General features: G+C 66.7%; 57 protein-coding genes (1 of these 57 cut by a window edge). 26 read left to right on the top strand and 31 right to left on the bottom strand.

All coding sequences use genetic code 11. The annotated features are described in order from the left end of the window. The 6 genes from A5694_RS04495 to A5694_RS04470 form a co-directional block, all read right to left on the bottom strand. On the bottom strand, window positions 1–1,528 hold the 5' portion of the coding sequence (locus tag A5694_RS04495; RefSeq protein ID WP_064920643.1) for an urease subunit alpha. Its footprint begins 182 nt before the window's first position; 1,528 of the gene's 1,710 nt are visible here — the first part of the coding sequence; its start codon is at window positions 1,526–1,528; its stop codon lies off the left edge, out of view. Beyond that, window positions 1,521–2,111, bottom strand: a complete 591-nt coding sequence (ureB, locus tag A5694_RS24475) for an urease subunit beta (RefSeq protein WP_234786338.1) — start codon at window positions 2,109–2,111, stop codon at window positions 1,521–1,523. The genes A5694_RS04495 and ureB overlap by 8 nt, the downstream gene beginning before the upstream one ends. A 61-nt stretch (window positions 2,112–2,172) precedes the next feature. Then, a complete protein-coding gene (locus A5694_RS04485) occupies window positions 2,173–2,475 on the bottom strand; it encodes an urease subunit gamma (protein ID WP_064920642.1) in 303 nt (100 codons plus the stop codon). A 136-nt stretch (window positions 2,476–2,611) separates the two neighbouring features. Beyond that, window positions 2,612–5,413, bottom strand: coding sequence for an aconitate hydratase (locus A5694_RS04480; RefSeq protein ID WP_064920641.1), 2,802 nt, complete (start codon window positions 5,411–5,413; stop codon window positions 2,612–2,614). A gap of 83 nt (window positions 5,414–5,496) precedes the next feature. Beyond that, window positions 5,497–6,156, bottom strand: coding sequence for a class I SAM-dependent methyltransferase (locus tag A5694_RS04475; protein WP_064920640.1), 660 nt, complete (start codon window positions 6,154–6,156; stop codon window positions 5,497–5,499). Then, entirely contained in the window at window positions 6,156–6,491 is a 336-nt protein-coding gene (locus A5694_RS04470) for a DUF732 domain-containing protein (RefSeq protein WP_064920639.1), read from the bottom strand. The genes A5694_RS04475 and A5694_RS04470 overlap by 1 nt, the downstream gene beginning before the upstream one ends. Before the next feature lie 198 nt (window positions 6,492–6,689). Between A5694_RS04470 and A5694_RS04465 the strand changes: the two genes are divergently transcribed. Continuing rightward, window positions 6,690–7,325: a glycoside hydrolase gene (locus tag A5694_RS04465; RefSeq protein WP_082952503.1), complete on the top strand. Its 636-nt coding sequence runs from the start codon at window positions 6,690–6,692 to the stop codon at window positions 7,323–7,325. Between the two features lie 12 nt (window positions 7,326–7,337). Here A5694_RS04465 and A5694_RS04460 read toward each other — a convergent pair whose 3' ends face one another. Continuing rightward, window positions 7,338–8,192, bottom strand: a complete 855-nt coding sequence (locus A5694_RS04460) for an SDR family oxidoreductase (RefSeq protein WP_064920637.1) — start codon at window positions 8,190–8,192, stop codon at window positions 7,338–7,340. A 169-nt stretch (window positions 8,193–8,361) separates the two neighbouring features. On the opposite strand from A5694_RS04460, the gene hrpA reads away from it, so the two are divergent. Beyond that, complete coding sequence (hrpA, locus tag A5694_RS04455) at window positions 8,362–12,288, top strand: ATP-dependent RNA helicase HrpA (protein WP_064920636.1); 3,927 nt, start codon at window positions 8,362–8,364, stop codon at window positions 12,286–12,288. Window positions 12,289–12,876: 588 nt separating this feature from the next. Beyond that, a complete protein-coding gene (locus tag A5694_RS04450; RefSeq protein WP_064920635.1) occupies window positions 12,877–13,443 on the top strand; it encodes a hemerythrin domain-containing protein in 567 nt (188 codons plus the stop codon). Window positions 13,444–13,889: 446 nt separating this feature from the next. Here the strand turns inward: A5694_RS04450 and A5694_RS04445 are convergent, their stop codons facing one another. The 3 genes from A5694_RS04445 to A5694_RS23930 all read right to left on the bottom strand — a co-directional run bounded on the left by A5694_RS04445 (window position 13,890) and on the right by A5694_RS23930 (window position 14,996). Continuing rightward, a complete protein-coding gene (locus A5694_RS04445) occupies window positions 13,890–14,240 on the bottom strand; it encodes a type II toxin-antitoxin system PemK/MazF family toxin (RefSeq protein WP_234787900.1) in 351 nt (116 codons plus the stop codon). After that, entirely contained in the window at window positions 14,222–14,455 is a 234-nt protein-coding gene (locus A5694_RS04440; protein WP_064920717.1) for a hypothetical protein, read from the bottom strand. Before A5694_RS04440 ends, A5694_RS04445 begins: the two co-directional genes overlap by 19 nt. 385 nt (window positions 14,456–14,840) lie before the next feature. After that, entirely contained in the window at window positions 14,841–14,996 is a 156-nt protein-coding gene (locus tag A5694_RS23930) for a hypothetical protein (RefSeq protein ID WP_165605188.1), read from the bottom strand. 264 nt (window positions 14,997–15,260) lie between these two features. Here A5694_RS23930 and A5694_RS04435 point away from each other — a divergent pair, with 264 nt between their 5' ends. Then, a complete protein-coding gene (locus A5694_RS04435; RefSeq protein ID WP_064920633.1) occupies window positions 15,261–15,470 on the top strand; it encodes a hypothetical protein in 210 nt (69 codons plus the stop codon). 352 nt (window positions 15,471–15,822) lie between these two features. Here A5694_RS04435 and A5694_RS04430 read toward each other — a convergent pair whose 3' ends face one another. Further along, a complete protein-coding gene (locus A5694_RS04430) occupies window positions 15,823–16,251 on the bottom strand; it encodes a cellulose-binding domain-containing protein (protein ID WP_064920632.1) in 429 nt (142 codons plus the stop codon). Window positions 16,252–16,413: 162 nt separating this feature from the next. Here A5694_RS04430 and A5694_RS04425 point away from each other — a divergent pair, with 162 nt between their 5' ends. The 3 genes from A5694_RS04425 to A5694_RS04415 all read left to right on the top strand — a co-directional run bounded on the left by A5694_RS04425 (window position 16,414) and on the right by A5694_RS04415 (window position 18,665). After that, a complete protein-coding gene (locus A5694_RS04425) occupies window positions 16,414–17,136 on the top strand; it encodes a FadR/GntR family transcriptional regulator (RefSeq protein ID WP_064920631.1) in 723 nt (240 codons plus the stop codon). Further along, window positions 17,133–17,789 (top strand): sterol desaturase family protein, encoded by a 657-nt coding sequence (locus A5694_RS04420; protein ID WP_064920630.1) that lies wholly within the window; start codon window positions 17,133–17,135, stop codon window positions 17,787–17,789. The genes A5694_RS04425 and A5694_RS04420 overlap by 4 nt, the downstream gene beginning before the upstream one ends. A gap of 72 nt (window positions 17,790–17,861) precedes the next feature. Next, entirely contained in the window at window positions 17,862–18,665 is an 804-nt protein-coding gene (locus A5694_RS04415; RefSeq protein ID WP_082952502.1) for a DUF6498-containing protein, read from the top strand. Window positions 18,666–18,667: 2 nt separating this feature from the next. Here the strand turns inward: A5694_RS04415 and A5694_RS04410 are convergent, their stop codons facing one another. Next, entirely contained in the window at window positions 18,668–19,684 is a 1,017-nt protein-coding gene (locus A5694_RS04410) for a TIGR03617 family F420-dependent LLM class oxidoreductase (protein WP_064920715.1), read from the bottom strand. Between the two features lie 134 nt (window positions 19,685–19,818). Between A5694_RS04410 and A5694_RS04405 the strand changes: the two genes are divergently transcribed. The 8 genes from A5694_RS04405 (at window position 19,819) to A5694_RS04370 (ending at window position 27,301) form a co-directional block, all read left to right on the top strand. After that, the gene (locus A5694_RS04405; RefSeq protein WP_064920629.1) at window positions 19,819–20,469 is read left to right on the top strand and encodes a maleylpyruvate isomerase family mycothiol-dependent enzyme; all 651 of its coding nucleotides are present in this window, start codon (window positions 19,819–19,821) and stop codon (window positions 20,467–20,469) included. A gap of 418 nt (window positions 20,470–20,887) precedes the next feature. After that, complete coding sequence (locus A5694_RS04400; RefSeq protein WP_064920628.1) at window positions 20,888–21,778, top strand: cyclopropane mycolic acid synthase family methyltransferase; 891 nt, start codon at window positions 20,888–20,890, stop codon at window positions 21,776–21,778. Between the two features lie 21 nt (window positions 21,779–21,799). After that, window positions 21,800–22,663, top strand: coding sequence for a cyclopropane mycolic acid synthase family methyltransferase (locus A5694_RS04395; protein ID WP_064920627.1), 864 nt, complete (start codon window positions 21,800–21,802; stop codon window positions 22,661–22,663). Between the two features lie 24 nt (window positions 22,664–22,687). Next, the gene (gene kasB, locus A5694_RS04390; protein ID WP_064920626.1) at window positions 22,688–23,941 is read left to right on the top strand and encodes a 3-oxoacyl-ACP synthase KasB; all 1,254 of its coding nucleotides are present in this window, start codon (window positions 22,688–22,690) and stop codon (window positions 23,939–23,941) included. Window positions 23,942–23,956: 15 nt separating this feature from the next. Then, entirely contained in the window at window positions 23,957–24,832 is an 876-nt protein-coding gene (locus A5694_RS04385; RefSeq protein ID WP_064920625.1) for a cyclopropane mycolic acid synthase family methyltransferase, read from the top strand. A 26-nt stretch (window positions 24,833–24,858) separates the two neighbouring features. Further along, window positions 24,859–25,737 (top strand): cyclopropane mycolic acid synthase family methyltransferase, encoded by an 879-nt coding sequence (locus tag A5694_RS04380; RefSeq protein ID WP_064920714.1) that lies wholly within the window; start codon window positions 24,859–24,861, stop codon window positions 25,735–25,737. Window positions 25,738–25,838: 101 nt separating this feature from the next. Next, entirely contained in the window at window positions 25,839–26,750 is a 912-nt protein-coding gene (locus tag A5694_RS04375; protein WP_064920624.1) for a quinone oxidoreductase family protein, read from the top strand. A gap of 56 nt (window positions 26,751–26,806) precedes the next feature. Further along, window positions 26,807–27,301: a nucleoside deaminase gene (locus A5694_RS04370; RefSeq protein WP_064920623.1), complete on the top strand. Its 495-nt coding sequence runs from the start codon at window positions 26,807–26,809 to the stop codon at window positions 27,299–27,301. A 16-nt stretch (window positions 27,302–27,317) separates the two neighbouring features. Here A5694_RS04370 and tpx read toward each other — a convergent pair whose 3' ends face one another. Then, entirely contained in the window at window positions 27,318–27,812 is a 495-nt protein-coding gene (gene tpx, locus A5694_RS04365; protein ID WP_064920622.1) for a thiol peroxidase, read from the bottom strand. A gap of 82 nt (window positions 27,813–27,894) precedes the next feature. Here tpx and A5694_RS04360 point away from each other — a divergent pair, with 82 nt between their 5' ends. Continuing rightward, window positions 27,895–28,905, top strand: a complete 1,011-nt coding sequence (locus A5694_RS04360) for an NADP-dependent oxidoreductase (protein WP_064920621.1) — start codon at window positions 27,895–27,897, stop codon at window positions 28,903–28,905. Here the strand turns inward: A5694_RS04360 and A5694_RS04355 are convergent. After that, window positions 28,902–29,543, bottom strand: coding sequence for an AAA family ATPase (locus A5694_RS04355; protein WP_064920620.1), 642 nt, complete (start codon window positions 29,541–29,543; stop codon window positions 28,902–28,904). The two genes, A5694_RS04360 and A5694_RS04355, sit on opposite strands and share 4 nt — an antisense overlap. Continuing rightward, on the bottom strand, window positions 29,540–29,929 hold the full coding sequence (locus tag A5694_RS04350; protein WP_064920619.1) for a TA system antitoxin ParD family protein: 390 nt from the start codon (window positions 29,927–29,929) through the stop codon (window positions 29,540–29,542). The genes A5694_RS04355 and A5694_RS04350 overlap by 4 nt, the downstream gene beginning before the upstream one ends. A 79-nt stretch (window positions 29,930–30,008) precedes the next feature. Here A5694_RS04350 and A5694_RS04345 point away from each other — a divergent pair, with 79 nt between their 5' ends. After that, on the top strand, window positions 30,009–30,566 hold the full coding sequence (locus A5694_RS04345; RefSeq protein ID WP_064920713.1) for an FKBP-type peptidyl-prolyl cis-trans isomerase: 558 nt from the start codon (window positions 30,009–30,011) through the stop codon (window positions 30,564–30,566). 11 nt (window positions 30,567–30,577) lie between these two features. Further along, window positions 30,578–30,943 carry an RNA-binding S4 domain-containing protein gene (locus A5694_RS04340; RefSeq protein WP_064920618.1) on the top strand — a complete coding sequence of 122 codons (366 nt, stop codon included), beginning with the start codon at window positions 30,578–30,580 and terminating at the stop codon, window positions 30,941–30,943. A gap of 7 nt (window positions 30,944–30,950) precedes the next feature. On the opposite strand, the gene A5694_RS04335 is transcribed toward A5694_RS04340, so the two are convergent. After that, window positions 30,951–31,787 carry a lytic transglycosylase domain-containing protein gene (locus A5694_RS04335; protein ID WP_064920712.1) on the bottom strand — a complete coding sequence of 279 codons (837 nt, stop codon included), beginning with the start codon at window positions 31,785–31,787 and terminating at the stop codon, window positions 30,951–30,953. A gap of 201 nt (window positions 31,788–31,988) precedes the next feature. On the opposite strand from A5694_RS04335, the gene A5694_RS04330 reads away from it, so the two are divergent. Beyond that, window positions 31,989–33,566 carry an FAD-binding protein gene (locus A5694_RS04330; protein WP_064920711.1) on the top strand — a complete coding sequence of 526 codons (1,578 nt, stop codon included), beginning with the start codon at window positions 31,989–31,991 and terminating at the stop codon, window positions 33,564–33,566. Here the strand turns inward: A5694_RS04330 and A5694_RS04325 are convergent. The 3 genes from A5694_RS04325 to A5694_RS04315 are packed head-to-tail and all read right to left on the bottom strand — an operon-like array spanning window position 33,488 to window position 35,602. Beyond that, window positions 33,488–34,357, bottom strand: a complete 870-nt coding sequence (locus A5694_RS04325; protein WP_064920617.1) for an SAM-dependent methyltransferase — start codon at window positions 34,355–34,357, stop codon at window positions 33,488–33,490. The two genes, A5694_RS04330 and A5694_RS04325, sit on opposite strands and share 79 nt — an antisense overlap. 7 nt (window positions 34,358–34,364) lie before the next feature. Further along, window positions 34,365–35,231 (bottom strand): helix-turn-helix domain-containing protein, encoded by an 867-nt coding sequence (locus tag A5694_RS04320; protein ID WP_064920616.1) that lies wholly within the window; start codon window positions 35,229–35,231, stop codon window positions 34,365–34,367. Continuing rightward, entirely contained in the window at window positions 35,228–35,602 is a 375-nt protein-coding gene (locus A5694_RS04315) for an NYN domain-containing protein (protein WP_064920710.1), read from the bottom strand. The genes A5694_RS04320 and A5694_RS04315 overlap by 4 nt, the downstream gene beginning before the upstream one ends. 75 nt (window positions 35,603–35,677) lie before the next feature. Here A5694_RS04315 and A5694_RS04310 point away from each other — a divergent pair, with 75 nt between their 5' ends. Beyond that, window positions 35,678–36,451: an enoyl-CoA hydratase/isomerase family protein gene (locus A5694_RS04310; RefSeq protein ID WP_064920615.1), complete on the top strand. Its 774-nt coding sequence runs from the start codon at window positions 35,678–35,680 to the stop codon at window positions 36,449–36,451. A gap of 17 nt (window positions 36,452–36,468) precedes the next feature. On the opposite strand, the gene A5694_RS24470 is transcribed toward A5694_RS04310, so the two are convergent. Beyond that, window positions 36,469–37,380: an NHL repeat-containing protein gene (locus tag A5694_RS24470; RefSeq protein WP_275084990.1), complete on the bottom strand. Its 912-nt coding sequence runs from the start codon at window positions 37,378–37,380 to the stop codon at window positions 36,469–36,471. A 172-nt stretch (window positions 37,381–37,552) separates the two neighbouring features. On the opposite strand from A5694_RS24470, the gene A5694_RS04300 reads away from it, so the two are divergent. Both A5694_RS04300 and A5694_RS04295 read left to right on the top strand, forming a co-directional pair. Continuing rightward, complete coding sequence (locus tag A5694_RS04300; RefSeq protein WP_064920613.1) at window positions 37,553–37,783, top strand: ribbon-helix-helix protein, CopG family; 231 nt, start codon at window positions 37,553–37,555, stop codon at window positions 37,781–37,783. Continuing rightward, window positions 37,770–38,126: a type II toxin-antitoxin system PemK/MazF family toxin gene (locus tag A5694_RS04295; protein WP_064920612.1), complete on the top strand. Its 357-nt coding sequence runs from the start codon at window positions 37,770–37,772 to the stop codon at window positions 38,124–38,126. Before A5694_RS04300 ends, A5694_RS04295 begins: the two co-directional genes overlap by 14 nt. A 7-nt stretch (window positions 38,127–38,133) precedes the next feature. Here the strand turns inward: A5694_RS04295 and A5694_RS04290 are convergent, their stop codons facing one another. Further along, window positions 38,134–39,270, bottom strand: a complete 1,137-nt coding sequence (locus A5694_RS04290; protein WP_064920611.1) for a hypothetical protein — start codon at window positions 39,268–39,270, stop codon at window positions 38,134–38,136. Continuing rightward, on the bottom strand, window positions 39,270–40,196 hold the full coding sequence (locus A5694_RS04285; RefSeq protein ID WP_064920610.1) for a metal-dependent hydrolase: 927 nt from the start codon (window positions 40,194–40,196) through the stop codon (window positions 39,270–39,272). The genes A5694_RS04290 and A5694_RS04285 overlap by 1 nt, the downstream gene beginning before the upstream one ends. 82 nt (window positions 40,197–40,278) lie before the next feature. Between A5694_RS04285 and A5694_RS04280 the strand changes: the two genes are divergently transcribed. The 3 genes from A5694_RS04280 (at window position 40,279) to A5694_RS04270 (ending at window position 44,258) form a co-directional block, all read left to right on the top strand. Beyond that, window positions 40,279–40,887 (top strand): TetR/AcrR family transcriptional regulator, encoded by a 609-nt coding sequence (locus A5694_RS04280; RefSeq protein ID WP_064920609.1) that lies wholly within the window; start codon window positions 40,279–40,281, stop codon window positions 40,885–40,887. Window positions 40,888–41,025: 138 nt separating this feature from the next. After that, complete coding sequence (locus tag A5694_RS04275; protein ID WP_064920709.1) at window positions 41,026–41,418, top strand: MmpS family transport accessory protein; 393 nt, start codon at window positions 41,026–41,028, stop codon at window positions 41,416–41,418. Next, entirely contained in the window at window positions 41,415–44,258 is a 2,844-nt protein-coding gene (locus A5694_RS04270; protein WP_064920608.1) for an RND family transporter, read from the top strand. The genes A5694_RS04275 and A5694_RS04270 overlap by 4 nt, the downstream gene beginning before the upstream one ends. Here the strand turns inward: A5694_RS04270 and A5694_RS04265 are convergent. From A5694_RS04265 to A5694_RS04240, 6 genes are all read right to left on the bottom strand, one after another. Next, the gene (locus tag A5694_RS04265; RefSeq protein WP_064920607.1) at window positions 44,224–45,378 is read right to left on the bottom strand and encodes a PPE family protein; all 1,155 of its coding nucleotides are present in this window, start codon (window positions 45,376–45,378) and stop codon (window positions 44,224–44,226) included. The genes A5694_RS04270 and A5694_RS04265 overlap by 35 nt on opposite strands. Window positions 45,379–45,440: 62 nt before the next feature. Then, entirely contained in the window at window positions 45,441–47,294 is a 1,854-nt protein-coding gene (locus tag A5694_RS04260; RefSeq protein WP_064920606.1) for a fatty acyl-AMP ligase, read from the bottom strand. Window positions 47,295–47,304: 10 nt separating this feature from the next. After that, a complete protein-coding gene (locus tag A5694_RS04255) occupies window positions 47,305–47,967 on the bottom strand; it encodes a TetR/AcrR family transcriptional regulator (RefSeq protein ID WP_109535587.1) in 663 nt (220 codons plus the stop codon). Then, window positions 47,964–50,849: an RND family transporter gene (locus tag A5694_RS04250; RefSeq protein WP_064920605.1), complete on the bottom strand. Its 2,886-nt coding sequence runs from the start codon at window positions 50,847–50,849 to the stop codon at window positions 47,964–47,966. Before A5694_RS04250 ends, A5694_RS04255 begins: the two co-directional genes overlap by 4 nt. Continuing rightward, complete coding sequence (locus A5694_RS04245; RefSeq protein ID WP_419179699.1) at window positions 50,846–51,268, bottom strand: MmpS family transport accessory protein; 423 nt, start codon at window positions 51,266–51,268, stop codon at window positions 50,846–50,848. The genes A5694_RS04250 and A5694_RS04245 overlap by 4 nt, the downstream gene beginning before the upstream one ends. Window positions 51,269–51,489: 221 nt before the next feature. After that, on the bottom strand, window positions 51,490–51,807 hold the full coding sequence (locus tag A5694_RS04240) for a hypothetical protein (RefSeq protein WP_234786573.1): 318 nt from the start codon (window positions 51,805–51,807) through the stop codon (window positions 51,490–51,492). A 247-nt stretch (window positions 51,808–52,054) separates the two neighbouring features. On the opposite strand from A5694_RS04240, the gene aceA reads away from it, so the two are divergent. Then, window positions 52,055–54,352, top strand: coding sequence for an isocitrate lyase ICL2 (aceA, locus tag A5694_RS04235; protein ID WP_064920603.1), 2,298 nt, complete (start codon window positions 52,055–52,057; stop codon window positions 54,350–54,352). Between the two features lie 21 nt (window positions 54,353–54,373). Here aceA and A5694_RS04230 read toward each other — a convergent pair whose 3' ends face one another. From A5694_RS04230 to A5694_RS23925, 3 genes are all read right to left on the bottom strand, one after another. Further along, window positions 54,374–55,009: an HD domain-containing protein gene (locus A5694_RS04230; protein ID WP_185746563.1), complete on the bottom strand. Its 636-nt coding sequence runs from the start codon at window positions 55,007–55,009 to the stop codon at window positions 54,374–54,376. 45 nt (window positions 55,010–55,054) lie between these two features. Then, window positions 55,055–55,777 carry an SDR family oxidoreductase gene (locus tag A5694_RS04225; RefSeq protein WP_064920601.1) on the bottom strand — a complete coding sequence of 241 codons (723 nt, stop codon included), beginning with the start codon at window positions 55,775–55,777 and terminating at the stop codon, window positions 55,055–55,057. Between the two features lie 181 nt (window positions 55,778–55,958). Next, on the bottom strand, window positions 55,959–56,449 hold a 491-nt coding region (locus A5694_RS23925), incomplete at its 5' end, for a hypothetical protein (protein ID WP_428844256.1).

The raw sequence follows: 56,449 nt of genomic DNA, 5'->3' as shown, positions 1-56,449 counted from the left end.
CGACGTTGAGCCGGTCGGCCAGCCCGTCGTCGAGGGCGGCGGGCGCGACGAACGCGACGCTGGTGGCCGCTGCGGCGCGGGTGAAGGTGTTGTAACCCAGCCGCGGCAACACCGGCTCGGGGGTGGGCACCGCCGCGCTGGGGTCACCGAGCAACGCCAGCGCGCCCATGCCCCCTTTGAACACCGCGGTCGGCTTGACCCCGAACATGGCCGGCGACCACAGCACGAAGTCGGCCAGTTTGCCGACGGCAATGGATCCGATTTCGTCGTCGAGGCCGTGGATGATCGCCGGGCAGATCGTGGTTTTGGCGACATAGCGCCGGGCGCGCTCGTTGTCGGCGCGCTCGTCCGAGGTCAGCGGACCGCGCAGTTGCTTCATCGCGTGGGCGGTCTGCCAGGTACGCAACACCGTCTCGCCGAGGCGCCCCATCGCTTGCGCGTCAGACGACATCGCCGAGATCGCGCCGATGTCTTGCAAGATGTCTTCGGCCGCGATGGTGCCGGCCCGCACCCGGCTCTCGGCGAACTGCAGCTCCGCGGGAACCTTGGGATTGAGTTGGTGGGCCACCAAACACATGTCGAGCTGCTCATCGACGGTGTTGACGGTGAACGGGCGGGTCGGTGTGGTCGACGACGGCAGCACATTGGGCTCACCGGCGATCCGGATGATGTCGGGAGCATGGCCGCCGCCGGCGCCCTCGGTGTGGTAGCTGTGAAAGCTGCGGCCTTTGACCGTGCGCATAAGATCTTCGACGAAGCCCGCCTCGTTGAGGGTGTCGCTGTGGATGGCAACCTGCACGCCGGCCTCGTCGGCGACCCGCAAGGCGGTGTCGATCACCGCCGGTGTCGCCCCCCAGTCCTCGTGGACCTTGAGCCCGGCGGCGCCGGCGCGCAACTGTTCCCACAATGCTTCCTCGCTGATCGTGGTGCCGCGTCCCAGAAACGCCACGTTGACCGGCCAGGGGTCGAAGCCCTCCAGCATCCTGGCCAGCCACCACGAGCCCGGAGTCGCCAGGGTGGCTTTGCCCCCGTCGGTGGGTCCACTGCCGCCGCCGACCAGTGTGGTGATGCCGGCTTGCAGTGCCACCTCGCACATCTGCGGGTTGACGAAGTGCACGTGGGTGTCGATGGCGCCGGCCGTCATGATCATTCCGGTGCCGTTCATGATCTCGGTCGAGGGACCGATGACCAGGCCGGGGTGAACGCCGTCCATCACGTCGGGGTTCCCCGACTTCCCGATCGCGGTGAATCGGCCGTCACGAATTCCGACGTCCGCCTTGATGATTCCCCAGTGATCGAGGATCACTACGTTGGCGATCACCAGGTCGGGGGTGCCCTGCGCGCGGGGAGTATGTGATTGGCCCTGGGATTCGCGCCCGGATTTGCCGCCGCCGAACACGATCTCGTTGCCGCCGACGCAGTGGTCCTCTTCGATCTCGATGAACAGGTCGGTGTCGGCCAGCCGCAGCTGATCGCCCTTGGTGGGGCCCAGCATCATCGCGTACAGCTGGCGGGGGATTTCAGGCATCGAGCGGGCCTTTGCATTCGCCGCGGAACCCGGCGGCGATTCGGCGGCCACCGAACGGAATGAGCTCGATCTCCTGGGTCACGCCGGGGTCGAAGCGGCTCATGCCGCTGGAGATGATGTTCTGCCGCTTACCCCAGGCCGCCTTGCGGTCGAACTCCAGCGCGGGGTTGGCCTCGGCGAAATGGAAATGCGAGCCGACCGAGATCGGCCGGTCCCCGGTGTTGACGACCTTCACGGTCGTGATCTCGCAGCCGAGATTGATGGGCACCGGGGCGTCCCCGAAGATGATGGCACCCGGCGCCGAGGGTTTCATGCTCGAGGTGGGGCCCGGCTGCACCATTCCGATCGGCGCCTTGCCGGTGCCCATCGGAATCGACTTGCCGGAGCCGGAGCGTCGGCGCCGCAGCGGGGGCACGTGGCGCTGCGTTGCCGAAACCAGTTTCTCCAGCCGGGGATTGCGCTGCAGGACGCGTTGGGTCCGGGCGACCGTCCGACTGGCCGCGCCCGGCAGCCACGAGCTTTTCTGGGCCCGCTGCATGCGGTTGGTGAGGGTGTCCCTGATCTTGTCGGTCAATCCGCTCATGGCAGCTGCTCTCGTCGCGTCCCGTCCCGAAACATGTTGGCAACTAAGGCGTTCGGCGACGTCAATGAATGGGCTGGGGAACGGTCACCAATTTGGTGCCGTCGGGGAACGTCGCTTCGACGTCGATCTTCTGCAGCATCTCGGCGATGCCGTCCATCACGTCTTCGCGTTTCAGGACGTTGCGCGCCGCATCTTGTAGGTCGGCTTTCGTTCGGCCGTCGCGGGCTCCTTCGAGCACGAACTGGGTGACCACCGCGGTGGCTTCGGGCAGGTTGAGCTTGAGGCCGCGCTTGCGGCGTTTGAGCGCCACCTCCGCCGCGGTGTGGATCAGTAGACGTTCCTGTTCCTTGAGCGTCAAGAACATCGCCGCTCCTTTCGCCGGGCGCCAACGCCTATACGCCACACCACGGTGCGGGGCTACCCGGCCGTTGAGCGCGTTAAACGCAGGGCATCGGCTTACCCGCCTGCCGACTTCTGCTGCACAGATAGTGGTTTCAGCTTCAGTCGAGCAGCTGCCGCAGCACGTATTGCATGATGCCGCCGTGCCGGTAGTAGTCGGCTTCGCCGGGGGTATCGATGCGCACCTTGGCATCGAACTCCACGTCGCCGGCTTTGACGTGCACGGTGTCGGGGATGCTGTCGGCCAGTGCGGTCACCCCGGTGATGTCGAAGGTCTCCTCACCGGTCAGGCCCAGTGAGTCGGCGTCGGCGCCGTCGGGGAACTGCAGTGGAAGCACACCCATCCCGATCAGGTTGGAGCGGTGGATCCGCTCAAAGGAGACCGCCAGCACCGCCCGCACCCCGAGCAGCGCGGTGCCCTTCGCGGCCCAGTCGCGCGACGACCCGGATCCGTATTCCTTGCCCGCCAGAATCACCAACGGGACGCCGGCCTCGAGGTAGTTGACCGACGCGTCGTAGATGGTCGACACCGGAGCGTCCGGCTGGGTGAAGTCGCGGGTGAAGCCGCCCTCGGTGTCGGGCGCCAACTGATTGCGCAGCCGGACATTGGCGAACGTGCCGCGGATCATCACCTCGTGGTTGCCGCGCCGCGAACCGTAGGAGTTGAAGTCCTTGCGCTCAATGCCGTGTTCGGACAGGTACTTTCCGGCCGGGGAGTCATACCGGATCGACCCGGCCGGGCTGATGTGATCGGTGGTGACCGAGTCGCCCAGTTTGGCCAGCACCCGGGCGCCGGTGATATCGGTGACCGGTTCCGGCTCGCGGGTCATGCCGTCGAAGTACGGCGGCTGGCGTACGTAGGTGGAGTCCGGGTCCCAGGAGAAGGTGTCACCCTCCGGCACCTTCATCCCGCGCCAGCGCTCGTCGCCGGTGAAGACGTCGGCGTAGCTGGCGGTGAACATCTCGGCCTGCAGGTTCTCGTCGACGACGGCGCTGATCTCCTCGGTGGTCGGCCAGATGTCACGCAGATACACCGGCTCGCCGTCGCTGCCGGTGCCGAGCGGGTCGCTCAGCAGGTTGACCCGCAGCGTGCCGGCCAGCGCGTAGGCGACCACCAGTGGTGGGGAGGCCAGAAAGTTCATCCGCACCTCGGGGTGGATGCGGCCCTCGAAGTTGCGGTTGCCCGACAGCACCGAGCACACCGTCAGGTCGTTGTCGACGACGGCCGTGCTCACCTCCGGGATCAGCGGGCCGGAGTTGCCGATGCAGGTGGTGCAGCCGTAGCCGACCAGGTTGAAGCCGAGCTTGTCCAGGTACGGGGTCAGGCCGGCCCGGTCGTAGTAGTCGGTGACCACCCGCGACCCGGGTGCCAGCGTGGTCTTCACCCAGGGCTTGCGGGACAGACCCTTGTCGACGGCGTTGCGGGCCAGCAGGGCCGCGCCGATCATCACCGAGGGGTTGGAGGTGTTGGTGCAGGAGGTGATGGCCGCGATCACCACGTCGCCGGTATTGATGTCGGTGCTGGTGCCGTCCGCCAGCTCGACGGCGACCGAGGCGGACGGCCAGTCGCCGTCGACGCATTCGCTGTGCGGCTTGCGGGGCCGGCCCTGGGGACTGCTGGTGTCACCGAAAGCGATCGGGTCGCTGGCCGGGAAGGAGTCCGCGGACGCCTCGTCGAGCTCCGACAGCGCCTGTTCGGTCGTTTCGGCACCGCCGAGCAGTGCGCAGACGGTCTGCGGGGCCAGCTTCAGCGGGATGCGGTCCTGCGGGCGTTTCGGCCCGGCGATCGACGGCACCACGCTGCCCAGATCCAGTTCGAGCACTTGGGAGTACGCCGGCTCGTTGTCCGGGTCGTGCCACATGCCCTGCTCTTTGGTGTAGGCCTCCACCAGCTTGATGCGGTGTTCGGATCGGCCGGTCAGCCGCAGGTAGTCCAAGGTGACGCCGTCGACGGGGAAGATCGCGCAGGTGGCCCCGTACTCGGGGCTCATGTTGCCGATCGTGGCCCGATTGGCCAGCGGGACGTTGGCCACGCCGGGGCCGAAGAACTCGACGAACTTACCGACCACCCCGGTGCGCCGCAGCAGCTCGGCGACGGTGAGCACCAGGTCGGTGGCGGTGGTGCCAGGCTGCAGTTCGCCGGTGAGTTTCAAGCCCACCACCTGGGGGATCAGCATGCTCATCGGCTGGCCCAGCATGGCGGCTTCGGCTTCGATCCCGCCGACGCCCCAGCCCAGCACCCCGAGGCCGTTGACCATCGGGGTGTGCGAGTCGGTGCCGACCAGGGTGTCCGGATAGGCCAGCGGGCCGTCCGCACCATCGCGGGTGAACACCACCCGGGCCAGATATTCCAGGTTGACCTGGTGACAGATGCCGGTGTCGGGCGGCACCACCGAGAAGTCGTCGAAGGCCTGCTGTCCCCAGCGCAGCAGTTGGTAGCGCTCGGCGTTGCGCTCGAATTCCAGCTCGGCGTTGAGCGCGAACGCGTCGGTGCGGCCGAAGACGTCGGCGATCACCGAGTGATCGATCACCAGCTCGGTGGGGCACAGCGGGTTGATCCGTTTGGTCTGCCCGCCCAGCTCTGCGATCGCGTCGCGCATCGCCACCAGGTCGACGACGCACGGCACCCCGGTGAAGTCCTGCATCAGCACCCGCGCCGGGGTGTAGGCGATTTCCCGGCCGTGCTCGGCCTTGGGATCCCATGCCGCCATCGCGCTGATCTGTTCGTCGGTCACCAGGTGGCCGTCTTCGTTGCGCAGCAGGTCTTCCAGCAGAACTTTGAGACTGTAGGGCAGTCGCGCTGACCCGTCGATGCGATCGAGCCGCCGGATCTGATAGGTGGTGTCGTCGACGGCTAGCTGGTCTTTGGTTCCGAAGCTATCGAGAATGTCGTGTGCGGCCATGAGCGGCCCCTCTCGCCGGTCGGATCGGGATACCAACGACGATAGTCCGTAGAACCGGCGGGGCTAGGGCCCAAATACGACGCTTATTTGTGAACGGCGAAATGCGTGATGGCACCGGAACATTCGAGTTCGCCGACGGTCAGGCCGGCTTCGGTGAACCACCGTCGGGCGTCGTCCAGTGTGCCGCCGGGACCGAAGGTGCCGCTGGCCCGCATCAACACCATGTAGGCGTCAGCGCGGCGGACCTGGCCCCGGGTGGCGAAATCGCCGACGAGCCGGCCGCCCGGTTTGAGGCATCGGGCGATCTCGCGGATGGCGGCGGCCGGATCAGGCAGGCAGTGCAACCCGTTGAAGCACACGCAGAGGTCGAACTCGTCATCGGCGAACGGGATCGCGTCGATGCTCGCCTCGATGAACTCGACGGTGTCGCTCTGCTCGGGGCGCAGCCGCTGGCGGGCGTAGTCGAGCATGCCCGCCGAGATGTCCATCGCGACGTAGCGGACGCGTTGGCCGGGTTTGAGGCGGGCGATGGTGATGCCGCCACCGCAGGGCACATCCAGTACCGCAGAGCCGTCGGGCAGGTCGGCGACGATGTTCATCGCCTGGTAAATGCGGTCGACGTCGGTGCCGAAGAGCAGCCGACCGGCGACGCGAGCCGCCCCGGGCTGTTCAATCGCGCGGGCGTAGGAGGCGCCGACGGTCCGGGCGAACAGCCGGCTCTGCCAGAGCTGGCTGACGTTCATCAGCCGTGCTGGGCTGCGGCCTGCTCGAGCACCGGCCGCTTGTCCGGGCAGTAGGTGTGGATCGAGGCGCCCAGGAACTGCCAGGCCTGCGGCTGGGTGGTGCCCTTCTGCAGGTTGGGGGTGATGAAGCGGACCGACTTGGCGGCGTCGCCGTCCACCCCCTTGTCCAGGCGCTCGCAGACGATCTTGCCCAGCCAGGCGTTGTAGTCCCGTGGGCCGTAGATGCCGTAGGTGTGCAGTTCGTTGGCGAAATCAATGTCGGGGTCGGCCTGCGCAGGTGCCGCCAGGGCCACCGCCAAGCCCATGACCGCCGCGGCAAGGGTCGTCGACTTCATGGGGTGCAGTCTAAACCCAGCTGCTTAGGTGGTCTACCTTTGCCGCTGTGCGCTGCGCCACCCAGGGTCCGCTGATCTGCACGAACGGTGCACGGGCGGCGGCGAAGGCGGCAGCTGCTGCGGCACGCGATTCTAAAATGTTTCCTGAGCTTTATAAATTTGTGACTATTAGCCAGATTTCTCGTATCCTATCTACCCGTGGGCCGACACGAGTTAGCCAGCGAGCGCCGAAAGTCATCGGCATTGATGGCCGTAGTCATCGCACCAGTGGCAGTGTTCTTTGCTGTGGGCGGCAGCGCCAATCCCACAGTCCCCACCGAACCCGCACCGGTGGTTGCTGAGGCCGAGTCCCCAAGCGGAATGCAGCTGGTCTCGGCGCCCGCCGACTACCTGCGGCAGGGCACGCCCGCCGGGGTCGCGGCGGCGTCTCGAATGCGGGTGGTTTCGCGCTTCCTGCCCGCCGGGGTCGCCCCGGAACGAGGCCTTCAGGTCAAGACGATCCAGGCGGCCCGCAGCATCAGCGACGCCTTTCCGCAGATCCACCAGATCGGCGGCGTACGTGCCGACGCGTTGCGCTGGCACCCCAATGGGCTGGCGCTTGATGTGATGATTCCCAACCCCGGCAGCGCCGAGGGCATCGCGCTCGGCGACTCGATCGTGGCCTACGTGATGGAGAACGCGGACCGGTTCGGCCTGCAGGACGCCATCTGGCGCGGCGTCTACTACACACCCGGCGGGGGAGCGCAGCGCGGCGGTTATGGCCACTACGACCACGTCCACGTCACCACCACCGGTGGCGGCTATCCCAGCGGCAGCGAGGTCTACCTGCGCTGAGCCGCAACCGGCTCAGCGCGCCTCGGCGCCGCCGCCCTGCGGCCGGTCGACGAAGAAGTCCATCAGCGGCGCAGGCCCACCGCCGTAGCCGGACAGGTCGGTCACGCCGGCCTGGGCCAGCACGTCGGCGTCGATGTAGCACTGCCCGCTCGCCTCGGCGGCCGGGCGTCGCAGAATCGCCACGGCGGCGTCCGCCATGATCTGCGGGCTGCGGGCCTGCTCCAGCAGCTGGCCGCCGGCGGGGGAGTTGGCGACCGCGGACGTCGCGATGTAGGTCTCCGGCCACAGGCAGTTGCAGGCGATTCCGGCCTCGGCGTACTCGGCGGCCCAACCCAATGTCAGCAGGCTCATGCCGTACTTGGACAGCGTGTAGGACGGGTGGAGGCCCAGCCAGTACGGGTTCAAGTTGAGCGGGGGAGCGATCGTCAGCACGTGCGCCGCGGCAGACCTCCGCAGATGCGGCAGGCAGGCCTTGGTCAACAGGAACGTGCCGCGGACGTTGATGTCCTGCATCAGATCGAACTTCTTGGCCGACAGCTGCTCAGTCGGCTCGGTGGCGATGGCGCTGGCGTTGTTCACGCAGATGTCGATGCCGCCGAACCGGTCCACGGCGGCGTCGACGGCGCGCTGCACGTCGTCTTCGCTGCGCACGTCGCCCACCACGGCCAGAGCTTTGCCGCCGGCGGCTTCGATCTCGGCGGCGGCGGTGTGCACCGTTCCCGGCAGCCGGGGGTGGGGTTCGGCGGTCTTGGCCAGCAGCACCACGTTGGCGCCCAGCCTCGCCGCGCCGAGTCCGATCGCCAAGCCGATGCCCCGGCTGCCGCCGGACACCACCATGGTGCGGCCGGAGAAGTCACTGCCCGTCATGGTGTTGTCTCTCCTGTTCGTCCTGCCCTGGTGATCCGGCCGAAAGCGTGACAGTTTAAGGACGATTTGTAAAGGCCTTGGTCGGCGCGGCGGCGCTCACGCACAAGCTACTGCTCATCACCTGCGACCGGCGAGCGGAGCCTTCCTGACTGCCTCTATCCTCGGCGGAGTGCCCGAGCCCTCCGTCGCTGAACTGCGCAGCCGGCTCGACGGCCTGACGATCCGCGACGCCGTGCACTTCGGCAGGCGCCTGAAACAGCTCCGCAGCGCCACGCCGGACAAGCTGCAGCAGCTGGCAGACCAGATCACCGCCGCCGAATCAATCGTGGCGGCGCGACGAGCTGCCGTGCCGGCAATCAGCTATCCCGACCTGCCGGTCAGCGAACGGCGCGACGAGCTCGCCGAGGCGATCCGGGAGCATCAGGTGGTGGTGGTGGCCGGGGCGACCGGATCGGGCAAGACGACGCAGCTGCCCAAGATCTGCCTGGAGCTCGGCCGCGGCATCCGCGGCACCATCGGGCACACCCAGCCGCGCCGGCTCGCCGCGCGCACCGTCGCCCAGCGCATCGCCGATGAATTGTCCGTTCCGATCGGCGACGCGATCGGTTACAGCGTGCGGTTCACCGACCAGGTCAGCGACCGCACCTGCGTCAAGCTGATGACCGACGGCATTCTGCTGGCCGAGATCGGCCGTGACCGGCGGCTGCTGCGCTACGACACGCTGATTCTCGACGAGGCCCACGAGCGCAGCCTCAACATCGACTTCCTGCTCGGCTACCTGCGGGAGCTGCTGCCCCGGCGGCACGATCTGAAGGTGATCGTCACTTCGGCGACCATCGAGCCACAGCGGTTCGCGGCGCACTTCGGGGGGGCTCCGATCATCGAGGTGTCCGGGCGGACCTACCCGGTGGAAATCCGTTACCGCCCACTGGAAGTCGCGGTCACGGCCGGCGTTACCGATGATCCCGACGATCCCGACCAGGAGATCGTGCGCACCGAGATGCGTGACGAGATCGAGGCGATCGTCGACGCGATCGGCGAGCTGGAAGCCGAGCCGCCCGGCGACATTCTGGTGTTTTTGTCCGGCGAACGGGAGATCCGGGATACCGCCGAGGCATTGGCCGGCCGACGAAACACCGAGGTGTTGCCGCTGTATGCCCGGCTGCCGACCGCTGAACAACAGAAGGTGTTCGCGCGGCGCACCGCATCCAACATCACCCGTCGGGTGGTGCTGGCGACCAACGTGGCCGAGACGTCGCTGACGGTGCCGGGCATCCGCTATGTCATCGACCCCGGCAACGCCCGCATCTCGCGCTACAGCAGGCGACTGAAGGTGCAGCGGCTGCCGATCGAGCCGATCTCGCAGGCCTCGGCCGCCCAGCGTGCCGGCCGCTGCGGGCGCACCGCTCCCGGCGTGTGCATCCGGCTGTACTCGCAAGCCGATTTCGAGGCCCGACCGGCCTACACCGATCCCGAGGTGCTGCGCACCAATCTCGCCGCGGTGCTGCTGCAGATGGCGGCGTTACGGCTTGGCGCGGTGGCCGACTTCCCGTTTCTGGACCCGCCGGATGCGCGCAGCATCCGCGACGGTGTGGCGCTGCTGGTCGAACTCGGTGCATTCGACGCGCAGGGGCAGATCACCGATCTGGGTCGCCGGCTGGCGCGGTTGCCGGTCGACCCGCGGCTGGGCCGGATGGTCCTGGCCGCGGACGAGGAGGGCTGTCTGCGTGAGCTGCTGGTGCTGGCGGCCGCGCTGACGATTCCCGACCCGCGGGAGCGGCCCACCGATCGGGAGGAGGCCGCCCGGGCCAAGCATGCCCGGTTCGCCGATGACGAGTCGGACTTCATGTCCTACCTCAACCTGTGGCGGTATCTCACTGAGCAGCGAAAAATGTTGAGCCGCGGTGCGTTCCGGCGGATGTGCCGCGACGAGTTCCTGCACTATCTGCGGATCCGGGAGTGGCAGGATCTGGTAGGGCAGCTGCGCAGCATCACCCGGGAAATGGGGTTGCGTGAGGCCGGTGTCGACGTCGAAGAGCCGGCTGGCCGCGCCCGCGTGCATGCGGCCCTGCTGGCCGGTCTGCTGTCGCACGTGGGTATGCGCCACGTGGACGGGCGCGACTATCTCGGTGCGCGCAACTCCCGCTTCGTGCTGGCGCCCGGATCGGTGCTGGCCAAACGGCCACCGCGGTGGGTGGTGGTGGCCGAGCTGGTCGAGACCAGCCGGTTATACGGGCGCACCGCGGCCCGTATCCAGCCCGAGGTCGTCGAGCGGGTGGCGGGCGAGGTGGTGCAGCGCAGCTACAGCGAACCGCACTGGGACGCCCAGCGCGGCGAAGTGCTGGCCTTCGAGCGGGTCACACTCTACGGTCTGCCGCTGGTGGCGCGCCGCCGGGTCGGCTACGCCCGGATCGAGCCGGCCGTCGCCCGGGAGCTGTTCATCCGGCACGCGCTGGTCGAAGGCGACTGGCAGAGCCGCCATGATTTCCTGGCCGCAAATGCACGGTTGCGGGCCGAGCTCGAGGAGCTGCAGGACCGGGCCCGCCGGCGCGACCTGATCGTCGATGACGACGATGTCTACGCCTGGTATGACGCCCGGGTACCAGCCGATGTCGCCTCCGCACGGCACTTCGACGGGTGGTGGCGCAAGCAACGGCACAAGACGCCGGACCTGTTGACCTTCACCCGCGCCGATCTGCTGCGCGCCGATGACAATGTCACCGCCGGCCGGCCCGACACCTGGCAGACCGGGGATGCGGCGCTGCCCCTGAGTTACCGGTTCGAGCCCGACGCCGCCGATGACGGCGTCACCGTGCACGTGCCCGTCGATGTGCTGGCCCGCCTCGGCGGTGACGCCTTCACCTGGCAGGTGCCGGCGCTGCGCGAAGAGTTGGTGACCGCGCTGATCCGCTCGCTGCCCAAAGAGCTGCGCCGCAACTTCGTGCCCGCCCCGGACACCGCCCGCGCCGTGCTACCCGCGCTTGACCCGGATGGCGGATCGCTGGTGGCGGCGCTGCAACGCGAGTTGCGGCGGCGCACCGGGGTCCTGGTGCCGCTCGAGGCGTTCGACGTCAGCAAGCTGCCGGCGCATCTGCGGGTGACGTTCGCCGTCGAAGCCCCTGACGGCTCGGAGTTGGCCCGCGGTGAGGATCTGCGCGGCTTGCAGGAGCGGTTCGCCGCATCAGCGCGCGACGCAGTGGCCGGTGCGGTAGCCGGCGATCTGGAACAAACCGGGCTGCGCGACTGGCCCACGGACCTCGACGAGGTGCCGCGGGTGATCGAGCATGTCGTCGGCGGGCGGGTGGTCCGTGGACACCCGGCGTTCGTCGATACCGGCGCCGCCGTCGACCTGCGGGTGTTCACCACCGCGGCCGAAGCGGCCGCGGCGATGCCCGGAGGTATCCGGAGGCTGCTACGCTGCAGCACGGCCTCACCGGTCAAAATGGTTGAGCGGCAGCTGGATCCGCGTGCCCGGTTGGCGTTAGGGGCCAATCCGGACGGGTCGCTGACGGCACTTCTCGATGACTGCGCCGACGCCGCGGCTGATGCGCTGATCGGCGAGCCGGTGTGGACGCGTGACGCGTTCGCCGCGTTGCGCGCCGCGGCCGGCAAAGCGCTGGTGCCGACGACGCTGGACGTTCTGGGCCGGGTGGAGAAGCTGCTCGCCGCCGCCCGCGACGTGGACCTGCTGTTGCCCGCCCAGCCGCCGGCTGCCCAACTGGACGCGGTCGCCGATGTACGCGACCAGCTGGCACGGCTGTTGGCACCCGGTTTCGTCGCCACCGCCGGGCGGGCACGCTTGGCCGACCTCACCCGGTATCTGGCCGCGATCCGTCGGCGTCTGGAGCAGCTGCCGCACGGCATCACCGCCGACCGGCAGCGGATGGCCCAGGTGCACGCCGTGCAGGACGCCTACGACGAGCTGCTTGCGGAGCTCTCCGCGACCCGCCGTGCCGCGCCCGACGTTCGCGACATCGGTTGGCAGATCGAGGAACTGCGGGTCAGCCTGTGGGCGCAGCAGCTCGGCACTCCGCGCCCGGTGAGCGAGAAGCGGATCTATCGGGCGATCGAGGCCGCTCGCGGGTCAGGTATGTGACGGGGTCGACGATTGCGGCGTAGCGCGATCCAGGGTCGAATAGCGCTGCGGGAAAGCATGATTCGCGTTCGACAACGCCCCGCAGAGTACCCCTATTACGTCACTGTGACGTAATGTTGCCGGGGAGCCCGCCGATTCGTGATTGCGGCGCCGTCGGAGCGGGTAGTGGTAATAGATCCCAGATGGGGGCTGGACACTATCGACGGAGGTCTCGATGGGCAACTTCATTCTTCGCGTGGCGTGCGCCGCGGCGGTGGCACTGGCGCCGGTGGCGTATGTGACAGCAGTGGCGCCTGGCGTCGGCTCGGCTCAGCCACCTGATTGCGGCCCGGGCAAATGGTGGAACCCGGGAGCCAATGCGTGCCAGCCCACGGCCCCGCCGAATTGCGGTCCGGGCAACTGGTGGAACCCAGCCGCCAATGCGTGCCAGCCGGTAGCGCCACCGCCGCCGCCACGGTAGACCGCCCGTTCCCGAGTCCGGTCGAGCCCGGCCGGTCGCGTTTCGATGGCGTGGTCGCATGGGTATGCGGAGCCGCGCGGCACACGCCAGATAGCGCCGTAGCAACCGGCCAGGGGAGGTCCATCCACATGTCCGACATGATCATCGAGACGCCCGACGAGGTCGTCGCATTGTTAAAAGCACAGCACAACCTCATCGAGGACATGTTCGATCAAGTGCTGCACGCAACCGATCCCCACGCGCGGGAGAAGCCCTTCGCACAGCTGCGTCAGTTGTTGGCTGTGCACGAGACGGCCGAGGAGATGGTCGTGCACCCACGGGTGCGCCGGGAGGTGGCTGCCGGCGATGCGATCGTCGACGCCAGATTGGGTGAGGAGCACTCCGCGAAGGAGCTGCTGTCGTCGCTGGAGGACCTCGACATCACCTCAGAGCAGTTCATCGACGAACTCGGCAGACTGCGCGACGCAGTGCTGGCTCACGCCGAGCACGAGGAACAGGAGGAATTCCCGAAGCTGCAACGCAAGCTCGACGCCGACGAGCGCAAGCGGCTCGCCACCGCGGTACGCCGAGCCGAGGCGATCGCGCCGACCCACCCGCACCCCGGTGTGGAATCGGCGAAGCTCAACTTCGCCGTGGGCCCGTTCGCATCGATGCTCGACCGCGCACGCGACCTCATCGGACGGTCCACTACGTAAATCCGCCGCGCGTGATGCCAAGCGGTTGTGCCCATGCTGCACAATTCGTCACTGTGACGTATTGACGCGGCTCACCAGGGGGCAGGAGTGTGGTCACCGGCGTTCGGTCATGGACGCGAGCGGCGGCAGGCGCATCCGACCGGGCGGGCCAACGCCGGATACGTGACCGGGCTGGCGAGCGCCGCGGTACTTGTTCGTCGTACGGTCGCGTTGGGAGCTGCGAGGGTGGTGATTGAAGACCGAGGCGCTTGCTGGTCGGCGTTTCGAGTTATCAGGCTTACCGGTTCCGCGACCGCCGGCGTCCAGTTCCAACCCGACGCCGATAATCGACATTATGTCAACTAGAGTACGCCCACGTTCGTCTTGTAAAGCCCCCACCGAATCGGACGGTGTTGTGCTGCACCCCAATAGCTTTCGTCCGACGATGCAATGCCGATAGCCTCGGATCACAGATCGAGGACAAAACGTCGAGCTTGGTCAATGGCCTGCATCTGATCTGGGCTGATCATTCCCTGACGAGCTGCCAGCCGTTCGACCGAGACGACTCGCAGTTGGTCGCAGCGCGCGTACGAGATGTGGTCCAGCCCGCTGGCCTGAGGCTCCAACTCGACATGGCTTCGCAGGCCGTAATCAGCAGTCGTGATCGGGACGACGACCACCAGACCACCCGGTCCGTTGTTGAGAATGTCCACCGACGCCACCACCGCCGGCCGGCGAAAGGCCGGCTCGTGTCCGATCGGCTGGCCGAGCTCGACGTTGTAGACCTCCCCTCGCCAGATCAAGCCAGCGTGTCCCACTCGCGACGTTCGGCCAGGTATCGCTCCCACAGTTCGGGCTCGTTGCGCAGGCGCTGGTAATCCCCGTTAAGCCCCCGCAGGAATTCCTGACGCTCCAAGGCGTCGATCGCTGCGTGCACGACATCGACCACGGCGATTTGACGAGCCTTGGCTAGAGATTGCAGCCGCTCGGAATCGGGACGGCGGACTCGGACAGTTGTGGTTTTTGCTGCCATGGAGCCAGACGAAATGTAGACACGGAGCACTGCGGATCATCCCGTGCTTTCAAAGCACATGAAACGCCAGGCAACATTCGGGGCCGCCAACCCCTTGCTCTTCTGCCCTGGGTGGGGCGCTCCCAGATTCTGAATCGAGGCGTCGGTGGCGATCCGCCGGACGGCCCGGGCAAGGAATACGGCGGAATCGAATACGGCGGGTTACCAGCAAAGCTTGCCGTATTGCACCTCGCCCCAACGGTTTCCATCCGATGTGACAGCGCAGCGCTCGGAGATCGAGCACGATCCGCAGCGCTGCATCAACGCGACGCGTCGCGTCCTCAGCAAGACTTTCCACTTCGGCGCGGATCGCCGCGCGGGCCTTCCGTCGCGCGGCATCGATACTTCATCGCGGGTACTCGTCCTCGGCGTCATCGCGACGCGCGGCCTCGATCACCTCAGGCGGTACCGGCCTACGCAACCACGCCTGCAGTCGCATCAGCCCGCTGGCGATTGTCCCGACAGCGAGCATGGCAACGATGATCCAGAGCGCGGTTGACATGCGGCAATTCTCCCCGGCCCAGGCGGTATGAGGCCGTATTCCCAGCTCTAAAGTTTCGCGCTGCGGTGTTTGCGCCCCTACTCCTCGGTGGCCGTGGTTTGGGATGCCGCGGGTGACGTTGAACGTACCGGCCTTTTCGGCGAGTCCGCGGTAGGTGATCGTGGCGCCGGCGACGTAGACGACCTGGTTCGCGATTTGACCACGTTCGTCGCGTCGCCGAGAGCGGCAGAGTAGGAATGATCAGCTCCCCCGTAGGCTCGCCGCATGCACAAGGTGACGCTGGCCAGCACCGGGGAACCGATGATGCTGACAGTGGGACTGTCGATCTATGCAGCGTTGGTCCTCGCCAGCATCGCGGTGGCGATCGATAGCGCCCGCAGACGCCGACGACGCCGCGCGATCTGCGCCTCGGTGATGGTTGGGATCCTGACCCTGGGCGGGCTGGTTGCGGCGATTTTCAGCAGCGTCGCGTGAAACCGACGGCCTCCAGGCCACCGGGCCCGTTGTTGAGAAGGTCGACCGACACCACCACCGCCGGGCTTGGATGCACGGTCCCGCCGGCCGGACGGCACCGCGTTTGCCCGCCTTTCCGCGACAACTCCCGTCAATTCCGGCTCATCGCAGCAATTGTCGCGCAAAGGCGGGCAATCACCACATGGTGGAAATTTCTGACCGCCCGATCTGGCGCTCGAACTCAGTCAACAAAGAAACCCCGGCCAGGGCCGGGCTGTAACCGATGACGGGAACCGCTACCGGCGTCGCGGTGCAGGCACTCCCCTAGGTCCGTAGCCGTGACGTAAGCAGTGCCGAGTCCGCGCAACCGTCTCTAGCTGCACAGATATTGCCGGTTGAGCATGCAATTCACCGGCGGCGAATACGGCCCGCTCAGCACGCCTCGGAAACCACCTCTGACCGAATCACCGGGAGCAATAATGCGGTTCCAATTCACCGGGGTCAGAACATAGTGCGTGCCGGACCGCGTAACGGTGCTACTCCACGCGTGCGAGACAGACTGCCCCATCGGCATGTCGAATTCAAGCTTCCAATCCGTCAGCGGAACCGTGCTGCGATTGGTGACGGTGAAGCGGGCGATGAAGCCGGTCTGCCAGGTCGACGTCACCGACAACGTCGCAGTGGCCGCCGCCGCCTGAGCCACGGCGGTGGTCGCGAGTCCCAGAACGACCACCATCAGCGCCGACAAGGCGACGTGAAGCGCTGTGCGCCAGCGCTTCACGCACCCGTCGAGTCCGGACATAGCAACCAACATTAAAACCAGACGGGCGATGCCGGCCCTCGCGCCACGGCTCGCCTGCCGGACCTTTGCCCAACCGCAACCGTCGTGAAATCTATGTCGCACAGCCTTGTGGCACTGGTCTGACCACTTGACCTCTGTCCAGTAATCCGGCATCGTGGCGGTATGGCCCTGCGGCAGGTGACGCGACGATCGGTGCCCGAACACGTATTCGAGCAGATCATGTCCGATGTACTCAGCGGTGAAATGGCACCCGGCGAGGTACTGCCTAACGAGCGCAGACTCGCAGAAGTGCTGGGCGTGTCCCGTCCGGCGGTGCGCGAGGCGCTCAGCCGTCTCAACGCGGCCGGACTCGTCGAAATCCGGCATGGCGACGCCACCACCGTGCGCGACTATCGCCGCCACGCAGGCCTGGATCTGCTGCCGCGCTTGGTGCTGCGCGGCGACGCACCGGACCTGGCGGTGGTGCGCAGCATTATGGAGGCCCGGCTACACAACGGACCCAAGGTCGCCGAACTGGCGGCCGAACGCAGCGGCCCGCAGTCGGCCGCGGTGCTCGACGGCGCTGTGACGGCGCTGGCCGCCGAAGAAGATCCGGTGGCGCGTCAGCGCGCGGCGCTGACGTTCTGGGACCACGTTGTCGACGCCGCCGACTCGATCGTCTTTCGGTTGATGTTCAACACGCTGCGCGCAACCTACGAACCCGCCCTCGAAGCCCTTGCCACCGTCATGGCCTCCGAGGTCAGTGACCCAGAGCCGTACCAGCGGGTGGCCCAAGCGATCGTCGCCGGCGACCCGGCAGGCGCCAAATGCGCCGCGATCGACCTCCTCGAGCCGGCCACCCGTAGCTTGCTCAGCGCTCTGTCCGGCTTGGACCACCAGCGATGACCCCGCAGACACGTAGCGGCGTCACCCTGTTCGCGGCCGGAAGGGAGTTTTGGCGCCACCCCTCCCCCTGGTGTTTGGCGCTCACGCTCACCGGGGCGCTGACCGCCCGGACCACCGTCGGCGACTGGCAGCTCACCGACGTCGCGCTGCCAGTGTTCATGCTCGCCACCTTTCCGGTTTTCGAATGGATCATCCACGTCGCCATCCTGCACTGGCGCCCGCGCACGCTCGGCCGCTTCACCGTGGATCCGTTGCTGGCCCGCAAACATCGCGAGCATCACCGTGAACCACGACGAATCGAGCTCATCTTCATACCGCAACAGACGTTGGTGTGGTTGATCCCGGCCGCCGTCGCTGTACCGTTGCTCGCCTTCAGTCGACTCGGTCTCGGGCTGACGTCCGTGGTCTGCTTGACGGCCCTCGGGCTGGTCTATGAGTGGACGCATTACCTCATCCACACCGATTACAGGCCCAAATCCCGGGCTTACCGCTCAATTTGGCGTAATCACCGGCGGCACCACTTCAAAAACGAGAACTACTGGTTCACCGTCACCAGCACCGGAACCGCCGATCGACTACTCCGTACCTACCCGAACCAGTCCGCGGTTCGGACCTCTCCGACCGCCAAGAACCTGCACGGCGCGACACGCTGACGCCGACAAACGACCATGGCCGGTTCTCGCCGCCGGAGTGTTTGAATAAATCGTGGCCGACCGGATCCACTCATGACCGCGCCGGATTCTCGCAGCGCGACGGCGATCTCACGGTTTCAGCTGTTTGCTGCGCTCGCAGTGATCGCAATCCCGGCGCTCGGCTGGTTCACCCAACATTGGTCCGGAGCCACAACCCTGGTGGTGTACTGGTTCGAGAACGTCGCCGTATGCCTGTTCGTAATGGCGCGCATCGCCGTACACCGGCGCTGGACGCCCAAATCTGGGCATTTCCGCTACCGCGCACCGCAATCCGGCGGCCCGGCGAATCAATCCTTCTTGGCCGGGTTCGCCCTCGTCAGCCTGGCCTTCTGTGCTGCCCACGGGATCTTCCTGGGGGCGATTCTGGCTCTGCTGACGCACAACCGCGCAGCCGCGCTTGAGCTCCTCGACCTCGACTGGCGCAGCGCCGGCTGGGGATGTCTGAACGTACTGTTGTTCCTGACGCTGAATTTCCTCCTCGATCTGGTCGATCTGCGCCGCTGGTCCTTCCGCGACGTCGAGCGCACCGCCGACATTGGACTGGGCCGAGTCATGGTCGTGCATCTGACGTTGCTGCTCGGATTCGCCGGGATCGCCGCCACCGATGCGCCCAGCACCTTGTTCGGGATTTTCGTTGTGCTCAAGACCCTCGCCGCGCTCAGCGCCGTAGTCCCCCAGTGGGAGCCGGATCGCCCGCCGCGCTGGCTCAGCACCCTGATGAACCGGATACCGAACGTGCACCCCGGCGAGCGCTTCGAGGATTTCTGGGTTCAGGATCGAGCACGCGAGCGAGACCGGCAGCGCCGCAACGAGCAGCCCTGGGAGACGACGCCGTAGCTCTAGCGGCCCGAAATCCCGCGCGCGATCTGGCCATAGCGCTCGAAGCGCTCGCGGTCGCCCAACGCGTTGTACAACACCAGGCGCGTCGCCACTTTCCCGTACTTGTCGATCAGCCTGTCCCCCAACTCATCCCAGGTCGCCTCCGTCGTAAACGCGGCCAGGTGCTCGTCGGTGATCTGCGCTGCCATACCTGTGAAGTCGCCGGCCTTCTGCTTCTCGCGGATACGGGCAGTTGTGCCCTCGAATCCGGCCTCATCCCAGATGAAGGCATAGTTCGGCGTGCTTCCGTAGAAGCTCAAGCTGGCGCGCACCAGCTCCCGTTCCTGATGGCGCTCTTCGTCACTGTCCCCGACGATCGTCATCGCCGGCACGATGATGGCGATGTCGGATGCTGAGCGGCCCGCCCTACCGGCACCTTCGGCGACCTTCGGCACAACGTGACGTGCCAGATACCCGGGCTCACCAAGCGGATGGACGTGCACACCATCGGCCACCTCACCTGCCATGCGCAGCATCCATGGGTTCACCGCCGCGATATCGACTTTGGGATCCGGTGCGTCGATCGCGCCCGGGCTCCACTGCGCACTGATGAAGTCGAGGTCATAGAACGGTCCGTGATGATCCAAAGCACCCGTTCGGAAGGCCGCGAAGCATGCCTTCACCGCAAGTACGTAGTCGCGCAGCCGCGGACCAGGATGGTCGAAGGTCGCACCGTAGCGGCGCACGACATGGGTACGCACCTGGGTACCGAGACCAAGTCGGAACTTGCCCGCCGTCGCCTCCTGCAATTCCCACGCCGCAGCGGCGGTGACGAACGGACTGCGCGGAAAGGCAACCGCGACGCCGGTCGAGAGCTCCAGATCGGGCGCGGCTTGAGACGCAATGGCGGCGTTGAGATACGCGGTCCGACCGGCCTCGGTGAACAACAGACCCGAGAAACCCGCAGCCTGGGTGTTGCGGGCCAATTCGCCGGCCTTCCCCAGATGCTGGGGAAGCGTCATGACGTCGACGTGCACCGGCAAAGCGTACGCGCCGCGGATGACCCATGCAGACCGTCGAGCGGATCGCCCGCACGCTGTTCGACGGCTGATCTGCCCCGACCGCGGCACTTTCGGCCACACCGCGAGCAGCCGGGTACAGACTGTCAGGCATGACCATCTCCGGCGACATCGTGGCCGAACGGGCGGCGCTCGCGGAGTCGTTACTCGCAGCCGGTGCCTCGGCTCACGCCGGCTGCGGTGAGTGGACCGCATTCGACCTCGCCTGCCACCTGGTCGCCGAGGAACGCCTCGGCGGTCTGACGACCTTCATCGCCCGCTGCCTGGTGGCGCGTGGGGTCTCCGTCACGGGTCCGCCGGCGTTGGTGGACAGCGCGATCCGCCTCGAGCGTCGCCACGGTTTCTCGGCCCTGATCGACCGGCTGCGTCTGCCGGTGCCGCGACTACTACTCCGGCCGCGGGTCGCGCCGCTGGCGTTGTTCGAGTACTGGACCCATCATGACGACCTCGTCGGCGCCGGCGAGGCCGCGCATGCGGCGCCGCCGACCCTGATCGAGGTCGTTCCCCTACTCCTGCGCCATCAACTCAGGAAGCTGCCGGCCGATATCCGGGTAACCGTCGGCACCGACGACGACAGCATTCGCTCATCGGTCGGTCCGGCCTCGGCTCCCGAGGTGGTCGTCCGCGGCAGCTCGGCGAACCTGGTGCGCTGGCTCGCGGGACGCAGGCCGCCAACCGACCTCACCATGGCCGGCCCCGCCGCCGAGGTGCAGAAGCTTCGCGCCTTCGAGGCTCACGTCTGACGCTGCCGTCAAATACTCGGGTGCGGTTCCGGTGAAACCACAGGTCAGGGGGCGCGTCGTCCGCGTCGCACCACGGCCGGTCCGGCGCCGGAAAGAAAACCCTAAAAGCAGCGTTTGAGCAGGCATTCACGGGGGAAAACAGCGCGGCAGTTGACGCGTTTGGGGGACGGCGAGTGCGTTCGGGAGATCAACTCAGCAGCGGGAGGCTCCGGTGCCCCTCGTGGGCCCGGTTCGGCCCGCGCCGGACGGACCATCCCCCATCCCCCGCGGGCGTCGCGGCGCCGTTCGGTGGTCGGCTATCCCGCCGAGCGCAACTCGTTGACCGCTGTGCGGCGGTTATCGCCAGTGGGCCCCTGTTGCCCCCACATTCGGACGCCGACTGACGAGGTTGCGGCGAACTACGGAGCGGGAGAACCTCATGACTGACACCGAACTCAAGCCCGACATCGCACATGTCCAGTCACACTACGACCGGTCCAACGAATTCTTCCGGCTGTGGCTCGACCCGACGATGACCTACAGCTGTGCCTACTTCGAGCGCGACGACATGACCCTCGAAGAGGCTCAGATGGCGAAAGTGGACCTGGCGCTGGGCAAGCTCGGCCTCAAGCCGGGAATGACACTGCTCGACATCGGCTCGGGCTGGGGGTCGACGATGCGGCGCGCGGTCGAGAAGTACGACGTGAACGTCATCGGCCTGACGCTCAGCGAAAACCAAGTGGCCCATTGCGAACGCAAGTTCGCCGAAATGGACAGTCCGCGGTCGAAAGAAGTGCGGTTGCAGGGCTGGGAACAGTTCGACGAGCCGGTCGACCGCATCGTGTCCCTGGGGGCCTTCGAGCACTTCGCCGACGGCGTGGGCACCTACGAACGCTACGACGACTTCTTCAAGATGTGTTATCACGTGCTGCCCGACGACGGGGTGATGCTGCTGCATTCCATCGTGGTGCCTTCCGAAGAGGAAGCCGCGCAGATGGGGCTCAAGCGCACGATGTCGCTGCTGCGCTTCATCAGTTTCATCCGCAAGGAGATCTACCCCGGCGGCCGGCTGCCGATGGTGTCGGTGGTCGACGAACACGCCACCCGGTGCGGCTTCGAGATCACCCGTCACCACATGATCGGCTCGAACTACGTGCGCACCTTGGACACCTGGGCCAAGGCCCTGGAAGCCCATAAAGAGCAGGCGATCGAGCTCAAGGGCGAGCAGATGTACGAGACCTTCCTGAAATACCTGACCGGCTGCCGGGAGCTGTTCCGGGACGGCTACACCAACGTCTGCCAATTCACCATGGAAAAACCGGCCGCGTGACGAGAGACAAGGTGGCACGACATGACGACGCAGCTGAGGCCGTACTACGAGGAATCACAAGCGGCATATGACATCTCGGATGAGTTCTTCTCGCTGTTCCTGGATCCGAGCATGGCCTATACCTGTGCCTATTTCGAGCGCGACGACATGAGTCTGCAGGAAGCCCAGAATGCCAAATACGATCTGGCGCTGCGCAAGTTGAACCTGGAGCCGGGAATGACGGTGCTCGATGTCGGGTGCGGCTGGGGCGCGGGTCTGGTGCGGGCGGTCACGCAGTTCGATGTCAACGTCATCGGTATCACGTTGAGCCGCAACCACTGCGCCTATAGCGCCGCTACCTTGGCGAAGTTGCCCACCACGCGGCACGTCGAGGCGCGGCTGCAGGGCTGGGAGGAGTTCGACGAGAAGGTCGATCGCATCTTCAGCGTGGAGGCGTTCGACTCTTTCAAGAAGTCGCGGTACGCCGCGTTCTTCGAGCGGGCCTACGAACTGATGCCCGATGACGGACGCATGTTGTTGCACAGCATCTTCACCTACCCGCAGACCTACTGGCGCGAACACGGCATCCCGATCACCATGGACGACCTGAGGTTCGTCAGGTTTTTGGGCAAGGAGATCTTCCCCGGCGGACAGATGGCCGGCCGTGACGACATTTACGACTACTCCCAGGGCGCGGGATTCACCATCGAGGACGTCGAGGTCTTTCCCGAGCACTACGTACGCACCTTGGACACCTGGGCGGCCAACCTTCGGGCCAACCGTGACCGCGCAATCGCCATCCAGTCCGAGGAGGTCTACGAGCGCTACATGCGCTATCTGACCGGCTGTGCGGGCCTGTTCCGCAAGGGCATCAGCAACGTCGGCCAATTCACCCTTACCAAGTAGCGAATCGGGAAACGAGGCGAGGAGATGGCGAAGTTCTCGACGGGACACGGCTTTCCCGACGTGGTCGTCACCGGAGTCGCGATGACGACGGCGCTGGCCACCAGTGTGGACGACACCTGGAAGAAGCTGCTGGACGGGCAGAGCGGAATCCGCAAGCTCGACGACGACTGGGTCGAGGAGTATGACCTGCCGGTGCGCATCGGTGGCCATCTGCTCGAAGACTTCGACCACGGACTGACCCGCATCGAGCAGCGCCGCTTGTCCTACCTCGGCAGTATGGCGACGATGATCGGCCGGCGGGTCTGGGAAAGCACCGGATCACCCGAGGTCGACACCCGGCGGCTGATGGTGTCCATCGGTACTGGCCTGGGCTCTCCCGAGCAGCTGGTCTGGGGCTATCAGGACATGGTGGCCCGCGGCATGAAGGGCGTCTCACCGCTTGGGGTGCAGATGTACATGCCCAACGCATCCGCGGCCGCCGTCGGGCTGGAGCGCGGCGCCAAGGCCGGCGTCATCACGCCGGTGTCGGCGTGCGCGTCCGGCGCCGAAGCCATCGCGCAGGCATGGCGCGACATCGTCTACGACGAGGCCGACATCGCGATCTGCGGCGGGGTGGAGAACAAGATCGAAGCGGTGCCGATAGCCGGCTTCGCCGCGATGCGCATCGTGTTGTCGACCAGCAACGACGACCCGGCAGGTGCGTGTCGCCCCTTCGATAGGGACCGCAACGGCTTTGTCTTCGGTGAAGCGGGCGCGATGATGGTCATCGAGACCGAGGAGCACGCCAAAGCGCGCGGCGCCCCCATCCTGGCGCGGCTGATGGGTGCCGGCATCACCTCCGACGGCTACCACATCGTGGCGCCCGACCCCAACGGTGAGCGGGCCGGTTACGCGATGACCCGAGCGATCGAGCTGGCCGGGCTGACCCCCGGCGACATCGACCACGTCAATGCGCACGCCACCGGAACCAAGATCGGCGACGTCGCTGAGGCCCACGCCATCCGTAACGCGTTGGGCACCCATCAACCGGCGGTGTACGCGCCGAAGGCGGCGCTGGGCCATTCGGTCGGTGCGGTCGGTGCCGTGGAGGCGATCCTGACCGTGTTGGCGCTGCGGGACGGGGTCGTGCCGCCGACCTTGAATCTGCAGACCCTCGACCCGGAGATCGACCTGGATGTCGTCGCCGGGGACCCGCGTCCGGGCAACTACCGCTACGCGATCAGCAATTCGTTCGGGTTCGGTGGCCACAACGTGGCGCTGGCCTTCGGTGCCTATTAGAAAGCCGCTGCACATATGCCCAAGGATCTCCAGCCCCATTTCGACGACGTGCAGGCGCACTACGACCTGTCCGACGAGTTCTTCCGGCTGTTCCTGGATCCGAGCCAGACCTACAGCTGCGCCTACTTCGAACGCGACGACATGACCCTGGAACAGGCTCAGCTCGCCAAAATCGATCTGTCCTTGGGCAAGCTCGGGTTACAGCCCGGAATGACACTGCTCGACATCGGTTGCGGCTGGGGCGCCACGATGCGCCGCGCCATCGAGAAATACGACGTCAACGTCATCGGCTTGACGCTGAGCAAAAACCAGGCCGTCCATGCCCAGGCGGCCCTCGACGCGATGGACACCGAGCGCAGCCGGCAGGTGCTGCTGGAGGGTTGGGAATGCTTTGACGAGCCCGTCGACCGGATCGTGTCCATCGGTGCGTTCGAGCATTTCGGTCACGACCGCTACCCCGACTTCTTCGCCATGGCCTACAACGTCTTACCGCCGGACGGTGTCATGCTCCTGCACACGATCTCCGGCTTGACGTTTCCGGAGATGGCGGCGCGCGGTCTGCCGCTGACGTTCGCGATCGCCCGCTTCATCAAATTCATTGTCACCGAGATCTTTCCGGGCGGCCGCCTGCCCACCATCGAAATGGTGCAAGACCACTCCGCCGCCGCGGGGTTCACCCTGACCCGCCGCCAGTCCCTGCAGCCGCACTACGTCCGAACCCTGGACTGCTGGGCGGCCGCTTTGGAAGCCCACCGCGCGCAGGCCATCGAGATCCAGTCCCAGGAGGTCTACGACCGCTACATGCATTACCTGACCGGCTGCGCCAATGGATTCCGTCAGGGCTACATCGACGTCAACCAGTTCACGCTGGAGAAGCGGGACTCGCAGTGAGCGAGGCAGCTGCCGAAACCTCGCGAATGCGACCGCATTTCGAAGATGTCCAGGCCCACTATGATCTGTCCGACGACTTCTTCGGCTTGTTCCAAGACCCGACCCGCACCTACAGCTGTGCCTACTTCGAGGAACCGGGCATGTCGCTGGAGGAGGCGCAGATCGCCAAGATCGACCTGAACCTCGACAAGCTGAACCTGCTGCCCGGCATGACACTGCTCGACATCGGCTGCGGCTGGGGCGCCACGATGCGCCGCGCCATCGAGAAATACGACGTCAACGTCATCGGCCTGACCCTGTCGAAAAACCAGCGCACTTACGCGCAGCGCCTGCTCGACGCCGTGGACTCCGATCGCAGCCGCCGGGTGCTGCTGCACGGCTGGGAAGAGTTCAGTCTGCCGGTCGACCGCATCGTGTCCATCGAGGCGTTCGAACACTTCGGGCATGAGCGCTATAGCAAGTTCTTCGCCAGGTGCTTCGATATCCTGCCCGATGACGGCCGGATGACGATTCAGAGCAGTGTCAGCTACCACCCCTATGACCTGAATGCCCGCGGCAAGAAGCTCACCTTCGAAACCGCGCGGTTCATCAAATTCATCGTCACCGAGATCTTCCCGGGCGGCCGACTACCCACCACCGACATGATGGTGCAACACGGTGAGAAAGCCGGATTCACGGTCCCCGAAGCGATCTCCTTGCGGCCGCATTACATCAAGACCCTGCAGATCTGGGGCGACGCCCTGGAAGCCCACAAGGACGCCGCTATCGCAATCCAATCCGAAGAGGTCTACGAGCGCTACCTGAAGTACCTGCGGGGCTGCCAACACTACTTCGCCGACGAGATGCTCGATGTCAGCCTGGTCACCTACCGCAAACCCGGATCCGGCTCCATCACGACACGGTGACGTAGCCCGACGGCGATCACCGGCGTAGCGCCACCGCGTATGCGGTGACCAGGCCGCCAACGCGACCGCAGCCGGCTCAACGCAACACGGAGGGAGTGAACATGAAAGCGGCGATCCTGCAGAAGGTCGGAGGGGTTCCGGCCGTCGGCGAATTCGATGAGCCAGACGGCAAGGTCGTCCAAGTGCGACTCGCGGGTTGCAATCCGGTTGATCTGGCTCGGGCGTCGGGGAAGATGGGGACGCCGGAAATTCCCTCGGTTGTCGGGCAGGAGGGCATCGGCTCCACCGCGGATGGCGCGCGGGTGTACTTCAATTCGCCGCCGGACCCCTTCGGTTCCTGGGCACAACGCTGCCGGATCGAACCCGGCCTGACCTTCCCGGTCTCCGACGCTGTCGATGACGACCTTGCCGTGGCCATGGGCATCGCCGGGCTGGCGGCATGGCTGCCGCTGACCCGGCACGCCAGCGTGGAAAACGGTGAATCCGTGCTGGTTTTGGGCGCAACCGGGATCGTGGGGCGAATAGCGGTGCAAGCCGCCAAGTTGCTCGGCGCGGGCCGTGTCGTCGGGGCCGGCCGTAATCCGGAGGCGTTGGAGCTGGTGGGTGAACTGGGCGCCGACGCCACGGTCACGCTCGGCAAGGGCAACGACGCCGAGGCGCTGAAATCCGAAGCCGGCGACGGTTACGACGTCGTCATCGACACCGTCTACGGGGACCCGTTCTTGGCGGCGCTAGACGCCACCGCTTCCGGGGCGACGCTGATCACCATCGGTCAAGGCGCCGGTCCCACGGCCGACGTTTCATTTCGGTCCCTGATGGGCCGCACCCATGTCGGTCATTTCAACAACGCCATGCCACCGGACGTGCTGCGCACCGGATATGAGGAACTCACCCGGCATGCGGCCCAAGGAAGGATTCGCGTCGAGACCCGGCGCTACAGCCTCGACGACGCCGCCGACGCCTGGCGCGCCCAGGCTGACGGACCCCATGTGAAACTCGCCATCGTTCCGTGACCGACGACGGCAGCGGTTCAGGTCCTGCAGCAGCGACATCTTCCGGAGGCACAACTATGGATTACATCGAGCGGACCATTGACTTGGCCCGACAGAACGTCAGCGAGGGCGGTCGGCCCTTCGCCGCGGTCATCGTCAAGGACGGCGAGATCGTCGGTGAGAGCGCCAACCAAGTCGCCCAGACCCGCGACCCGACCGCACACGCGGAGATCCTCGCCATCCGCCAGGCGTGCCGGGCACTAGGCACCGAGCAGCTCCTCGGCGCCACGGCCTACCTGTTGGCCCACCCGTGCCCGATGTGCCTGGGCTCGCTGTACTACTCCTCGCCGGATGAAGTCGTCTTCTTGGCCTCGCGTGACGACTACGCGCCGTACTACATCGACAACCGCAAATACTTCGAGATCGACACCTTCTACGACGAATTCGGCAAGGCCTGGGATAAGCGGCGCCTACCGATGCGTTACCAACCCAGCAACGCCGCCATCGCGGTCTACCAGTTGTGGCAGGAGCACAACGGCGGAGAGCGCAGCGCGACGCCCGTGACCGGCTGAACTCCGCGCGGGCCGTTCAGCTCAGCGCTGCGAGGGCCGCGTCGTAGTTGGGCTCGCTGGCGATCTCCGGTACCAGTTCGGTGTAGGCGACCTTGCCGTCTGCATCGATGACCACGACGGCACGTGCCAGCAGGCCGGCCATCGGCCCGTCGGCGATGGTCACCCCGTAGTCGCCGCCGAAGCCGGATCGGAAGGCCGAGGCCGTCGTGACGTTCTCGATGCCCTCCGCCCCGCAGAAGCGCTTCTGCGCGAACGGCAGATCGTTGGACACGCACACCACGGTCAGACCGCCGGCCGCAGCGCGTTCGTTGAACGTCCGCACGCTCGTTGCACACACCGGGGTGTCGATGGAGGGGAAGATGTTCAGCAAGAGCGGCTTGCCGCCGAACTGAGCACTCTCCACCGCCCCGAGGTCCGTGCCGGTCAGGGAGAATGCGGGCGCCGCATCCCCCACTGCGGGCAGCTCTCCGGTCGTCGTCACTGGATTTCCGCGCAAGGTTATCTGTGCCACATCGACAGTGTGCCAGGTGTGGCCACGGGCACGATGCCCGGTTCGCCTTCTCCTCCACCCCGCATCCGGGTAACGTGCGCCCATGGCCGAACGAAACCGCCGTTTCCTGCTTCGCGAACGCCCGACCGGCCGCATCGGCCCGGACACCTTCGAACTCAGCGAGCAACCGGTGCCGGCGATCGGCGACGGCGAGGCGCTGGTGCGTGTCAACTGGATCTCCTTGGACCCGACGAACCGCATGTGGATCAACGACACTCCGTCGTACCTGCCGCCGGTCGGCATCGGCGAGGTGATGCGCGCTGCCGGACTCGGTGAAGTGGTCGCGTCGAACCACCCGAACTATCCGGTCGGCCAGATCGTGCAAGGCCTGACCGGCTGGCAGGAGTACGTCGTCGTCTCGGACACCATGCCGTTGTTCCCGGTCGACGTCGCGGAAGGCGTCTCCCCCAGCGCATACCTGGGCGCGCTCGGAATGACCGGCCTCACCGCGTGGATCGGGATCCGCGACATCGGCAAGCCCAAGCCCGGCGAGACCGTCGTCGTCTCGGCCGCGGCCGGTGCGGTCGGTTCGGTCGCCGGTCAGCTCGCCAAGGCCGGCGGCGCGCGTGTCGTCGGGATCGCCGGCGGCCCGGAGAAGTGCGCGCTGTTGACCGATCAGCTCGGTTTCGACGCGGCGGTGGACTACCGCGCCGACGACTGGGCCGCCCAGCTGGCCGCCGCAACACCCAATGGCATCGACGTCGACTTCGAGAACGTCGGCGGCGACATCATGGATGCGGTCTTTGCGCGCGTCAATGTCGGCGCCCGAATCGCGCTGTGCGGGCTGATCTCCGGCTACAACGCCACCAACCCGCCGCCCGGGCCGCGGGCGTTCGGGAACCTGCTCATCCAGCGCGCCACCCTGCAGGGTTTCATCGTGCTCGATCACTTCCTTCGCGCGCCAGAGGCGAACAGCGAGATCGCCGCGCTGATCTCCGCGGGCAAGCTCACGCCGCTCGAGACTGTCGTCGAGGGCTTCGAGCAGCTACCGACGGCCATCAACATGCTGTTCGACGGCAAGAATGTCGGCAAGCTCGTCGTGAAGGTGTCCTAGACTCCCTGGGGCCAGCGCATGACCAGCGCCTCGGGCGTCCAGGCCGGCCAGGCCAGCTCCCCGATCTCGGCGCCGCCCGCGAACTGCGCCACAATCCGGGGACCGGTAGGGTGCGAATTGTCGTAAACCGTTGCGATATCGGCCTTTCCGATCGCTTCGGCAACCAACGGCCACAGTCGGTGGTAGCGGTCCCGGATCTTCTCCTCGGGAACCGCATGCCCGCCGGCGGCCACCCGATACCGCACCCGCTGCACGGCCAACGCCTCGGGGATGAGCACCGCATGCAGGACCACCGTGTAGTCGTGGGCGTGGGCCCGGCGGTTCAGCGAGGCTCGACGAAGGAGAGGCGAAGCTGGGACCGCCGCATGGGCAGTGCGGATCAAGTCGAGCTTCGACTCATGGGAGAACACCGTCTCGGCGATGAACGAACGTCCGTGTTCGATGAGTGCCAACCGGGTCTGCGCGGCCACCCGCGCGGCGTCGTACGCGCGCGCGGCGACCTCATCGGGCCAGCGACTCTTGGCGATCTCGTCGGCGTTGACGAACAGTGCGGCCGGCAGCAGCGGCGCCAACGTGAGGGCGACGAAGGTCGACTTGCCCGCCCCGTTCGGGCCGACGACGAGGTCGAGGCGCCTCAGTGGAACGCCTCCACGACCACTGAGGTGCCGTCGGGCCGGTATTCGACGATTCGACCGTCGTCATCGAGGGCGACGGTCGTGACGCCGCGCTCGGCGAGGATGTCGCCGTAGTTGGTGTGCGCCAAGCTCTCCTCGATCGCCGCGGAGATCTCCGCGTTGAACACCACGCCTTCTTCGCCGGTCAACGCACCGGGGTCCAGTTGGCCGGCCAGGGCCGCCTCGATCCGACGTCGCGCCGCGGTCTGGTGCGCCGAGACCGCTCGCCCGACCCGCGCCCAGTGGTCGAGCTGCTGTTTGGCCGACCTGCTTTGCCGAGCGCCTTCGGCGGCGGCACTGTCCACCAGGTCTGCCGCGAACCTGGTAACCCGATCGGCGCCCGATACCAGGAGCTGTAGCGTGGCGCAGGTGACTTCCTTTCGTGCACCCTATTTCGTCGCGTTCGCTGCCGGTGCCCTCTGCCTGGGCATGACGCTGACCGCCTGCGGCGGCTCCGACAACAACACCTCGTCGGAACGCACCTCCTCGGTCACGGATCTGTTCGTGCCGCCGACCAACCAGACACCGTCGGCCTGCCCCTCGGCCCCGCCGGCCGACGGCGGCGCGGCCGACTGGACGCTGCCCGGAGCGAGCGGCAGCGTTGCGGTGACCGGATCCACCGACACCGCCGCACCGCGGGTCGCCGTCGAAGCGCCGTTCAAGGTGACGCAGACCCAGGTCCAGACCCTCAAGGCCGGCGACGGGCCCGTCGTCGCCGAAAGCGCGAACGTGACGGTCTGCTACATGGGCGTCAACGGCCGCGACGGATCGGTGTTCGACAGCAGCTATGAGCGGGGCGAGCCGGTGGAGTTCGGCCTCGACCGCGTGGTGCCGGGCTTCCAGAAGGCGATCGCCGGCCAGAAGGTCGGGTCGACGGTGGCGGTGGCGATGATTCCCGACGACGGCTACCCCGAGGGCCAACCCGCCGCCGGTATTCTGCCCGGCGACACGCTGGTCTTCGCGATCAAGATCCTCAAGGCGCGCTGAGCCGCAGCCGCATGGAATCGGCCCGGGTGGATCGGTGGTTGTGGGCGGTCCGGATCACCAAAACCCGGCCGGACGCCGCCGCGGCCTGTCGCGGCGGGCATGTGCGCGTCAACGACCGGCCGGCCAAGCCGGCCACCCCGGTCTCGCCCGGTGACGTCGTGTGCGCTCGGGTGGGTGAACGCACCCGGACTGTCGAGGTGCTGCGCGTGATTCAGAAGCGAGTCGGTGCGGCCGACGCGGTGACGTGTTACCTGGACCGGACGCCCCCGCCCCCACCGGTTTCCGCGGCTCCGGTTGCCGCGCGGGACCGGGGTGCCGGGCGGCCGACCAAACGGGACCGGCGGGTGCTGGACAAGTGGCGGGCCCAGCAGCGCTGAGCCGCGCTCACTGGGGGTGCGCGGCGAGATACTCCTCGACCGGAATCCGGGTCGAGGACACATAGCCGATCGGCAGCAGCAGATCTCCGGCGGTGGTGCGGTAGTAGGTGTCCCACCGGTAGTAGCTTGCGAATCCGGCCGGGTCTCCCCCGATGACCGCGGCGTAGTCGTTGACGGCGCGTACGTAGTGGTCGGAATGGTTGTAGCCCCAGATGGCCTTATCGCGGTTGGTGGCAAAACCGTTGGCCGCCAATAGCCGTCCCGCCGCCATGATGGCATCGCGGGGTGAGTGGATGTCTCCGCCGTTACCGTAGGCGGCGAAGGTCGACGGCAGGAACTGCATCGGTCCCTGCGCGGCGTCGTCGCTGACACCGTTGATGCGCCCGAAGCCGGTCTCGACGAAGTTGATTGCCGCCAGATAGTTCCACGGCACCCCGGTGGCCGCCTCGGCCGCCCGGTAGCAGTCCAGCAGTTCGTTCGCCGGCACCGGCGGCACCACCCGCCACGGCGGCATGGTGGCTTTGGGCTCGGTGAGCGCCATGAGTTGGCGGCGGGCGTCGATATTGCGGTCGTAGACGGCCAGCAGTGCGGGCGGGATCTGCGGGCGGGCGATCGCGTCCCACTCCGGGTGCGCGCCGAGGGTGCGGTAAGCGATCTGTTGGCGACGGGCCGCGGCCGCCAGCACCGGTTCCGGTGCCGACGGGTTGCGCAGCGCCTGGTCGGCGGCGACCAGATCGGCGGCCAGCGCAGCCGGGTCCGGTCCCGGTGCCGCGACGGCCGGCGTTGCTGCGGTGGCGAGAACGCAGACCAGGGTGACGATGAACCGAAGTAACCGGGCAGCCATGCCGTTCATCTTGGCCGGTAACCGGGCGCAATCCGTGCAAGGCGGCAGCCTGGACCGCCCCGAGTCAACTAGAACGTGTTTCGTTTCCGGCGGCTTTGCGGATCATCAACGCTGGTCATCTCGTTCGTGAGAGGACTATCGACTGTTACATTGGGGGCCGATCAGCTCAGTGCGTCGAGGGGATAGCGCGTGACCACCAGTATGACAACCGACGTCGTCGTGGTCGGGTTCGGTGCAGCCGGCACCTCCGCGGCGATCACCGCCCGCGAACACGGCGCCGACGTCATCGCCGTCGACCGCGCCAACGGCGGCGGCGCCACCGCGATCTCGGGGGGCATCATCTACGCCGGAGGCGGGACCGCGGTTCAGAAAGCTGCCGGCGTCACCGACACCGCCGAGCAGATGCTGGACTACCTGCGCCTGGAAGTCGGGGACGCGGTCAGCCCGGAAACGCTGCAGCGCTTCGTCGACACCAGCCCGGAGATGATCGACTGGCTGCAACACCACGGGGTGCCGTTCAACCCGGGCCTGTGTCCCTACAAGACATCGTTTCCGAACAACCGCTACTACCTGTATCACTCCGGCAGCGAGAACGCCGGGGCGTTCCGGGCCCAGACTCCGCCGGTGCAGCGCGGCCACCGGGCCTACGGGAAAGGCACTTCCGGCAAGAAGATCTACGCACCGCTGGCCGCATCGGCGTGCAGACTCGGCGTGGACTTTCGCCCGCACACATGCGTCACCGAACTGCTGCAGGACTCGTCGGGGCGGGTGATCGGGGTGCGCGCGCTGACGATGGGCCAGGCGCCGCGGCGCGTCCAGCGGCGCTACGCCCTGCTGGCCGCGATCTCCTCGAAGCCGGGCGTCTACTACCCGCCACTGCGCGCGGCGATGGACCGCCTGTTGAGGAAGCTGGAGCGCCGGTACGCCCGGCCCATCGAGATCACCGCACGCCGCGGGGTGATCATCTGCGCCGGCGGCTTCATCGCCAACACCGAATGGCGCAAGCGCTTTGCACCGGAGTTCAACGGCGGCCTGCCGCTGGGCACCAGCGGCGACGACGGCAGCGGTATCGCGTTGGCGCAGAGCGCCGGCGCGGTGACCGACCGGATGGACAACGTCTCGGCGTGGCGGTTCATCACCCCGCCGAGCGCGTTCATCTCCTCGATCGTCGTCGACGAGAAGGGCAGCCGGGTGATCGACGAGACCCGCTATGGCGCGGCCCTCGGCCAGGCGTTGGTGAAAAACCATGGCAGTAAAGGCTGGATCCTGGCCGACGCCGCACTCATGTCGGAGGCCCGGCGGCAACTTCTCACCCAGACGCTGTGGTTCCAGCGCGCCCAGTCCGCCGCGCTGATGCTGACCGGCGCGGCGCGCGGTAAAACCTTGGCGGAGGTGGCCCGAGCCGCCGGCATCGACCCCGAGGGGCTAGAAGCCACCGTCGCCGCGCACAACGACGCCATCGACGCCGGTACCGAGGACCCGGTCGGAAAGCCGGCCGAATTCCGGCGTCGGATCGACAAGGCCCCGTTCACCCTGCTGGACATCTCGGTGCGGCCGAATGTGTTGCTGCCCACCCCGATGCTGACGCTGGGCGGGGTGCGGGTCGCCGAGGACACCGGTGCGGTGCTCGACGCCGACGGCGCCCCGATCCCCGGGCTCTACAGCGCCGGCCGCACCGCCATCGGGATCGCGTCACGGTCCTACGTCAGCGGGCTGTCGATCGCCGACTGTGTATTCGCCGGCCGCCGCGCTGGCGCCAGCGCCGCTTCGACGAAGTAGCCGCGCGGCGCGTCGGATCCGTCGCTTTCGGCCGCCGGCGCCTGCCACCGATCCCAGCGAATAGCCGGTTCGGACACGTCGGTCACGACAGCCGACCAGCCCAGGCGCTCGGCCAGCTCGCCGGGTGTATCCGAGCCGAAAAGCCACGGTGAGCCCTGCCGGGCCATGGACTGCAGCAGCGGCGCCATGGACGGCGCTTCCAACAGCGTCTTGCCGACAACGTCGTACAACAGTGCCGAGCCCGGTGCCGACAACGCATCGACGCGATCGAACAAGAGGTGTACCGCGTCGTCGTCGAGGTACTGCAACAGGCCCTCGATGAGCCAGACGCTCGGTGCGGTGGCATCGAACCCCGCCGCCTGCAGAGCGTTGGGCCAATCGTCGGCCAGGTCGATACCGATCGGCACGCGGCGGCACCGTGGCTGGTCTTCGGCCAGCAGATCCGCTTTGGCCGCCATCACCGCCGGTTGATCCACCTCGAAGACGGTGGTGCGCTCCGGCCAGGACAGCCGATATGCCCGGGCATCCATGCCCGCGGCCAGGATGACAACCTGTCTTATCCCGCTGCGCAGCAGGGCCTCGTCCCAGAACCGGGTGCGGACCACGATCTGCCAGGTCGACTGATCACCGGCCGCCGCGACGGCCCCGGCGAGCATCGCACGGCCCGCCTCCCCCGCCAATTTGGCTGCGAACGGGTCGCTGAACAGCGCGTCGGCGCGGGCGGATTCCTGGGCGCGGATCGCGGCGACCAGAATCCCCGTGTTCGCCACTGCGCCTCGGGTGCGGTACATGCCCCGATCATTGTGGATGCCGAGGCCGGTTGGCTTGTAAATTTCGGCCGCCCACCTCGGTCAAGTCGACATGGCCGGGCATCGGTGAGCGGCGTTGCAGGTATTGGGTCGGCGTCGTCGCGGCGAAGGCCCGGAAATCACGCACGAAATGGGCCTGGTCGAAGTACCCCAGATCGGTCGCGATCGCCGCACCGCGCGTGCCGCCGCTGTCGAGCCGTCTCAGTGCGGCCTGCAGGCGTCGGACCCGCACGTAGGACTTAGGTGGCAGGCCCACCTGCGCCCGGAATAGGGCGCTGAGCCGCTTCGGCGAGAGTCCGGTGAACACCGCAGCGTCCGAGACCCGCATGGACGGGTTGCGCTCGACAGCAGCCAATACCGTTGTCACATCGGGGTGCCGGGGAAAGGCGTCACAGCTCATGCGAGCCAACAAGAACGCTTCCACCAGTGCGATGCGAGATGCCGCGCACGGCGCGTCGATCAAGCGCTCGCGAAGTGATGTCGCTTCGCGGCCCCACAGATCTTCAAGCCCGACACAGGAATTCGTCAACTCGCCCAAGGGGACTTCCAGGAACGGCAGCGCGCCCGCCGGCCGAAAATGGACGGTCATGACCGTCTGCGCGGCCGCGACGCCGGTGACATAGGAATCGGTGCCGGCGCCGGCGATGAACACCGGCGGAACATCCATCCGGGTGCGGCCATCGGCATCGTAGAAATCCAGCTGCGGACAGCCACCGACATCGATGACGATGGTGGCCGCACCTCGTGGTAGTGCTCGACTCCGGTGGGCATCAGCGCTCCGGCCGTCCCAGTACCCGAAGTAGGCGATGTGTTCGGCCAGCGGTGGTCGGGGCCGATACAGCTGCGGGCCCGTCACCGGCCCTCAACCATGCTGCGGAAGCGCGCCGCCGGGCAGGTGGCCGCGCCGGCATCGGTGACCCGCTCAGCCAGCGTGATATCCGATGTCACGACCGTGATCTGGTGTGGCTTCCGGTCGCTTCGCACCAACCGGACGATCTCATCGTCGGCGGAGTCGGCGCCGGCCCTCGGCGCCGCGGTGATCTGCACGACGGTCGAGCTGATCGGCGGAGACGGTGGCCTCTCGAACACCACCGTGACGTTCCGGTCGTCGGCGGCCGCCCAACGTTCGAGCTGCAACGTCAACCCGACCATGGCCGCGTGGCGATCCTTCCACCAGCCGTCCGGCCGGGAACCGATCACATTCATCGCGTCGACGATCCACCGCACCACTGTGACGGTACGGTGCGGTCATGGGTCGCGCCACGACGATGCAGACCGCCAGCGATGAGGAGGAGTGGTGCCATGAGCCTGGTCACCTATGAGCTGGACGACCACGTCGCCACCATCACGCTGAACCGTCCCGAAGCCCGCAACGCCATCAACGGCCCGTTGCGCAACGACCTCAACGCTGCCTGGGAGCGATTCCGCGCCGACGAGGCCGCCTGGGTGGGCATCCTCACCGCCAACGGGGAGGTGTTCCGCGCCGGAGCCGACCTGACCGATTCGCAAGGGGCCGTCGGTACGTTCGCCGGCACGTTCTGGGAGAAGCCCACCATCAACTCGTTCGAATCCGGCCTGGAGCTGTTCAAACCGACCATCGCCGCCGTGCACGGCCCATGCATCGGCTACGGGCTGACCGGATTGTTGTTCTGCGACTTCGTGATCGCCAGCACCGAGGCGGTGTTTCGCTTCCCGGAGGTGTCGATCGGGGTGCCCACCATCGTCGGCGCGATCCGGCTGCCGCAGCGGGTCGGCTGGGCCAACGCGATGGAGCTGCTGCTCACCGGCGAACCGATCACCGCACAGCGCGCCTTCGAGATCGGGCTGGTGTGGAAGCTGGTCGAGCCGCCGGGGCTGCAGGAGGCCGCCCGGGACTGGGCTCACACCCTGACCAAGGCCGCTCCCCTGGCCCAACGGGCCACCAAAGAGGTGGCGTGGCGCAGCACGGATATGGGCTGGATCGAATCGGTGCGATTCGGCGAGACCATGCGCAAAGTGGCCGGTGCCACCGAAGACGTCGCGGAAGGACTGCAGGCCTGGCGGGAGAAACGCCCGCCGCGCTGGCAAGGACGCTGAGGAACGGCATGATGTCGCTACCCCGTAGGGAGCTTGAGCACCTGTTGGCGTTCGGAATCCACGACATAAACGTTTCCGGATAAGTCGGTTGCTACGCCCTCTGGGTCGGCGAGCGCGCCGAACGGCAGCATGGTCGGACGGTCAGACCCGACCAGCAGCCGTAGCACTTGGCGGTTGTTGGCGTCAGTGATGTAGACGTCGCCGGCGGTGTTCACCGCAATGCCGTAGGGCTGGCTGAGGCCGGTGAACGGAAGCACGGTCTGCTCGCCGGATCCGGCGGCCAGTTTCACCACCCGGTTGTCGTAGGTCCCGGTGTCGGTGGCGTAGACGTTGCCCGCCACGTCTACGGCGACACCTGAGGCGAATTCGAGTCCAGTGAAGGGCAGCACGGTCTGGTGTGTGGCCCCGGCTTCCAGCTTCACCACCGCGTGCTTGCGTCGGTCGGCGACATAGACGCTGCCCACACCGTCGACTGCCACCCCACGCGGGTCGATGAGGTCGGTGAACGGCAACTCGGTCTGTTCGGCGGATCCGGCCGCCAGCTTCACCACCGTCCCGACGGGATCGGGCCCGGAGCTGAAGGAGGTGACGTAAACATTCCCGGCGGCATCCACGGCCAGCCCGGTCAGATTCCCCAGCCCGGTGAACGGCAGCTCCGTCTGTTTGGCCGAGCCGGCCTCCAGCTTCACCACCTTGCGTTCGGCGGCGTCCGTGACGTAGACGTTGCCGGCGGAGTCCACCGCCACGCCATTCGGCCTCCCGAGGCCGCTGAACGGCAGCCTGCGCGGCTCGGAGCCGCGCGAAGACCACCCCGGGGCGGTATGGCCCGATTCGGCCGTTGTCGATACCAGCGAGCCGGGGGTGGTCCGGGTGCACCCCGGCAGTGTCAAACACGCCGTGACGATGGCGATTCCGAGACGCACGACCATGCGCGGCGTTGCGCGGTGGGGCCGTCGAGCGCGACGCGATGGTGCAAGCCTCCCATCCATGCGATGAAGGTAGTCGCGGTGTTGCAATCGGCCCACACCGGACGGCGCCACGGCGCTGGATGCGCCGCTGACCATCCCTTCCAGATCGGTGCTACTCGGGTAGTATTTCGGTATGAAACTGAGTGTGAGCTTGTCCGACGCCGACGTCGCGGCGCTGGATGCCTACGTGGCCAACACCGGCCTGCCCTCGCGATCCGCCGGCCTGCAGCGCGCGATCCGCATGCTGCGCTACCCCACCTTGGACGACGACTACCGCCGCGCGTGGGCGGAGTGGTCGGAAGGCGGCGAGGAAGAGGCCTGGGACCGTGCAGTCGCCGACGGGATCGGCGATGCGGCGCGGTGAGATCTGGCTGGTCGACCTCGATCCGGCTCAAGGTAGCGAAGCGAATAAGCAACGTCCCGCCGTCGTCGTCAGCAACGATCGCGCCAACGCTTCCGCTGCGAATCTGGGACGCGGCGTCGTCACCGTCGTACCTGTGACGAGCAACGTCACCAGGATCTATCCGTTCCAGGTGCTGCTGACGGCCGAGCGCACCGGCCTGTCCGTCGACTCCAAGGCGCAGGCCGAACAAATCAGGTCGGTGTCGGTCGGCCGAATGCGGCATCGCCTGGGGCGACTCCGCTCAAAGGAGTTGACACAACTCGACGATGCGCTGCGCCTGCACCTCGAATTATGGTCGGTCTGAGTCCAACTCAGACCAAAGCCGGCTCGGAGGACTCTGCCAGGATCGGCGGGACCGTAGCCGCCGCCGCGACGCTGATGTAGGCCACCGTGAAACAGCCGATGGTGTACCACAGACTTCCGATCGGGTCGCCGTCGGCGGTCACCCCGTCCACCGCGCCGAGGTAGGCCGGTAGCGCGGTCAGCCACAGCACCGTCATCACCGACAGGTACACCGCCGCATAGCGGACGATCAGCGGATTGTCGTGACGGCCGCCGACGATCAGGTTCAACCGCAGCCGCCGCCACTGCATGATGAGCACCGGCACGGCGATCACCGCGATGACCAGAAGCTCTGCGGCATAAGCGATCCCCAGCAGCCGGCCGTCGGTGGCGGCACCCAGAAGTGTTGCCGGCAGCGGCAGGATCCCGGTCCCCAGCGAGGCCAGCAGACCGATGACGATGGTTCGCACGAGCACCTGCGGGCCGCTGAACCGCCGGCCCTGGTCGACCTGGCGGCCGACGAGCAACTGGACGCAGAACGCCAGCGACGCCGGCCACAGCGCCGCGAACACGACCACGCTGCCCATCGGCACCGAGGCGAACATCGGTTGATTCAGCGGGTTGTCCACCGACCACTCCCACCAGCGCAGCTGCGGTCCGAGGTGATCGAAGATCTCATAGAAGGCGTGGTGGACAAAACCGACGCACACCGCGCCGACGACGACGCCGTAGCGGCGGAACACCCCCAGGATGCGAACGATCTCGAAGGCGACGGTCGCCATCATCGGATAGATCGCCACGATGTACAGCGGCAGCCGGCCCCACAGGAAGTCGACGCTGAACACGTTGTGCGCGAACATCGTATCGACGTGCCCGTCGATCCCGAACGCCGCCGGGAAGTACAGCGGCGGCTCGATGATGAGCAGATAGGCGATCGCGCCGAACCACAGCGCCAGGTTGGTGGCATCGCCGTGGCGGCGGAACCGGTTGATCGCGTAGCCCAGGGCCAGCACCGCTCCGATGATCACGGTGAGCTCCAGGACCGGCAGCGTCCAGTTCTCCAGGTGCGCTGGATTGCGGAACTCCACCAGGCCACCGGCCTCGGAGCAGGAGAACCCCAGCGCGTCGGCGAGGCGCTCGAAGGTCGGTGCACACAGGTCGGACATCAGGCGCTCTTCTCGTCAGCGGTGTACCACTTGGTCACGTCGTAGCCCTGGTCGTAGCGGGCGAACCACTCCTCGGCCAAAACGGGGATCTTCTCGTGTGCCGGTTTGTGATTGGGCAGCTGACTCCGCACGATACCGTTCACGGCGGTGAGTATCTCCCCCTTGGGCAGATGTTTGAAGGCATCGAGCACCGGGCCTTGATTGGCCGGCCAGCCGAACGGAATCCGCCGCCGCCAGGCCTGCTTGCCGCGGTAGGTGCTGAACAGCGACAGTGCGTCGACCTTGCGCTCGGCCAACGGGATGTGCTTGTTGAATCCTTCGCAGGCCACCTTGATGACGCTCATGACGTGTTTGAAGATCGACGGCGCCATCCGCATCCGGTACCACGGGTCGCCGACGACGGCGTCATAGATGATCAGCGCGGAACTGCGGTGCTCGACCTCTTCGACGAAGTGCCACAGGAACAGTGACGCCACCCGGTCATCGCCCGGGGCGAACAGGGTGTCGTCGTGGTCGAGCATCAGCTTGAAGACCGGGGTGAAGGTCGCCTCCAGGTCGGCGGTGTAGGCCAGCCGGTAGCGCAGCGGCGTCTCAGCGACCAGTCTGTCGAACATCGCGTTGCACTCGTTGAGGGTTTCCTTGAGCCCGGGATAGGCCTTGATGAGCGCCTTGGCGTGCCCGCGGTGGGCCATCGAGTGCTGGCCTTCCTGGCGGACGAAGGCATCGGCCTCCTCGGCGATCGCCGGGTCGGTGATCGTCGGCGTGACATCGGCCATCGTCGAGACGATCATCTTCTCGAAGCCGATCGCCAGAAGCGACACCGCATTGGCCATCGACGAGAACGCCGGGTTGGCTTCGTTCCACAGGAACGGCACGGGATGATCGGCGAATGCGAACCGCAACTTGCGCACGATCAGGTCGGTCATGGGCTACCTCGGCAATCAACATACAAACGAACGTCCTCGCGTATGATTGTTCGGTGCGAGACGGTTGTCAAGGGAATCACTGATGGCACGCCGGCGCGGCTGGGGCGGTAACCCGCCCCGCAACGACGAAGAAGCCAGCCAGCGGATCATCGCCGCGGCCGTGGATCTGGTCGCCGAGACCGGCTCGGCGGTGTCCCTGGCCGATGTCGCCAACGCCCTCGGGGTCATCCGGCAGACGGTGTACCGCTACTTCCCCACCGCCGACGCCCTGATGCGCGCCGTGGCGATCGCCTCGGTCGACGGCTTCCTCGACCGGCTGACCGAGCACGTGCAGGGGATCCATGAGCCGGCCGACGCCCTCACCGAAGGCACCCTCTACACCCTCGATGCGGTGGCGCGCTCGCCCCACCTGGGGGCAGTGCTGTCGTCGTCATCGCCGCACAGCCGGGAGCTGACCTCCGAGGAGGCCCGGGCGTTCGGGATGCGGATGATCGAGCGGTTCGACGTCGACTGGGTATCCCACGGCTATGACGAACCCAGCCTGCGCGAACTCGTCGAGTTCGTCCTGCGGATCATGTTGTCGTTCGTCGTGGCGCCCAACGGGCCCGAGCGTTCCCCCGACGAACTACGCCGGTTCCTGCGGCGCTGGCTGGGCGAAGCGGTCGCCGCCCAGAAACCGCGCAACTCCTAACTCGTTCCACGTCCCCCGAGGGCGCCCGCCGGCCCTATCGGATACCCTACGGGGTATGGTATCGACGTGGGATCGAAGCGGAGGTGCGCCGTGCGTGTGATAGCCGTGATCACCAAGCGGGCATGGCTGCCACTGGTGATGGCCTTGGCAGCGCTAGCCGGAGCGGTGGCGGTGATCAACCTGCGCGGCGCTTTCGGATCCGACGAGATCTTCCACTGGGACAGCAGCGGGTCGGCCCCGATCGCCTCGGTCAACGAAAAGCGGGTCGTCTACCAAGTTTTCGGCCCCGACGGCAGCACCGGTGGCGTCAGCTACCTCAACGAAGAGACCCGGGCGGTGCGCGCGACATTTTCACGGCTGCCGTGGAGCTACACCATCACCACGACGAGCCCCGCCATGATCGGCAATGTGGTCGCTCAAGGTGACGGCGACCGGATCGGCTGCCGCATCACCGTCAACGGCGAGATCAAAGACGAACACGTCGCCGTCGGGCGCCACGCCCAGGCCTTTTGTCTGGTCAAAGCCGCATGAGCGCCCACGACAGCCGTCGCCCGCGGTACATGCGCCTGGTCCGTCGGCTGGCCTGGCCGCTGATCATCTTCTGGCTGCTGCTGACTGTGGGCCTCAACGTGCTGGTGCCGCCGATCGAATCGGTGGCGCGCCACCACGCGGTGACGATGTCCCCGCACGACGCGCCGTCGCTGATCGCCGCGAAGCACATCGGCGCGAAGTTCGAGGAATTCGACTCCGATGCCATGGTGATGCTGGTGCTCGAGGGCCAGAGCGAACTCGGGCCGGAGGCCCACCGCTACTACGACACGCTGGTCGCGAAACTGTCGGCGGACCACGAACACGTCCAGCACATCGCGGATCTGTGGGGTGACCCGATCACCGCCGCCGGCGTGCAGAGCAGCGACGGTCGTGCCGCCTACGCGCAGATCAACACCGCCGGCGACCAGGGCAGCACGCTGGGCAACGAATCGGTCGACGCGGTGCGCACGATCGTCGCCTCGGTGCCGCCACCAGACGGGGTGAAGGCCTACGTCACCGGCCAGGCCGCGCTGACCACCGACATGACCGAGGCCGCCGACAAATCCATGCTCAAGATGATGGGCGTCACCGGCATCGTCATCATCATCATGCTCGCGCTCGTCTACCGTTCGGCTGCCACCGTGGCGCTGGCACTGGTGATGGTCGGTTTCGAGATGGGCACCGCCCGCGGCCTGGTCGCACTGCTGGGCGACCGTGGCCTGCTGGGGTTCTCAACGTTCGTCGTCGCCATGCTGTCATCACTGGCGATCGCAGCCGGCACCGACTATGCGATCTTTCTGATCGGCCGCTACCACGAAGCCCGCAACGCCGGGGAGGACCGCGAGGCGGCCTGGTATTCGATGTTCCGGGGCACCTGGCATGTCATCTTGGGCTCAGGACTGACGATCGCCGGGGCATCCCTGTGCCTGCATTTCGCCCGGCTGTCCTACTTCAAAGCGCTCGGCGTCCCGTCGGCTCTGGGTCTGCTGGTGGTGATCGCCGGTGCGTTGACCGTCGCCCCGGCCGTCGTCGCGGTCGCCGCTCCGCTGCTCGATCCCAAGCGGGTGGAAGGGCGTGGTTGGCGGCGCATCGGAACCGCCAACGTCCGCTGGCCCGGCCCGGTGTTCGTGGCCGCCCTGCTGGTCACCCTGGTCGGGATGCTCGCGGTGCCCGGAATGCGGATCAGCTTCAACGACCGGTTCTATATCCCCGCCGGCCTGCCGGCCAATGTCGGCTATGACGCGGCGGAACGGCATTTCAGCGCCGCCCGGATGAATCCCGACGTGCTGATGGTCGAAGCCGATCATGACCTGCGCAACCCCGCCGACATGATCATCTTGGACCGCATCGCCAAGAACATGTTCCGCACCCGCGGCGTGGAGCGGGTGCAGAGCATCACCCGGCCGCTGGGCAGTCCCATCGACCACACGTCGATACCGTTTCAGATCAGCATGCAAGCGGTTCCGATCCAGGAAAATCTGCAGTTCATGACCGATCGGCTCGCCGACATGCGCACGATGAGCGACGATCTGGGCGCCACGATCGAGTCGATGACCCACCTTCGTGACCTGGTCATCCGGCTGGGCGGCACCACCGGCCGGATGCATGCCGACATGGCCGACATCACCTCGACCGTCGACGAGATCCGGGACCACATCGCCGATTTCGACGACGTCGCGCGGCCGGTGCGCAATTACTTCTACTGGGAGCAGCATTGTTTCAACATCCCGGTCTGTCACGCGGTCCGCTCGGTGTTCGACGCCTACGACGGGATGGACCAGTTCAGCGAGAAGATGCGGCCGCTGCTCGATGACGTCAACGCCGTCGACGCGCTGATGCCGCAGATCGTCGAGCAGTTCACGCCGATGATCGCGGTCGCCGAGTCCATGCGCGCCAGCCTGCTGAGCATGCACAGCAGTTTCGCCGGGCTGGTGACCCAGATGGCCCGGATGACCGACACGGCCAGCGAGATGGGCCGCGCGTTCGACGCCTCGAAGGCGGACGACTACTTCTATCTTCCCCCGGAGGCGTTCGACAACCCCGACTTCCAAAAGGGCCTGGAGCTCTTCGTGTCCCCGGACGGCACGGCAGCACGGTTCATCGTGACCTACGACGCGGATCCCGCGACGCCCAAGGGGATTTCCTTCGTCGAACCGATGCTGGCTGCCGCCCATGACGCGGTGAAGGGCACGCCACTGACAAACGCGAGGTTCTATCTCACCGGGACCGCAGCGGTGTACAAGGATATCCAGGCCGGCTCCGTCTACGACATCCTGATCGTCGGGGTGGCCGCAGTGACGTTGATCTTCATCGTGATGCTGTTGATCACCCGCGCCCTGGTGGCCGCTGCCGTGATCGTCGGGACCGTGCTGCTGTCGCTGAGTGCGGCGTTCGGGCTCTCGGTGCTGGTGTGGCAGCACATCTTCGGGCTCCCGCTGAACTGGATCGCACCGGTGTTCGGGGTGATCATCCTGCTGGCGGTGGGCTCGGACTACAACCTGCTGCTGGTGTCCCGGTTCCAAGAGGAGATCGGGGCCGGGATCAAGACCGGGATCATCCGCTCCATCGGCGGAACCGGTTCGGTGGTCACCGCGGCAGGCCTGGTGTTCGCGTTCACCATGATGTCGATGGCGGCCAGCGACCTGTACTCGATCGGCCAGGCGGGCAGCACGATCGGGCTCGGATTGTTGTTCGACACCCTGATCGTGCGGGCGTTCCTGACGCCCTCGATTGCGGCGTTGCTCGGACGGTGGTTCTGGTGGCCCCGGGAGTTTGCGCGGGCGGTTCCCGCACGCCCGCCGGTGTCTACCCGGCCGCCGGTGATCGCGGAATCACGGTAGGGCGAAAGTCGTATTGGGTGGCGGTGGCGCCGATGCCACCACGGGCAGCCAGGTTGCCGAACGGAACCATTGGCGGGATCGCCGACGACGGCCCCGCCCCCACCGGAGGAGCCACGCCGGTCGCGGGCAACGCCGTGGCCGCCGGTCCAGCGGCCACCCCCATTCCCGTCCACGCCGGGGGCACTGACAATGCGCCGATCGAGGCGGCCCGGCCGACACCGGCGGTCGCCGCCGACCCGGTCGTGAAGCCGGTCAGCGTCACCGAACCGGCCGTTCCGGCGGCTGCGGCCGGCGCCGCCGCCAGACCGGCGGTGGCCCCCTTGGCGCCGTTGGCGCCGGTCATCAACATGCGCATGAGCATGCTCATCGGCATCATCGCCATCCGCAACGGCATCATCAACGAGGAGAGGCCGGCCAGCGATGACGTCGAGGCACCCGACGGTGTCTCAGTCGCCGGTGCCGCCAGACTCTGTAACGCCGCCGGGGTTGTCGAGATCAGCTGCGGCCCTTGGGACATCAACGTTTCAGTGTCGGTCCCCGTGGTGGCGGCAGCAGATTGCGCCAGCGAAAAGGCCTGGGTGGCTTGTCCGGACGGGTCGGTGGTCTGCGGCGGCGAGGTGAACGGGCTGACTTGGGTGGCCACCGCGGATGCTCCGGCATAGCCGTACATCGCCGCCGCATCCTGGGCCCACATCTGGAGGTAGTCGGCTTCGGTGGCCGCGATCGCCGCGCTGTTCTGCCCCAACACATTGGTCGCGATCAGCGTCGCCTGCAGGCTGCGATTGGCTGCGATGAGCGGTGGCGGCACCGTGGCGGCGAACGCGGTTTCATAGGCGCCAACCGCCGCGGACAGCTGGGCGGCCGCCTGCTGGGCCTGCGCCCCGGTCGCGCTGAGCCAGGTGATGTATGGGCCGGCCGCTGCCGCCATGGCCACCGAGGTCGGCCCCGCCCACGACCCGGCCGTCAGACCCGCGATCACCGACCCGTAGGACGCAGCAGCCGACTGCAGCTCGGCGGCCAAGTCCTGCCAAGCCGCCGCGGAGGCCAGCAGCGAACCCGGCCCGGCCCCGGCGTACATCCGCGCCGAATTGATCTCCGGCGGCAAGGCTCCGAAATCCATTGCCTCCCCTTATGTCCTGGTCGGCACCCAGGCCGACGAGACGATTTAGGAAGGTTATCTAGCTATTTTGGGTGCCCGGCAGGTCTGCGCTGTGCGCCCGCTGTGCGCGGGACCGTCAGGTTCAGCACGCCGGAAAGGTACTGCTCGCGGCAGGCGGTTCGCCCGAGCTTGCCGCTGGTGGTGCGTGGGATCGCCCCGGCCGGGACGAACCGGATATCGGCGGCGGTCAACCCGTGCACCCGCAACACCTCCGCGCGGATCGCCGCGATCGCCGGTGCCGGGTCCTTGCGGCCGGTGCCGGTGGCACGCTCGGCGACGATCACCAACCCGTCGCCCGCATCGGCCGGGGCGGTGAACGTCACCACGTAGCCGCTGCGCACCATCGGCGAGGCCTGCGCGACCGTGGCCTCGATATCGTGCGGGTAGTGGCTGCGACCGTCGATCGTCATCAAGTCCACCGTCCGGCCGGTCACATAGAGCTCGCCGTCGAGATAGAACCCCAGATCGCCGGTGCGCAGCCAGGTGACGCCGCTCGGCGTTCGCTCGGCGTGACTGCCCTGTGCCAACCGGCGCCGCAGCCGCGCGCCGAACACCTGCCGCGTCTCCTCCGGCCGACCCCAGTAGCCCGCGGTCACGTTGTCGCCATGCAGCCAGATCTCGCCGATGTGGCCGTCGGGCAGTTCGTGGCCGGCGTCGGCGTCGACGATCACCGCCCACAGGCTGCGCGCGACCCGGCCGCAGGACACCTGGGCCACCGCATCCGGGGCGTCGGCAGCCACCGGCACCGCGCGGCCCGCGCCGAGCTGCTCGCGACCCAGGTACAGCACGCTCGCCTCGGCGTCGGGGTCGATCGTTGCCACGAACAGCGTGGCCTCGGCGATACCGTAGGACGGCTTGATCGCGGTGCGAGGTAACCCATAGGGGGCGAATGCCTCGTTGAACGCCGTGATCGCCGACATGCTCACCGGTTCGGATCCGATGATCATCACCACCCGCGCCAAGTCGATGTCGGCTCCCGGTGCGGGCAGTCCGCGCGCCGCGGTCAGCTCATAGGCGAAGTTCGGCGCCGCGGTGACCACCCGGCCGCGGCGCGAGGCGTCCGACAGGGCGTTGATCCAGCGCTGCGGCCGGCGGATGAACGCGGTCGGCGACATCAGCGTCGAGTGTCCCCCATAAACGGCGGGAAACCCGATCATCGACAGGCCCATATCGTGGTAGAGCGGTAACCAGCTGAGCCCGTGGGTGTTTCGGTCCAGCATGTCGATCGACAGGATCATCTGCAGCAGGTTGGTTCCCACCGCTCGGTGGGTCACCTCTACACCGACCGGAGGCCGGGTGGCGCCGGAGGTGTACTGCAGATGCGACACATCGTCGACGTCGATGTCCACGGGCTGAAACGCCGCGGCGGCCGAGTCGGGGATTTCGTCGATGGCGATGACGCGGGGCTGCAACGGCCGCGGCAGCCCGCGCAGAAACTCTTCGACGATGGGCCGCACCGCCGCCGTGGTCAGCACCACGGCCGGGGTGGAGTCGCGCAATGCGGTATGGAGGCGTTCGGCATGCCCGGGCAACTCGGGGGCGAACAGCGGCACCGCGATGGTGCCGCACTTGACCGCGGCGTAGAACCCGGCGACGTAGTCGAGTCCCTGGGGAGCCAGGATCGCCACCCGGTCGCCGCGGTCGGTGACCTGTTGCAGCCCGGCCCCGATGGCGCGCAGCCGCTGACCGAACTGCGTCCAGGTCAGTTCGATGGCGCGGCCCTCGTCCGGTCCGGTGTAGTCAAGATAGCGAAAGGCCACCGCGTCACCGACATGGGCGATGTTGCGGTCGATCAGCGAGATCAGGGTGTCGTGCGGCGGTAAGACGATGCCGCCCTCGGAGTCCAGGCACTCCTCGATCTGGACCAGACCCGTCATGTCCCGCAGTCTAGGGGCCCGCTGCGCATGGCTTGTCCTTCCCAGGCCGCGCGTTGGCCGCGCAGACCGCAGGCAGGATCAGCGTGTCGATGACGCTGCGGACGAACTTCGCGTCGACGCGCTGACCGTTGATCGCGCGCATCAGCCCCATCCCCGTCAAGGCGTCAGCGATCAGCGACCAGTCCCGGCCGGGTGCGAGCTCACCGCGCGCCGTTGCCCGTTGCAAAATGGCCGTCACCACGCGGCGGCCCCTCAGCAATAGCAGGTCGTCGAGTGCTGCGCTGAGCGCAGGATCGTGCATCGCCTCCATCGCCACGCGCAACACCAGATCATTGGGGATCCGCTCGCTCTCGTTGCGTGCCGCACGCTCCACGAGCGCGTCGAAGTCCCCGGCCAGGCTGCCGGTGTCGGGGGCATCATGGTCGGTCAGGTCCGGCCGCCAGTACACCAGCGCATCGGTGATCAACGCAGCCTTCGACGACCAGCGACGGTATATCGCGGCCTTGCCGACGCCGGCTCGGGTGGCGACATCGTTCATATTCGTGCCGTTGTAACCGTGCTCGGTCAACGCGGCCAGCGCCGCGTCGAGGATCGCCGAATCACGCGAGCGATCGAGCCGACCGTCGGTGCGTTGGCGCAGTTGTGATCTCGCGTCCGTTTCCATGATCTTCATGCGGTAGGTATCGGAATGGGCGCGGTGTCTTCTCCGCCGCCCGCCGGTTTTGGTTCGGGTCCACGACCGCTCCGCCCGGTGATCTTAAAGGTGTTGAGCGGCCACCAGAACCAGCGGCCCAGCACAGCAGCGATCGATGGGGTCATGAACGCCCGCACCATCAACGTGTCGATGATCAGGCCGATACCGATCGTCATGCCCAGTTGGCCGACCACCCGCAGATCACTGACCAGCATGGCCATCATGGTGAAGGCGAACACCAACCCGGCGGCGGTGACGACGCGTCCGGTGGCACCGACACCACGGATGATGCCGGTATTGAGCCCGGCGGGGATCTCTTCTTTGAGGCGCGAGACCAGCAGGAGGTTGTAGTCCGAACCCACCGCCAGCAGAATCACCATCGACAGCGGGAGCACGATCCACTGCACCCCCAGGCCCAGGATGTCCTGCCAGAACAGGACCGACAAGCCACACGCGATACCCAACGATGCGGCGACGGTTCCCACGATTACCACGGCGGCCACCATGCTGCGGGTGATGATCAGCATGATCGAGAAGATCAGGATCATCGATGCGATAAGAGCGATCATCAAGTCGATGGCGACGCCGTCCTGCATATCGGAGTACAGCGACGCGGTACCGGCGAGCGAAACCTTCGCGGTGGCCAGCGGGGTGCCCTTGAGGGCGTCCGCGACGACGTCTTTGAGGTCCCGCACATGTGCGATGCCCTGTACCGACGCCGGGTCGCCCTGGTGGGTGATGATCATCCGGACCGCCTTGTGGTCCGGCGACATGAACATCTTGATCCCGCGCTGGAAGTCCGGATTGTCGAACACATCCGGCGGCAGATAGAAGAAATCGTCGTTCTTGGCCTGGTCGAAGTACAGGCCGATCTCGGTGGCGCCCTTGGCCAGTTCCTGCTGCTGGGCCTGGGTGCCGGCCATGGTGCTGTGGGTCGCGATCATGAAGTCCCGCATCGTCTTCATCGAGTCGATGGTCTGCTGCAGCACCGGCAACAGCTGCGGCATCAGCTCATCCAGGTGGTCCAGGTCGACGAGCAGGCCATCAATCTGCGCGGCGAGTTGATCGATCCCGTCGATGGTGTCGAAAATCGACCGCAGCGCCTGGCAAATCGGGATGTCGTAGCAGTGCGGTTCCCAGTAGAAGTAGTTGCGCAGCGGGCGGAAGAAATCGTCGAAATCGGCGATATGATCACGCAATTCGTTCGTGGTCTCCGCCATCTCCTGCGTCCTGCCGACCATGCTATGTGTGGTTTGGGTCATCTCCTTCATGATCGTGTACATGCGTTCCATGTTGGCGACGGTCTTGGACATCTCGTCGGCCTGCTCGAGCATCTGTGCCGCGTTGTCGTTGTTGAACTTCGCGGCCTGCAGGGTGCCGGCATTCTGCGCGCCGAGCAGGAATGGGATGGAGCTGTGCTCGATCGGTGCGCCCAGCGGCCGGGTGATCGTCTGTACCCGATCGATGCCGCGCATGCGGAAGACGTTCTTGGCAACCTTGTCGATCACGAGCATGTCCGCGGGCGTGCGCAGGTCGTGATCGGCCTCGAGCATCAACAGTTCGGGGTTCATCCGGGCCTGCGAGAAGTGGCGGTCCGCGACATCCATGGCCCGGTTGGCGGGCATGTCGGGCGGGGTGAATTTCTGATCGTTGTACTGCGGCACATAGGTCAGCAGGCTGACGAAACCGATAACGGCGACCGCGCTGGTCACCAAGATGATGGGAACGGGCCAGCGCACCGTGGCGGTTCCGACCTTGCGCCAGTTCCGCGTCGAGAGCTTCTTCCTGGGGTCGAGCAGTCCGAACTTCGACGCAACGACCAGTACCGCGGGGGCCAGTGTCAGTGCCGCGACGATGATGACCAAAACCGCGATCGCGCAGGGTGGGCCCATGGTCTGGAAGTAGGGCAGCGTTGTCATGCTGAGGCACATCAAGGCGCCGACGATGGTCAACCCGGAACCCAGGATGACGTGCGAGACACCGCTGTAGGAAACGTAGAACGCCTCTTCAGCATCGAGGCCTTTCGACCTCTCTTCGTGATATCGGCCGAGGAGGAAGATCAAGTAATCCGTGATCGCGGCCAGGGACAGCATGGTCACCATGCTCACCGCATACGGGGTCAAACCAACGATGTTCATGTTGCCGGCTACGGCCGTAACGCCCATGGCGGCAAACAGGCCCAGGCCGATGACCACCATCGACACCAGCATCGTCACCACCGAGCGGTAGATGGCCAGCAGCATCGCGATGATGATGGCGACCGACACCAGCTCCATCGTCGCCAGGCTTTGATGGCCGGCCACACTGGTGTCGGCATTGAGCACCGTATTGCCCGCGACGTGCGCCGTGATACCCGGCGGCGGGGTCACCGAAGCAACGATGTCACGCACCGCCGCCACCGACTCGTGGCTTTCGGTGGTGCCCTGCGAGCCGTTGAGAAAAATCTGCACGTAGGCCGACTTGCCGTCCACGCTCTGCGAACCGGCCGCGGTCAGCGGGTCACTCCAGAAATCCTGCACGTTCTGGACGTGCTCGTGGTCGGCCTCGAGTTTGGCGATGATCTCATCGTAGAACTTGTGCGCGGCGTCGCCGAGTTTGTCCTCGCCTTCCAGCACGACCATCGCGGTGGAGTCCGAATCGTACTGCTGAAACACCTTGCCGATATTGAGCATCGCTTGATACGACGGCGCGTTCAGCGGACTGATCGGCACCGAGCGGGTCGCCGCGACCTCGCCCAGTGAGGGGACCACGGTGCCCAGGACGACCGCGACGAACACCCAGAACAAGATGATCGGCAGCGAGAAGACCCGAACCATCCGGCCGAGAAACGGGCGATGCGAATTAGTGCGAAGGGCGCTCATACGGATTTCACCAAGCAGTAGATGAACGGTTTGACGGTGTCGTTGCTCGCCCGGTCATCGCGCACCTTGTCATCGACCGTCACCCGGCACCGAAGGCCGCTGACGTTGCGGTCGCCTTGCGCCATGATATTGGCCGACATTGACGGAAGCGTCGTCACGATCGTGAACGACCAAGGCAGCGGGGCGTTTTCGACGAGATTGGGTTGACCGTTCTCGTCGAGGTAGTTCAGGTTGACCGTCCCTCCCGTGCCGGTGACCTCGTAGGTGATGTGCTTCGGATTGAAGTTCTCGGTGATCGCCGAACCTTCCGCCAAATTTGGGCCGTGGTAGCCCAGGGACCCGCGGATCCGGCTGATCGCATAGCCGCCCAGTGCCACGACCACCACAAGCAGTAGCGGAATCCAGAACCGCTGCAACACTCGATACACGCCGGTGCGCACCTCCCCCTCTTGTCTTGTTCGGTCCGACGCCGGACGGTCCGATTCAGCCGAGATGATGGGCTCGCCCATCGACACGGAACCCGAGTTCCGTCATTGCGACGGTCGTTACCGTACCGCACTCGGGTGAGGGGTCTGCGCATCGAGGCCCGGCCGAAGCTCGCGTCGGGCCCGAAAGCCGGCGCAGCTCCGCCGGCGGGGGCTCACATCACCGGTTCGTGCAGCGCCAGGCTGATGAAGACGTAACCCATGCAGATCAGCAGGTTCAGCGCGGCGAGCATCAGCCCGGCCACGATCAGGGCGTGGACCAGGCGGCGCCGGGTGCGCTGGGAGCGTGCCAGCCGCTGCTCGCGTTGCATGGCGGTCGCGGCGAGGGCGAACATGTAGTCGATCGACTCCGCGGAGGCCAGCGGTGCGCCGGCCGTCACCTCACGCAGCCGGGCAGCCGGGATCTGGACGCCGACGCCGGCGAAGCGCCGGCTCATCCGCCGCGCGCTCCAGCGACCGACCGGGTGGTCCACCGAAGCAATGTGCTGCGGCGGCTGACCCCAGGGCGTATCCCAACGGTCTGACCGGCCCGTCATAACTCCTCACCATAGTCCGAAAACCGCCGAATCCCCCGGCTTCAGCCAACTTCCGTTGCAACGCCGGCAGCGTGCGGAAGATGTATGCCAAAACTGCGCAATCGCTCAGCGAGCGGCGGCACAATACTTGGGAGTAACACGCGCGAACCCGCCGCAGCAACCGGGCGAACAGGAGCCGATTCCCATGACGACCATCGAGACGAAAGCGACGAGCGCACCGGCCCAACCAGACGTCGAGGCCGACGTCGTCGCGACACAGCAATACTTCGACAGTCCGCGTTTCGAAGGAATCACCCGGCTGTACTCCGCCCGCCAGGTCGTCGAGCAGCGCGGCACCATCCCGTCCGACTACATCGTGGCGCGCGAGGCGGCGACCGCGTTCTACACGCGACTGCGCGAGCTGTTCGCCGCGAAGAAGAGCATCACCTCCTTCGGCCCCTATTCGCCCGGCCAGGCGGTGGTGATGAAGCGGGTGGGGATCGAGGGCATCTATCTGGGCGGCTGGGCGACTTCAGCCAAGGGCTCCATCACCGAAGACCCGGGCCCCGATCTGGCCAGTTACCCGCTCAGTCAGGTGCCCGAGGAGGCCGCCGGGCTGGTGCGTGCCCTGCTCACCGCCGACCGCAATCAGCACTACCTGCGATTGCAGATGACCGAGGAGCAGCGCGCCGCCACCCCGGCCGTGGACTACCGGCCGTTCATCATCGCCGACGCCGACACCGGCCACGGCGGTGATCCACACGTGCGCAACCTGATCCGGCGATTCGTGGAGGCCGGGGTTCCGGGCTACCACATCGAAGATCAGCGGCCCGGAACCAAGAAGTGCGGACATCAGGGCGGCAAGGTGCTGGTGCCGTCCGACGAGCAGATCAAACGCCTGAACACCGCCCGGTTCCAGCTGGACATCATGGGCGTGCCCGGCATCATCGTGGCACGCACCGACGCCGAGGCGGCCAACTTGATCGACAGTCGCGCCGACGAACGCGACCAGCCGTTCATCCTGGGCACCACCAACTTGAAGATCCCGTCCTACAAGGCGTGTTTCCTGGCAATGACCCGGCAGCTGTACAACTCCGGGATCACCGAGATCAATGGTCACCTGCTCTATGACCTGCCCGAAGGCGAGTACGCCGCCGCCGACGCCTGGCTGGAACGCAACGGCATCACCGCACTGGTCACCAAGGCAGCCGAGAGCTGGCGCGGCAACGGGGCGCAGTCGGTCGATGGACTCTACGACGAGATCGAATCGAAGTTCGTCGAGGCCTGGCAGAACGACGCCGGGTTGATGACGTACGGCGAAGCCGTCGCCGAGATGCTCGAGTTCGCCGAGGGTGAAGGCGAGCCCCGCGACATGACCGCCGCGCAGTGGCGTGAATTCGCCGAGCGGGCCCCGTTTTACACCGCCCGAGAGAAGGCCGCCGAGCTCAACGCCGACCCGGGCTGGGACTGCGAGCGGGCCAAGACACCGGAAGGCTACTACCAGGTGCGCGGCGGTATCCCCTATGCGATCGCCAAATCGCTGGCCGCGGCACCGTTCGCCGACCTGCTGTGGATGGAGACCAAGACCGCAGACCTTGACGATGCCCGCCAGTTCGCCGAGGCGATCCACGCGGTGTACCCCGACCAGATGCTGGCGTACAACCTGTCGCCGTCGTTCAACTGGGACACCACCGGCATGACTGACGAACAGATGCGGGCCTTCCCGGCCGAGCTCGGCAAGATGGGGTTCGTCTTCAACTTCATCACCTACGGCGGGCACCAGGTCGACGGCGTGGCCTCCGAGGAATTTGCGGCCACCCTGCTGCAGGACGGCATGCTGGCGCTGGCCCGGCTGCAGCGCAAGATGCGGTTGGTCGAGTCGCCCTACCGCACCCCGCAGACCCTGGTCGGCGGACCACGCAGCGACGCCGCGCTGGCCGCCTCGTCCGGGCGCACCGCCACCACCAAGGCGATGGGCGCCGGTTCCACCCAGCATCAGCACCTGGTGCAGACCGAGGTACCCAAGAAGCTGCTGGAGGAATGGCTGGCGTTGTGGGCTGAGCACTATCAGCTCACCGACAAGCTACGCGTGCAGCTGCGCCCGACCCGTCCCGGATCCGACGTCCTCGAACTCGGTATCTACGGCGACGACGAGGAGAAGCTTGCCAATGTGATCGTCGACCCGATCAAGGACCGGCACGGCCGGAGCATCCTGACGGTGCGCGACCAGAACACGTTCGCCGAGAAGTTCCGCCAGAAGCGGTTGATGACGCTGATCCACCTGTGGCTGGTCAACCGGTTCAAAGCCGCTGCGGTGCACTATGTCACGCCCACCCAGGACAACTTGTACCAGACCGAGAAGATGAAGGCGCACGGCATCTTCAGCAGCGTCCACCAGGAGGTCGGTGAGATTATCGTCGCCGACGTGAACCAGCCGCGCATCGACGAACTGCTGGCCTCCGACCGGGTGGCGCTGGGCAAGCTGATCCGCAAGGAGGACTGAACGCATCCGCCCCCGAGCCGGTTACTCGGGCCAGCTGTTGCTCAGGATGGTCTCGACGAAATCGCCCCGGACGAAGGTCGGGTCGTAGTGTGCGAGCACATCGGCGTTGACCGTGCCGAACGTGCTGTCCGGGCGGTGTCGGAAGCCGTCGGTGAACGCGTGCAGGATGCGGCGTTTGAAGTCGGGACGCGGATGCGCGGCGGTCACCGCGTCACGCAGGTCTGACGACAGGTCGTCGCGGCCGATGCCGAGCACATCGGTCTCCACCCCGGCGGTGACCAGGGCGATCTCCGGATCGAGGAACTCCGGGACGCCCGGGGTGGTGTGCAACGCGATGGCCAACCAGACCTTGCGGGCATCGGCTTCGTCGGCGCCGCGCTCCAGCAGGAAGTCGCGGGCGGCGTTGGCGCCGTCGACCTCGAAGCGCAGGGCGGAGGCGCGGTAGCGCTCGGTCAGGCCCAGATCGTGAAACATCGCCCCGACGTAGAGCAGTTCCAGATCGGGGGTCAATCCTCGTCGGAGGCCTTGTAGCGCACCGAAGAAGAACACCCTACGAGAGTGGTGAAACAGCAGATCGTTCTCGGCGTCGCGGATGTAGTCGGTGACCTCCCGCACCAGCGGGGTGTCGGGGATCGCGATCCCGGCGATGGTTTCCAGTACTGCGGTCATTGGTCCGGCTCCTTTCGATTCGGCGACTGTTGTTTACCCGGCGAGGCTTCCGCCGCCGTCCACCCGGACAATCTGGCCGGTGATGTAGCCGGCGTCCTCGTCCAGCAGAAAGCAGATCGCATGGGCGATCTCCGGCGGCGTGCCGACGCGGTGCATCGGAATGCTCTGCAGGAAAAGTCTTTCCCGTTCTGACCCGATCGGGCTGCGCTCCCGGTACATCTCGGTCTCGGTAGGCCCGGGCGCTACCGCGTTGACGGTGATACCCGTCTCGGCGAGTTCAGCTGCCCAGATCCGGGTGCAGGTTTCCAGCGCAGCCTTCGCTGACGCGTACGGTGTGCGCTCCGGGGTGCCCAAGGTGGTCAAGCTGGTGACGTTGACGATGCGCCCCCATCCAGCGGCACGCATCCCCGGCAAGACGGCCTGCACGACCTGAACGGCGGTGCGCACGTTGAGGTCGTAGGTGTCGAGCAGATGGTCCAGATCGACCGACCCGATCCGGCCGAAGTGCGCGAACCCCACGTTGTTGACCACCGCATCGACGGGGCCGTCGGCGACGATGGCCGCCAGGGTCGTCGCAGTGGCCGCGCGGTCGGCCAGGTCCACCGGATAGAACGGCCCCGGGAAGTTCTCCGGGGCGGTGCGGGCGATGCCGATCGGTTGAACCCCACGGGCGGCAAGGCGGTCCGCGACCGCCCGCCCGATTCCCTTGGACGCGCCGGTGATCAACACTCGTCGATCCGGCCTGTTCGCGGGCATCTGGTCTCCTCTCAACAACACGCTTCGATCCGATTCTGGTCACCCAGCCGGCGATCCAGTCATGGCGGATGTGCCGCAGTTCCCACAGAATGCGACGTCGATGTGCCCGCCTGGGCGGCAATGAAGACCACACGCGCCCAGGCGGTCGCTGCACCGCCTGGGCCGTGTCTGACTGGGCCGCCTAGAGATCCAGGCCGAGGAACGCGTCCCCCGGGTCCATCAGCGAGGAGGCGTCGAAGCCGCCGAACAGTGCACTGAGGTCCACGTTCCCCAACGGTGTCACGAGGATGTCGGTAACGGTGCCCTCGGCACCGTCTAGGCCGGGGATTGCGGTGTAGACGTTGGCGAAACCGCCGCCGAGATTGAACACGTCGTACACCGAGCCGATCGCGGGGAGATCCGCGGTGTCCACGCCGGCGGCGGCGGTGACAGCGTCGACGGTGAACGCGGTGTTGGTCAGGCCCAGCAGCTGCGTCACGGTCTCCTGGGTGTGCACACTGCCGAGTTGCTCGGCATCGGCGGCGGTCCCGTCGTAGACGTGGAAGTCCTGCTCGGCCAGTGTTAGCAGGACAGAGGTGCCGGGCAGGGTGGCAGTACCGCCGCCGATGTTGAGCAGCGGCGGGACACCGATCGTCTGAAAGACCGGAGCGAAGCCCTCGGTCGCGTCGTCCC

It is taken from the genome of Mycolicibacter sinensis (assembly GCF_001667945.1).
Classification (GTDB): Bacteria; Actinomycetota; Actinomycetes; order Mycobacteriales; family Mycobacteriaceae; genus Mycobacterium; species Mycobacterium sinense_B.
The sequence above is the reverse complement of the archived record's forward strand: the minus strand, read 5'-3'. Positions and strand labels throughout refer to the sequence as shown.

Bases quoted from the DNA above. Each gene is read 5' to 3' on its own strand.
- ureB (WP_234786338.1), bottom strand. From the start codon at position 2,111: ATGAGCGGATTGACCGACAAGATCAGGGACACCCTCACCAACCGCATG.
- A5694_RS04485 (WP_064920642.1), bottom strand. From the start codon at position 2,475: ATGTTCTTGACGCTCAAGGAACAGGAACGTCTACTGATCCACACCGCG.
- A5694_RS04480 (WP_064920641.1), bottom strand. From the start codon at position 5,413: ATGGCCGCACACGACATTCTCGATAGCTTCGGAACCAAAGACCAGCTA.
- A5694_RS04475 (WP_064920640.1), bottom strand. From the start codon at position 6,156: ATGAACGTCAGCCAGCTCTGGCAGAGCCGGCTGTTCGCCCGGACCGTC.
- A5694_RS04470 (WP_064920639.1), bottom strand. From the start codon at position 6,491: ATGAAGTCGACGACCCTTGCCGCGGCGGTCATGGGCTTGGCGGTGGCC.
- A5694_RS04460 (WP_064920637.1), bottom strand. From the start codon at position 8,192: ATGACGGGCAGTGACTTCTCCGGCCGCACCATGGTGGTGTCCGGCGGC.
- A5694_RS04450 (WP_064920635.1), top strand. From the start codon at position 12,877: ATGTCCGACATGATCATCGAGACGCCCGACGAGGTCGTCGCATTGTTA.
- A5694_RS04440 (WP_064920717.1), bottom strand. From the start codon at position 14,455: ATGGCAGCAAAAACCACAACTGTCCGAGTCCGCCGTCCCGATTCCGAG.
- A5694_RS23930 (WP_165605188.1), bottom strand. From the start codon at position 14,996: ATGTCAACCGCGCTCTGGATCATCGTTGCCATGCTCGCTGTCGGGACA.
- A5694_RS04435 (WP_064920633.1), top strand. From the start codon at position 15,261: ATGCACAAGGTGACGCTGGCCAGCACCGGGGAACCGATGATGCTGACA.
- A5694_RS04430 (WP_064920632.1), bottom strand. From the start codon at position 16,251: ATGTCCGGACTCGACGGGTGCGTGAAGCGCTGGCGCACAGCGCTTCAC.
- A5694_RS04425 (WP_064920631.1), top strand. From the start codon at position 16,414: ATGGCCCTGCGGCAGGTGACGCGACGATCGGTGCCCGAACACGTATTC.
- A5694_RS04420 (WP_064920630.1), top strand. From the start codon at position 17,133: ATGACCCCGCAGACACGTAGCGGCGTCACCCTGTTCGCGGCCGGAAGG.
- A5694_RS04415 (WP_082952502.1), top strand. From the start codon at position 17,862: ATGACCGCGCCGGATTCTCGCAGCGCGACGGCGATCTCACGGTTTCAG.
- A5694_RS04405 (WP_064920629.1), top strand. From the start codon at position 19,819: ATGACCATCTCCGGCGACATCGTGGCCGAACGGGCGGCGCTCGCGGAG.
- A5694_RS04400 (WP_064920628.1), top strand. From the start codon at position 20,888: ATGACTGACACCGAACTCAAGCCCGACATCGCACATGTCCAGTCACAC.
- A5694_RS04395 (WP_064920627.1), top strand. From the start codon at position 21,800: ATGACGACGCAGCTGAGGCCGTACTACGAGGAATCACAAGCGGCATAT.
- kasB (WP_064920626.1), top strand. From the start codon at position 22,688: ATGGCGAAGTTCTCGACGGGACACGGCTTTCCCGACGTGGTCGTCACC.
- A5694_RS04385 (WP_064920625.1), top strand. From the start codon at position 23,957: ATGCCCAAGGATCTCCAGCCCCATTTCGACGACGTGCAGGCGCACTAC.
- A5694_RS04380 (WP_064920714.1), top strand. From the start codon at position 24,859: ATGCGACCGCATTTCGAAGATGTCCAGGCCCACTATGATCTGTCCGAC.
- A5694_RS04375 (WP_064920624.1), top strand. From the start codon at position 25,839: ATGAAAGCGGCGATCCTGCAGAAGGTCGGAGGGGTTCCGGCCGTCGGC.
- A5694_RS04370 (WP_064920623.1), top strand. From the start codon at position 26,807: ATGGATTACATCGAGCGGACCATTGACTTGGCCCGACAGAACGTCAGC.
- A5694_RS04360 (WP_064920621.1), top strand. From the start codon at position 27,895: ATGGCCGAACGAAACCGCCGTTTCCTGCTTCGCGAACGCCCGACCGGC.
- A5694_RS04345 (WP_064920713.1), top strand. From the start codon at position 30,009: ATGACGCTGACCGCCTGCGGCGGCTCCGACAACAACACCTCGTCGGAA.
- A5694_RS04340 (WP_064920618.1), top strand. From the start codon at position 30,578: ATGGAATCGGCCCGGGTGGATCGGTGGTTGTGGGCGGTCCGGATCACC.
- A5694_RS04335 (WP_064920712.1), bottom strand. From the start codon at position 31,787: ATGGCTGCCCGGTTACTTCGGTTCATCGTCACCCTGGTCTGCGTTCTC.
- A5694_RS04330 (WP_064920711.1), top strand. From the start codon at position 31,989: ATGACAACCGACGTCGTCGTGGTCGGGTTCGGTGCAGCCGGCACCTCC.
- A5694_RS04325 (WP_064920617.1), bottom strand. From the start codon at position 34,357: ATGTACCGCACCCGAGGCGCAGTGGCGAACACGGGGATTCTGGTCGCC.
- A5694_RS04310 (WP_064920615.1), top strand. From the start codon at position 35,678: ATGAGCCTGGTCACCTATGAGCTGGACGACCACGTCGCCACCATCACG.
- A5694_RS24470 (WP_275084990.1), bottom strand. From the start codon at position 37,380: ATGGTCGTGCGTCTCGGAATCGCCATCGTCACGGCGTGTTTGACACTG.
- A5694_RS04300 (WP_064920613.1), top strand. From the start codon at position 37,553: ATGAAACTGAGTGTGAGCTTGTCCGACGCCGACGTCGCGGCGCTGGAT.
- A5694_RS04295 (WP_064920612.1), top strand. From the start codon at position 37,770: ATGCGGCGCGGTGAGATCTGGCTGGTCGACCTCGATCCGGCTCAAGGT.
- A5694_RS04290 (WP_064920611.1), bottom strand. From the start codon at position 39,270: ATGTCCGACCTGTGTGCACCGACCTTCGAGCGCCTCGCCGACGCGCTG.
- A5694_RS04285 (WP_064920610.1), bottom strand. From the start codon at position 40,196: ATGACCGACCTGATCGTGCGCAAGTTGCGGTTCGCATTCGCCGATCAT.
- A5694_RS04280 (WP_064920609.1), top strand. From the start codon at position 40,279: ATGGCACGCCGGCGCGGCTGGGGCGGTAACCCGCCCCGCAACGACGAA.
- A5694_RS04275 (WP_064920709.1), top strand. From the start codon at position 41,026: ATGGCCTTGGCAGCGCTAGCCGGAGCGGTGGCGGTGATCAACCTGCGC.
- A5694_RS04270 (WP_064920608.1), top strand. From the start codon at position 41,415: ATGAGCGCCCACGACAGCCGTCGCCCGCGGTACATGCGCCTGGTCCGT.
- A5694_RS04265 (WP_064920607.1), bottom strand. From the start codon at position 45,378: ATGGATTTCGGAGCCTTGCCGCCGGAGATCAATTCGGCGCGGATGTAC.
- A5694_RS04260 (WP_064920606.1), bottom strand. From the start codon at position 47,294: ATGACGGGTCTGGTCCAGATCGAGGAGTGCCTGGACTCCGAGGGCGGC.
- A5694_RS04255 (WP_109535587.1), bottom strand. From the start codon at position 47,967: ATGAAGATCATGGAAACGGACGCGAGATCACAACTGCGCCAACGCACC.
- A5694_RS04250 (WP_064920605.1), bottom strand. From the start codon at position 50,849: ATGAGCGCCCTTCGCACTAATTCGCATCGCCCGTTTCTCGGCCGGATG.
- aceA (WP_064920603.1), top strand. From the start codon at position 52,055: ATGACGACCATCGAGACGAAAGCGACGAGCGCACCGGCCCAACCAGAC.
- A5694_RS04225 (WP_064920601.1), bottom strand. From the start codon at position 55,777: ATGCCCGCGAACAGGCCGGATCGACGAGTGTTGATCACCGGCGCGTCC.